This is a genomic window from Streptomyces sp. NPDC048196 (genome assembly GCF_040652715.1).
Lineage (GTDB): Bacteria > Actinomycetota > Actinomycetes > Streptomycetales > Streptomycetaceae > Streptomyces > Streptomyces siderophoricus.
On the sequence record NZ_JBEZMM010000052.1, the window covers coordinates 1 to 50399 of the forward strand.

At 73.3% G+C, this 50399-nt stretch carries 47 protein-coding genes and 1 pseudogene; 29 read left to right on the forward strand and 19 right to left on the reverse strand.

Annotated features, from left to right (window positions below):
* Positions 1 to 330 precede the first annotated feature (330 nt).
* Positions 331 to 1026, reverse strand: a complete 696-nt coding sequence (locus AB0E02_RS32640) for a nucleotidyltransferase domain-containing protein (protein WP_362146191.1) — start codon at positions 1024 to 1026, stop codon at positions 331 to 333.
* A gap of 216 nt (positions 1027 to 1242) precedes the next feature.
* Between AB0E02_RS32640 and aroH the strand changes: the two genes are divergently transcribed.
* The 5 genes from aroH to der all read left to right on the forward strand — a co-directional run bounded on the left by aroH (position 1243) and on the right by der (position 5780).
* Positions 1243 to 1605 carry a chorismate mutase gene (aroH, locus tag AB0E02_RS32645; protein WP_030417224.1) on the forward strand — a complete coding sequence of 121 codons (363 nt, stop codon included), beginning with the start codon at positions 1243 to 1245 and terminating at the stop codon, positions 1603 to 1605.
* Positions 1602 to 2687 (forward strand): prephenate dehydrogenase, encoded by a 1086-nt coding sequence (locus AB0E02_RS32650; protein ID WP_362146195.1) that lies wholly within the window; start codon positions 1602 to 1604, stop codon positions 2685 to 2687. Before aroH ends, AB0E02_RS32650 begins: the two co-directional genes overlap by 4 nt.
* A gap of 133 nt (positions 2688 to 2820) precedes the next feature.
* Entirely contained in the window at positions 2821 to 3552 is a 732-nt protein-coding gene (gene cmk, locus AB0E02_RS32655; RefSeq protein ID WP_362146198.1) for a (d)CMP kinase, read from the forward strand.
* Positions 3553 to 3662: 110 nt separating this feature from the next.
* On the forward strand, positions 3663 to 4250 hold the full coding sequence (locus tag AB0E02_RS32660; RefSeq protein WP_362146320.1) for a lysophospholipid acyltransferase family protein: 588 nt from the start codon (positions 3663 to 3665) through the stop codon (positions 4248 to 4250).
* Positions 4251 to 4319: 69 nt separating this feature from the next.
* Positions 4320 to 5780, forward strand: coding sequence for a ribosome biogenesis GTPase Der (gene der / locus AB0E02_RS32665; RefSeq protein ID WP_362146202.1), 1461 nt, complete (start codon positions 4320 to 4322; stop codon positions 5778 to 5780).
* Between the two features lie 39 nt (positions 5781 to 5819).
* Here der and AB0E02_RS32670 read toward each other — a convergent pair whose 3' ends face one another.
* Positions 5820 to 6161 (reverse strand): hypothetical protein, encoded by a 342-nt coding sequence (locus AB0E02_RS32670; protein WP_362146205.1) that lies wholly within the window; start codon positions 6159 to 6161, stop codon positions 5820 to 5822.
* Positions 6162 to 6278: 117 nt separating this feature from the next.
* Positions 6279 to 7085: a hypothetical protein gene (locus tag AB0E02_RS32675; protein WP_362146208.1), complete on the reverse strand. Its 807-nt coding sequence runs from the start codon at positions 7083 to 7085 to the stop codon at positions 6279 to 6281.
* A 284-nt stretch (positions 7086 to 7369) separates the two neighbouring features.
* Between AB0E02_RS32675 and AB0E02_RS32680 the strand changes: the two genes are divergently transcribed.
* Positions 7370 to 8722: a transglycosylase family protein gene (locus AB0E02_RS32680; RefSeq protein WP_362146211.1), complete on the forward strand. Its 1353-nt coding sequence runs from the start codon at positions 7370 to 7372 to the stop codon at positions 8720 to 8722.
* Here the strand turns inward: AB0E02_RS32680 and AB0E02_RS32685 are convergent.
* Complete coding sequence (locus AB0E02_RS32685; protein WP_362146213.1) at positions 8668 to 8949, reverse strand: hypothetical protein; 282 nt, start codon at positions 8947 to 8949, stop codon at positions 8668 to 8670. The genes AB0E02_RS32680 and AB0E02_RS32685 overlap by 55 nt on opposite strands.
* A 494-nt stretch (positions 8950 to 9443) precedes the next feature.
* Here AB0E02_RS32685 and AB0E02_RS32690 point away from each other — a divergent pair, with 494 nt between their 5' ends.
* The 3 genes from AB0E02_RS32690 to AB0E02_RS32700 all read left to right on the forward strand — a co-directional run bounded on the left by AB0E02_RS32690 (position 9444) and on the right by AB0E02_RS32700 (position 12383).
* Complete coding sequence (locus AB0E02_RS32690) at positions 9444 to 10703, forward strand: glycosyltransferase family 4 protein (protein WP_362146215.1); 1260 nt, start codon at positions 9444 to 9446, stop codon at positions 10701 to 10703.
* Entirely contained in the window at positions 10700 to 11689 is a 990-nt protein-coding gene (locus tag AB0E02_RS32695) for a hypothetical protein (RefSeq protein ID WP_362146218.1), read from the forward strand. The genes AB0E02_RS32690 and AB0E02_RS32695 overlap by 4 nt, the downstream gene beginning before the upstream one ends.
* A 478-nt stretch (positions 11690 to 12167) precedes the next feature.
* Positions 12168 to 12383, forward strand: a complete 216-nt coding sequence (locus tag AB0E02_RS32700) for an I78 family peptidase inhibitor (RefSeq protein ID WP_030414095.1) — start codon at positions 12168 to 12170, stop codon at positions 12381 to 12383.
* Positions 12384 to 12536: 153 nt separating this feature from the next.
* Here AB0E02_RS32700 and AB0E02_RS32705 read toward each other — a convergent pair whose 3' ends face one another.
* The gene (locus AB0E02_RS32705; RefSeq protein WP_362146223.1) at positions 12537 to 13574 is read right to left on the reverse strand and encodes a phosphatase PAP2 family protein; all 1038 of its coding nucleotides are present in this window, start codon (positions 13572 to 13574) and stop codon (positions 12537 to 12539) included.
* A 307-nt stretch (positions 13575 to 13881) separates the two neighbouring features.
* Positions 13882 to 15075, reverse strand: coding sequence for a hypothetical protein (locus tag AB0E02_RS32710; protein ID WP_362146226.1), 1194 nt, complete (start codon positions 15073 to 15075; stop codon positions 13882 to 13884).
* A gap of 211 nt (positions 15076 to 15286) precedes the next feature.
* On the opposite strand from AB0E02_RS32710, the gene AB0E02_RS32715 reads away from it, so the two are divergent.
* Positions 15287 to 16936 carry an MFS transporter gene (locus AB0E02_RS32715; RefSeq protein WP_362146229.1) on the forward strand — a complete coding sequence of 550 codons (1650 nt, stop codon included), beginning with the start codon at positions 15287 to 15289 and terminating at the stop codon, positions 16934 to 16936.
* Between the two features lie 140 nt (positions 16937 to 17076).
* The gene (locus AB0E02_RS32720; protein WP_362146231.1) at positions 17077 to 18282 is read left to right on the forward strand and encodes an acyl-CoA dehydrogenase family protein; all 1206 of its coding nucleotides are present in this window, start codon (positions 17077 to 17079) and stop codon (positions 18280 to 18282) included.
* A gap of 114 nt (positions 18283 to 18396) precedes the next feature.
* Here AB0E02_RS32720 and sepF read toward each other — a convergent pair whose 3' ends face one another.
* The 4 genes from sepF to AB0E02_RS32740 all read right to left on the reverse strand — a co-directional run bounded on the left by sepF (position 18397) and on the right by AB0E02_RS32740 (position 20769).
* Positions 18397 to 18846, reverse strand: a complete 450-nt coding sequence (gene sepF, locus AB0E02_RS32725) for a cell division protein SepF (protein WP_362146234.1) — start codon at positions 18844 to 18846, stop codon at positions 18397 to 18399.
* A gap of 245 nt (positions 18847 to 19091) precedes the next feature.
* Complete coding sequence (locus tag AB0E02_RS32730) at positions 19092 to 20045, reverse strand: ABC transporter substrate-binding protein (protein WP_362146237.1); 954 nt, start codon at positions 20043 to 20045, stop codon at positions 19092 to 19094.
* Entirely contained in the window at positions 20042 to 20548 is a 507-nt protein-coding gene (locus AB0E02_RS32735) for a GNAT family N-acetyltransferase (protein WP_362146240.1), read from the reverse strand. The genes AB0E02_RS32730 and AB0E02_RS32735 overlap by 4 nt, the downstream gene beginning before the upstream one ends.
* Positions 20545 to 20769 carry an LLM class flavin-dependent oxidoreductase gene (locus tag AB0E02_RS32740; protein ID WP_362146243.1) on the reverse strand — a complete coding sequence of 75 codons (225 nt, stop codon included), beginning with the start codon at positions 20767 to 20769 and terminating at the stop codon, positions 20545 to 20547. Before AB0E02_RS32740 ends, AB0E02_RS32735 begins: the two co-directional genes overlap by 4 nt.
* Before the next feature lie 492 nt (positions 20770 to 21261).
* On the opposite strand from AB0E02_RS32740, the gene AB0E02_RS32745 reads away from it, so the two are divergent.
* The 11 genes and pseudogenes from AB0E02_RS32745 (at position 21262) to AB0E02_RS32795 (ending at position 33663) form a co-directional block, all read left to right on the forward strand.
* Positions 21262 to 22152, forward strand: a complete 891-nt coding sequence (locus AB0E02_RS32745; RefSeq protein ID WP_362146246.1) for an amino acid ABC transporter permease — start codon at positions 21262 to 21264, stop codon at positions 22150 to 22152.
* Positions 22149 to 24011: an FAD/NAD(P)-binding protein gene (locus AB0E02_RS32750; RefSeq protein ID WP_362146250.1), complete on the forward strand. Its 1863-nt coding sequence runs from the start codon at positions 22149 to 22151 to the stop codon at positions 24009 to 24011. The genes AB0E02_RS32745 and AB0E02_RS32750 overlap by 4 nt, the downstream gene beginning before the upstream one ends.
* Positions 23995 to 24894, forward strand: a complete 900-nt coding sequence (locus tag AB0E02_RS32755) for an amino acid ABC transporter permease (RefSeq protein ID WP_362146253.1) — start codon at positions 23995 to 23997, stop codon at positions 24892 to 24894. Before AB0E02_RS32750 ends, AB0E02_RS32755 begins: the two co-directional genes overlap by 17 nt.
* Entirely contained in the window at positions 24891 to 25661 is a 771-nt protein-coding gene (locus AB0E02_RS32760; protein ID WP_362146256.1) for an amino acid ABC transporter ATP-binding protein, read from the forward strand. Before AB0E02_RS32755 ends, AB0E02_RS32760 begins: the two co-directional genes overlap by 4 nt.
* Positions 25662 to 25678: 17 nt before the next feature.
* Entirely contained in the window at positions 25679 to 26653 is a 975-nt protein-coding gene (locus tag AB0E02_RS32765) for an ABC transporter substrate-binding protein (RefSeq protein ID WP_362146259.1), read from the forward strand.
* 26 nt (positions 26654 to 26679) lie between these two features.
* Positions 26680 to 27731, forward strand: a pseudogene (locus AB0E02_RS32770) (LLM class flavin-dependent oxidoreductase).
* Positions 27728 to 29122 carry an NtaA/DmoA family FMN-dependent monooxygenase gene (locus AB0E02_RS32775; protein ID WP_362146262.1) on the forward strand — a complete coding sequence of 465 codons (1395 nt, stop codon included), beginning with the start codon at positions 27728 to 27730 and terminating at the stop codon, positions 29120 to 29122. Before AB0E02_RS32770 ends, AB0E02_RS32775 begins: the two are co-directional and overlap by 4 nt.
* Complete coding sequence (locus tag AB0E02_RS32780; protein WP_362146266.1) at positions 29119 to 29904, forward strand: DUF1684 domain-containing protein; 786 nt, start codon at positions 29119 to 29121, stop codon at positions 29902 to 29904. Before AB0E02_RS32775 ends, AB0E02_RS32780 begins: the two co-directional genes overlap by 4 nt.
* 263 nt (positions 29905 to 30167) lie before the next feature.
* On the forward strand, positions 30168 to 31076 hold the full coding sequence (locus tag AB0E02_RS32785; RefSeq protein ID WP_362146269.1) for a S1 family peptidase: 909 nt from the start codon (positions 30168 to 30170) through the stop codon (positions 31074 to 31076).
* A 176-nt stretch (positions 31077 to 31252) separates the two neighbouring features.
* Positions 31253 to 32224, forward strand: coding sequence for a slipin family protein (locus AB0E02_RS32790; RefSeq protein WP_362146272.1), 972 nt, complete (start codon positions 31253 to 31255; stop codon positions 32222 to 32224).
* Between the two features lie 365 nt (positions 32225 to 32589).
* A complete protein-coding gene (locus AB0E02_RS32795) occupies positions 32590 to 33663 on the forward strand; it encodes a S1 family peptidase (RefSeq protein WP_362146275.1) in 1074 nt (357 codons plus the stop codon).
* 92 nt (positions 33664 to 33755) lie between these two features.
* Here AB0E02_RS32795 and AB0E02_RS32800 read toward each other — a convergent pair whose 3' ends face one another.
* The 3 genes from AB0E02_RS32800 to AB0E02_RS32810 form a co-directional block, all read right to left on the reverse strand.
* Positions 33756 to 34508 carry a metallophosphoesterase family protein gene (locus AB0E02_RS32800; RefSeq protein ID WP_362146278.1) on the reverse strand — a complete coding sequence of 251 codons (753 nt, stop codon included), beginning with the start codon at positions 34506 to 34508 and terminating at the stop codon, positions 33756 to 33758.
* Between the two features lie 141 nt (positions 34509 to 34649).
* Positions 34650 to 35090 carry a subtilase-type protease inhibitor gene (locus AB0E02_RS32805; protein WP_030811498.1) on the reverse strand — a complete coding sequence of 147 codons (441 nt, stop codon included), beginning with the start codon at positions 35088 to 35090 and terminating at the stop codon, positions 34650 to 34652.
* Positions 35091 to 35501: 411 nt separating this feature from the next.
* Positions 35502 to 36200 (reverse strand): TetR family transcriptional regulator, encoded by a 699-nt coding sequence (locus tag AB0E02_RS32810; RefSeq protein WP_362146284.1) that lies wholly within the window; start codon positions 36198 to 36200, stop codon positions 35502 to 35504.
* A 129-nt stretch (positions 36201 to 36329) separates the two neighbouring features.
* Here AB0E02_RS32810 and AB0E02_RS32815 point away from each other — a divergent pair, with 129 nt between their 5' ends.
* Positions 36330 to 37100 (forward strand): SDR family NAD(P)-dependent oxidoreductase, encoded by a 771-nt coding sequence (locus tag AB0E02_RS32815; protein WP_362146287.1) that lies wholly within the window; start codon positions 36330 to 36332, stop codon positions 37098 to 37100.
* A 42-nt stretch (positions 37101 to 37142) separates the two neighbouring features.
* Here the strand turns inward: AB0E02_RS32815 and AB0E02_RS32820 are convergent, their stop codons facing one another.
* Positions 37143 to 37466 (reverse strand): nuclear transport factor 2 family protein, encoded by a 324-nt coding sequence (locus tag AB0E02_RS32820; protein ID WP_362146289.1) that lies wholly within the window; start codon positions 37464 to 37466, stop codon positions 37143 to 37145.
* Between the two features lie 58 nt (positions 37467 to 37524).
* Complete coding sequence (locus tag AB0E02_RS32825; RefSeq protein WP_362146292.1) at positions 37525 to 38589, reverse strand: DUF3533 domain-containing protein; 1065 nt, start codon at positions 38587 to 38589, stop codon at positions 37525 to 37527.
* Positions 38590 to 38837: 248 nt separating this feature from the next.
* On the opposite strand from AB0E02_RS32825, the gene AB0E02_RS32830 reads away from it, so the two are divergent.
* Both AB0E02_RS32830 and AB0E02_RS32835 read left to right on the forward strand, forming a co-directional pair.
* Complete coding sequence (locus AB0E02_RS32830) at positions 38838 to 42386, forward strand: DNA polymerase III subunit alpha (RefSeq protein ID WP_362146295.1); 3549 nt, start codon at positions 38838 to 38840, stop codon at positions 42384 to 42386.
* Positions 42383 to 43495: a hypothetical protein gene (locus AB0E02_RS32835; RefSeq protein ID WP_362146298.1), complete on the forward strand. Its 1113-nt coding sequence runs from the start codon at positions 42383 to 42385 to the stop codon at positions 43493 to 43495. Before AB0E02_RS32830 ends, AB0E02_RS32835 begins: the two co-directional genes overlap by 4 nt.
* 21 nt (positions 43496 to 43516) lie before the next feature.
* Here the strand turns inward: AB0E02_RS32835 and AB0E02_RS32840 are convergent, their stop codons facing one another.
* The gene (locus tag AB0E02_RS32840; protein WP_362146323.1) at positions 43517 to 44128 is read right to left on the reverse strand and encodes a pyridoxamine 5'-phosphate oxidase family protein; all 612 of its coding nucleotides are present in this window, start codon (positions 44126 to 44128) and stop codon (positions 43517 to 43519) included.
* 421 nt (positions 44129 to 44549) lie between these two features.
* On the opposite strand from AB0E02_RS32840, the gene AB0E02_RS32845 reads away from it, so the two are divergent.
* Positions 44550 to 45401, forward strand: coding sequence for an alpha/beta fold hydrolase (locus tag AB0E02_RS32845; protein ID WP_362146300.1), 852 nt, complete (start codon positions 44550 to 44552; stop codon positions 45399 to 45401).
* 65 nt (positions 45402 to 45466) lie between these two features.
* Here AB0E02_RS32845 and AB0E02_RS32850 read toward each other — a convergent pair whose 3' ends face one another.
* Positions 45467 to 46054, reverse strand: a complete 588-nt coding sequence (locus tag AB0E02_RS32850) for a helix-turn-helix domain-containing protein (protein WP_362146303.1) — start codon at positions 46052 to 46054, stop codon at positions 45467 to 45469.
* 118 nt (positions 46055 to 46172) lie between these two features.
* On the opposite strand from AB0E02_RS32850, the gene AB0E02_RS32855 reads away from it, so the two are divergent.
* A complete protein-coding gene (locus tag AB0E02_RS32855) occupies positions 46173 to 46655 on the forward strand; it encodes an SRPBCC family protein (RefSeq protein WP_362146306.1) in 483 nt (160 codons plus the stop codon).
* Positions 46656 to 46661: 6 nt separating this feature from the next.
* Here AB0E02_RS32855 and AB0E02_RS32860 read toward each other — a convergent pair whose 3' ends face one another.
* Positions 46662 to 46979 (reverse strand): hypothetical protein, encoded by a 318-nt coding sequence (locus tag AB0E02_RS32860; protein ID WP_362146308.1) that lies wholly within the window; start codon positions 46977 to 46979, stop codon positions 46662 to 46664.
* A gap of 223 nt (positions 46980 to 47202) precedes the next feature.
* The gene (locus AB0E02_RS32865; protein ID WP_362146311.1) at positions 47203 to 48216 is read right to left on the reverse strand and encodes a lytic polysaccharide monooxygenase; all 1014 of its coding nucleotides are present in this window, start codon (positions 48214 to 48216) and stop codon (positions 47203 to 47205) included.
* 457 nt (positions 48217 to 48673) lie between these two features.
* Here AB0E02_RS32865 and AB0E02_RS32870 point away from each other — a divergent pair, with 457 nt between their 5' ends.
* On the forward strand, positions 48674 to 49213 hold the full coding sequence (locus AB0E02_RS32870; RefSeq protein ID WP_362146314.1) for a hypothetical protein: 540 nt from the start codon (positions 48674 to 48676) through the stop codon (positions 49211 to 49213).
* An 83-nt stretch (positions 49214 to 49296) separates the two neighbouring features.
* Positions 49297 to 50022, forward strand: a complete 726-nt coding sequence (locus tag AB0E02_RS32875) for a class I SAM-dependent methyltransferase (RefSeq protein WP_362146317.1) — start codon at positions 49297 to 49299, stop codon at positions 50020 to 50022.
* The last annotated feature ends 377 nt before the right edge of the window (positions 50023 to 50399 follow it).

Sequence of the window (50399 nt, forward strand, 5' to 3'; positions counted from 1 at the left end):
TCGTGGACGTAAAGCGACAGCAGTCCACGAACAAGGCCCCGCAGGCCAGTCACCGCACCCAACAACAACCCAGCCCGCCGCAGGCGCAACGGCGAGAAGCCCCGTGGCGGGAGAGACGGGTACGTGCGGGGCGCCGCAAAGCGCACAACGGCACCCCCGCGGCGGGACAGCCAGCTACGTGCGCGGCGCCGCAAAGCGCACAACAGCAAGCCCCGCGGCGGGAAAGCCAAGTACGTACGCGGCGCCGCAAAGCGCACAACGGCAAGCCCCGCGGCGGGACAGCCAAGTACGTGGGAGGCCCCGCAAAGCGCAGCGCCTACGTGGGAAGCTTCAAGCAAGCGCTGAGGAGCGACGAGCCCGGAACAAGAAGTCCGCCACCCGGGCCCGGTCCGGTTCGGGTGGGAGGGGGGAACCGGACACCGCCGCGTCGGCCTCCTCGGCCAGGTGGGCCATCCGTCGTTCGACCACCTCCCAGGGCACCTCGCCCCGCCGGACCGCCAGCAGCTCGGTGCGGTCGTCGCCGACGTCCAGCGTGAGCGCGCCCGTACGCAGCAGATCGCGGGCGCTCGCCAGCAGGCGCAGCAGATGCATGGCGTGCTTCCAGCGGGGCGCCCCGTGGCGTCGAAGATCCGCCCGCAGTTGCTTGAGCTGCCCGGTGGCGTAGCCCGTGAACGTGCGGTGCACCTGGCGGGAGAGGAACGCCGCGCGCAGCGACAGCAGCTCGTGGCCGGTGGCGTCGATGCGCTCCACGAAGGGGGAGTGCAGGCACTCCAGGGCGGTGGGGTTGGCCCGCAGCGCCAGTTGGCAGAAGCGTTCCAGCTCCCAGGAGAACTCCTCCTCGCGCGGCCCCTCCACATGGGTCGGCGGCTTCTCGAAGCCCCAGAACAGGCGGGTGGGGGCGAGATACACCCCGCGCCGGTCGGTGTCACTGCTCTCGGTCGCCAGCCCGAAGGCCCGTGAGCCCATCACACAGGCGTAGACGGTGTGCTCGGTGACCAGGGCGTGGTCTGCGGCGGCTGCGGACATGGCGGCGATTGTCGCTGGTGGGAGGGGGAATGTCACCAGGTTTGCGGCGGACGGCCGGGACCGGTCCGGTGCGTTCCGGCCGGGTCGGGCGCCGGGCCGGGCGGGGGCAGGGCGGGCGGACGGCCGTCGCGTACGCGATGTCGGTGCGGCTGGTTACGCTGAGCAGTGAAGCGCACGGGTGTGTGGCGGGGTTCGAGGACGCAGGGGAGCAGTGACGTGGCGGTACGAGCGGTCCGCGGGGCCGTCCAGCTGGAGCGGGACGACGCGGAGCACATGCAGGAGCAGGTCGGTGAGCTGCTCACCGCCATCCTGGAGCGCAACGGACTGCTCGCGGACGACCTGATCAGCGTGTGGTTCACGGCCACCCCGGACCTGCACAGCGACTTCCCGGCCGCCGCCGCGCGCGCCCTGGGCATCACGGACGTGCCGCTGATCTGCGCCCAGGAACTGGACGTCGACGGCGCCATGGAGCGCGTGGTGCGGGTGCTCGCCCATGTGGAGACCGAGCTGTCGAAGGCCGGAATCGCCCACGTCTACCTCGGCGCCGCCGGGGCGCTGCGAAAGGACATCGCGCAGTGAGGACCGCACTCGTCATCGGAACCGGCCTGATCGGCACCTCGGCCGCGCTCGCCCTCGGCGCGCGCGGCGTGCAGGTCTACCTGGAGGACCACGACCAGGCCCAGGCCCTGACCGCCGCCGCGCTCGGCGCGGGCACCGCCGAGGCGCCCCCGGGACCGGTCGATCTGGCCGTGGTGGCCGTGCCGCCGGCCCATGTCGCGTCGGCGCTCGCCGATGCCATACGGCGCGGGGTGGCCCGCGGGTACATCGACGTGGCCAGCGTCAAGGGCGGCCCGCGCCGTGAGCTGGAGGCGATGGGCTGCGACCTGAGCGCCTACCTGGGCACGCACCCGATGGCCGGCAAGGAGCGCTCCGGCCCGCTGGCCGCCACCGCCGACCTCTTCGAGGGCCGCCCCTGGGTGCTCACCCCGGCCCCCGGCAGCGACACCGAGGTGCTCAACCTCGCCCTGGAGCTGGTCGCGCTCTGCCGGGCCGTTCCGGTCGTGATGGACGCGGACGCCCACGACCGCGCCGTCGCCCTGGTCTCGCACACCCCCCAGCTGCTCTCCAGCCTGGTCGCCGCCCGCCTCAAGGGCGCCGACGAGACCGCCGTCCGGCTCTGCGGCCAGGGCATCCGGGACGTGACCCGGATCGCGGCCTCCGACCCGGCGATGTGGATCGACATCCTCTCCGCGAACCCGGGCCCGGTCGCGGACGTGCTCGCCGAGATCGCCGCCGACCTGGACGAGACCGTCCGGTCCCTGCGCTCCCTGGAGTCCGCCGACGAGGAGAAGCGCGGCGGCGGCGCCAGCGGCATCGAGGACGTCCTGCGGCGCGGCAACGCCGGCCGCGAGCGGGTCCCCGGCAAGCACGGCGCCGCCCCGGCCGCGTACGAGATCGTCGCCGTGTACATCGGCGACCAGCCTGGCGAGCTGGCCCGGATCTTCGCCGACGCCGGCCGTGCCGGGGTCAACATCGAGGACGTCCGCATCGAGCACGCCACCGGCCAGCAGGCCGGTTTCATCCAGCTTATGGTCGAGCCCAAGGCGGTCCCGGTGCTGACCGCGGAGCTGCGGGAGCGGGGCTGGTCCATCCGGCAGTGATGTCCCGGTTCCTTCCGGCAGTGACGTCCCGGGTCCGCCCGGCCGGGACGCGGTGGACGGCGCCGTCCGGGTGAGCCAGTAACCTTGGGCGGGGCCCTCATGGCCCTTGGACCCCGCCCCGTGTACCAGAAAGGTGTTCGTCACCGTGGAAACCGCCGCCCGGACCGCCCCGGCTGCAGTGATTGTCGCCATCGACGGCCCCGCAGGCACGGGCAAGTCCAGCACGTCCAAGGCCGTCGCCGCCAAGCTGGGCCTCGGCTACCTCGACACCGGCGCCCAGTACCGCGCGATCACGTGGTGGATGCTCAACAACGGCATCGATGTGGACGACGCCACGGCGGTGGCCGACGCCGCCGCCAAGCCCGCGATCGTCTCCGGTACGGACCCGGCCGCCCCGACCATCACGGTCGACGGCCTGGACGCCGCGGGCCCGATCCGCACCCAGGAGGTCACCGCCGCGGTCAGCGCCGTCAGCGCGGTCCCCGAGGTGCGGTCCCTGATCACCGACCTGCAGCGTTCCATCGCCACCGCGGCCCCGAACGGCATCGTCGTCGAGGGCCGGGACATCGGCAGCACGGTCCTGCCCGACGCCGACCTCAAGGTCTTCCTCACCGCCTCGCCCGAGGCCCGGGCGGCCCGCCGCAGCGGCGAGCTCAAGGGCAAGGAGGCCGCGGACCTGGCGGCCACCCGCGAGGCGCTGATCAAGCGGGACACCGCCGACTCCTCCCGTAAGACCTCGCCGCTGGCCAAGGCGGACGACGCGGTCGAGGTGGACACCACCGAGCTCACCCTCGACCAGGTCATCGAGTGCGTGGTCACCCTCATCGAGGGCGCCAGCGCCGAAAAGGCGGGACTCGCCCGGTGACCGACACGGGGGCACCGAGCGCCACCGGCGTCGGCGCCGGGCCCGGGCAGGCGTCCGGCGTCCCGAGCGCCACCGGTGCCGCGGTCGGCCGGCGGATCGGCATCGGCCTGATGTACGGCCTGTGGCGGCCGCGGGTGCTGGGCGCCTGGCGGGTGCCGTCCACCGGCCCGGTGATCCTCGCCGTCAACCACTCGCACGGCATCGACGGCCCGATGCTGATGGGCACCGCGCCGCGGCCGGTGCACTTCCTGATCAAGAAGGAAGCCTTCGTCGGCCCGCTGGACCCGTTCCTGCGGGGCATCGGGCAGCTGAAGGTGGACCGCAGCACCGCCGACCGCAAGGCGATCACCGACGCGCTCGCGGTGCTGGCGCACGGCGGGGTGCTGGGGATCTTCCCGGAGGGCACCCGCGGCGCGGGCGACTTCGCGTCCCTGCGGGCGGGCCTGGCGTACTTCGCGGTGCGCTCCGGCGCGCCCGTCGTGCCGGTGGCGGTGCTCGGCGGCGCGGAGCGCAGCAGCCGGCTGACACCGGCCGTGCCGCCGCTGCGCAGCCGCGTCGACGTCGTCTTCGGCGACGCCTTCGAGGCGGGTGACGGCAGTGGCCGGCGCACCCGTAAGGCGCTCGACGAGGCGACCGTACGGATCCAGGAGCGGCTGACCGCCCACCTGGCAGCGGCCAGGCGCCTGACCGGGCGCTGACCGAAACTTGAGTAGTGGGCCGCGGACGAGCGGCCCACCGATCACGATGATGAACGAGGAACGGACTTCATGAACGACCAGATCCCCACCGGCGACGAGCACGGTGCGCTTGGCGACGCCGAGTACGCGGAGTTCATGGAGCTCGCCGCGCAGGAGGGCTTCGACCTTGAGGAGGTCGAGGGCGACATCGCCGCGGCCGGCCACGGCCCGCTGCCCGTCCTCGCCGTCATCGGCCGCCCCAATGTCGGTAAGTCGACACTGGTGAACCGCATCATCGGCCGCCGCGAGGCGGTCGTCGAGGACAAGCCGGGTGTCACCCGCGACCGGGTCACCTACGAGGCCGACTGGAACGGCCGCCGCTTCAAGGTCGTCGACACCGGCGGCTGGGAGCAGGACGTCCTCGGCATCGACGCGTCCGTGGCGATGCAGGCCGAGTTCGCCATCGACGCCGCCGACGCGGTGGTCTTCGTCGTCGACGCCAAGGTCGGCGCGACCGACACCGACGAGGCCGTCGTCAAGCTGCTGCGCCGCGCCGGCAAGCCGGTCGTGCTGGTCGCCAACAAGGTCGACGGCCCGTCCGGCGAAGCCGATGCGGCCATGCTGTGGTCGCTCGGCCTCGGCGAGCCGTACCCGGTCTCCGCGCTGCACGGCCGGGGCACCGGCGACATGCTCGACGCGGCGCTGGAGGCGCTGCCCGAGGCGCCCGCGCAGACCTTCGGCCAGACCGTCGGCGGGCCGCGCCGGGTCGCGCTGATCGGCCGTCCGAACGTCGGCAAGTCCTCGCTGCTGAACAAGGTCGCCGGCGAGGAGCGGGTGGTCGTCAACGAACTGGCCGGCACCACCCGCGACCCGGTCGACGAGCTGATCCAACTCGGCGGCAAGACCTGGAAGTTCGTGGACACCGCCGGTATCCGCCGCCGGGTGCACCTCCAGGAGGGCGCGGACTACTACGCCTCGCTGCGCACCGCCGCGGCCGTGGAGAAGGCCGAGGTCGCGGTCGTCCTGATCGACGCGGGCGAGTCCATCAGCGTCCAGGACCAGCGGATCATCACGATGGCCGTGGAGGCCGGCCGGGCCCTGGTCATCGCCTACAACAAGTGGGACAACCTCGACGAGGAGCGCCGCTTCTACCTGGAGCGGGAGATCGAGCGGGACCTCGTCCAGGTCCCGTGGGCGATGCGGGTGAACGTCTCCGCGCGCACCGGCCGCCACATGGAGAAGCTGGTCCCGGCCATCGAGACCGCGCTGGCCGGCTGGGAGACCCGTATCCCCACCGGCCGGCTGAACGCCTTCCTCGGCGAGATCGTCGCCTCCCACCCGCACCCGATCCGCGGCGGCAAGCAGCCCCGCATCCTGTTCGGCACCCAGGCCGGCACCAAGCCGCCCCGCTTCGTCCTCTTCGCCTCCGGCTTCCTGGAGGCCGGCTACCGCCGCTTCATCGAGCGCCGCCTGCGCGAGGAGTTCGGTTTCGACGGGACCCCGATCCACATCTCGGTGCGGGTCCGCGAGAAGCGCAGCAAGAAGAAGTAGCGGCTGCGGGTGCCCCCCGTTCCTTGGTGCCCCGGGGCCTCAGGGGTGGCGGGGGCGGGCGTCGCGGGGGCTCGGGGGGAGAGCCGGGAGGGGGCTGTGGGCTTGGTAAGGCTGGCGGCCGACGACCTCCCAGTGGCCCGTGGACGCCGTCGTACGGGCCCAACTGCCGGTGCCGCTCAGTACTTCCGAGGTCTCCGGCTCGTCCGTGCGGTCCCCGGGCAGGGCCCGGAAGGAGCGACGGTACTCGGCGTACAACGCGTCGTAGATCGGCGTGGTGGAACCACGGTCGGTCGGGCGCGTCGTCCCGTGCTCGCGCGACGGGCGCATGCCGGGGATCGGGTGGGCGTACGGGACGCGGGAGGAGGGGTCGTATGCGTGCACGTATGTGCCAACGACCCCGATCGCCGCGGGATGCGGCCTGTGTGCGGAAATGGCTGATCGCGGGGGCAGGACCGGCCGAAACGACGGTCCTGCCCCCGCGATCGGGTGCCGGGTCGGTCAGGTGCCGGCCAGCGGCATGGCCGCGGCGACCAGCTTGCCCTGCGCGGCGGCCTGCTCCAGCGCCTGCCGCATGAGGTCCTCGCGCGGCTGGTGACCGATGGTGCCCGCGGGCGCGGCGTACATCAGCACGGTCTGGGCCTTGTTGGCCGCGGTGCGCCAGCCGTCCGACACGGCCAGCGGCTGGTGGGCCTGCCACCAGGCGGCCTGGCTGCCGCCGCTGCTCGGCTGCAGCACGGCGTGCAGCTTGCCCATCGCCAGCAGGGCGGACCAGCCAGGGATGACGGCGGGGAGCCGGTTCATGTCCGACACCGGCTGGAAGCCCTGCTCCAGGAGCAGCGGCAGGAAGTCGTCGCCCGGGCCGACCGAGCCGGGGCGGGCGATCGGGCCGTCCGGTTCGACGACCAGGGCCGGCCGCAGATCGTCCTCGACGAGCACCAGACCGCAGGTGATCCCGAGGGTGGCCTGGCGTTCACTCGTGGGGATCGCAGTGGCCGGCGCGGCCTGCGCTCCGGTGTGGGGGGCGGCGTCCTCTCCGGTGATGGAGCGCACGGCTCCCTGGAGCTGCTCCTCCGATACCGGGACGACCTGCGAGGGGATGCAGGTGGCATGGGCGAACGCGAGCACCGCGGTCTCCTCGCCCACGAACAGGACGGTGCTGGTGCGCTCCTGCTCGCTGTCTCCGGGGGTCCGGCAGGAGGTGCAGTCGTAGCTGCCGGGGGCGTCGCCACCGGCCAGCAGGCGGTCGGCTTCTTCGTCGCCGATCTCGGCGCGAACGTCGTCGCTGACGTCGAGCATGCGCGGCACGGGTGGCTCCTCGATCTCTGTGCGTCTGCCGGGCGGTCTCCCGGCTCGTACAAGGACAACGGGTGACCTGCGGCAGGGGTCACGCGACGACGGGAACAGAATCGAACCATTCCCCGCACAGAGGAGAACTGCGGAAAGTCACCCATTGGGCGATCACGTACGGACATGTTCTGGGCAATGCATGGCGCAGTCGGGCGCGTTCCGTACACCGGAGCGGGTGGGACCGGGCCCTCGCGGGCGCGGCGCGCGAACCGGCCGGTGGCGCCTGCTTACCGTCACCGGCTATGTCGGACAACTCTTCGGCCGCACGGCGTGTCGTGGGAACCGTCGGGTCGCTCACCGCGGCGGCCGCCGCCCTCGTCCTCGGTCTGTGCCCGCCCGGCGCCGCCGCCGAGCTCCCGTACGACGGCGGCGGCGCGCCCGCGCCGGTGCGGGCCCGGCACGCCTGCGCCGGCAACGACTGGCCTTGGAGCTGCCTCGCCGAGTGCGAGAGCAGCGGCGACTGGCACATCAACACCGGCAACACCTTCTACGGCGGCCTGCAGTTCTGGCAGCCCACCTGGGAGGCGTTCGGCGGGCTGGCCTTCGCGCGGCGGGCCGACCTCGCGACCCGTAAGGAGCAGATCCAGGTCGCGAAGAAGGTGCAGGCCGCGCAGGGCTGGGGCGCCTGGCCGGTCTGCGCCAGGCGCTACGGGCTGATCAGCGAGGACCGGACCTATGTCGTCCGGCGCGGCGACACGCTGGGCACGATCGCCCGCAGCCTGCGCGTCAAGGGCGGCTGGCGGGCGCTCTACAAGGCCAACCGCAAGGTCCTGGGCGCCGATCCGCACCGGCTGAAGGCCGGCCTCACACTGCGGATCCCGGGACCGCCGGAGCCTCCGGAAACCGTTCCGGCCCGGCAGCCCACGGGCCCCGCCCCGGTACCACCGAGCCGGAACGAGAACGGTGTGGTGCCTCCGGTGGTCAAGCCGGTGGATGTGGTGCCTCCGGTGGCGAAGGCGGTGGATGTGGTGCCCCCGGTGGTTAAGTCGGACGGTGTGGTGCCTCCGGTGGCGAAGACGGTTGATGTGGTGTCTCCGGTGGTTAAGTCGGACGGTGCGGTGCCCGTCAAGCCGGACGGTGTGGTGCCTCCGGTGGCGAAGACGGTTGATGTGGTGCCCCCGGTGGTTAGGTCGGACGGTGCGGTGCCTCCGGTGGCGAAGACGGTTGATGTGGTGCCCCCGGTGGTCAAGCCGGACGGTGCGGTGCCCCCGGTGGCGAAGGCGGATGGTGTGGCGCCTCCGCTGGCGAAGACGGTGGACGTGGTGCCCCCGGTGGCCAAGACGGACGACCTGGCGCCCCCGCTGGCCAAGACGGGCGACGTCGTGTCGCCCGGGGTTCCGGTGGGTGGGCCGCCGCCTCAAGGGGGGCGGTCCGGCGGGGTGGTGCCACCGGGGCTTCCGGCGGGCGGTGCGGTGCCGGCGGCGGTCACGGCGGCCGGTTCGGCGTCTCAGGAGGTCCCGGCGAGCGGTGCGGCGCCGTCGGGGGCTCCGGCGGGCGGGCCGCCGCCTCAGGGGGGCGCCCGACCCGTCGGCCCGTCGTCTCAGGGCACCCAGACCGTCAACTCGGTCGTGAAGACCGCGGAGTCGCAGGAGTAGGCGGGCCAGTGGCCCTGGCGGCGGCCGGCCTCGCCGGTGGCGCGGCATTCGGTCCGGCCGGCGAGGGAGTTGGAGAAGGTGTCGTACCGGGCCCAGTGGCCCGAGGGGGGCCGGGGTGCCGGTGTGCCGCCGTCCTGGTCGGCCGCGCTCGCCGGGCCCGCCGCCACGAGGCCGCCGACCGCCAGTAACGCGGCCGCCACCGCGGTGCCCCATCGTCCGATCCTCACCGGTACCTCCTCGGCGGCCCGGCACCTCCCCCGGTGCGGGCCGGACCGTCGCGGTTCGGCTGCTCCCCCGTTCGAGCAGCCGAAGTGCCCCACCGTGCCCCGGCGTCGGACGCCGGGCGCCGCAACGGCCCCGTACAGGCTTCCGGTTGGGGCGGGGCCCCGGCAAGGCGGAGCCCGGGCCGGATCCGGACAGAATCCGGGGACGGCCGCGGCGGAGAATGACCGACACGCGGGCGGCGGAGTGCGGCCTTCCGCCGCCGCCACGCCGTACTGCGTCAAGGGGACGGGGAGCGACGGGATTTCGGGCGGCGAGGTTCCGTACCGCCGCTACCGATGGCCTAACTCTTTCGGCACATCTTGGCGAAAGCCCCCAACCCGGAACCAGCTTGTGCGGTCTTCGCGTTCAGAAAAGGGATGCCTTGCGCGGGGGAGGGGTGCGCGCGGCGACCGCAGGGAGAGCGGGACGACCGGAAGACCATGGGGACACAGGGACGATGCACATCTCATTCCTGATACACAACGCCTACGGCATCGGGGGGACGATCCGTACGACGTGCACGCTGGCGCGTACGCTCGCCGAGCAGCACGACGTCGAGATCGTGTCCGCCCTGCGCCACCGCGACACCCCCGTCTTCGACCCCGGACCGCGGGTCGTGCTGCGGCACCTCGTCGACCTCAGGGAATCCGGCCCCCGCTACGACGGCGGCGACCCGGCGCACGCCCGGCCCGCCAAGGTCTTCCCGGCCGCGGAGCGCCGCTACGACCAGTACAGCGAGCTCACCGACCGGCGAATAGCCCAGCACCTGCGCCGGATCGAGGCCGATGTGGTGGTCGGCACCCGGCCCGGGCTGAATGTGCACCTCGCCCGGCAGACGCGGCGCGGCCCGGTGCGTATCGGCCAGGAACATCTGACCCTCGACACCCACAGCCGGGCGCTCAAACTGGCGCTGCGCGGGGCCTATCCGCGGCTGGACGCGGTCACCACCGTCACGGAGGCCGACGCCCGCGCCTACCGCCGTAGCCTGCGGCTGCCGGGCGTCCGCGTCGAGGCGGTGCCCAACGGGGTGCCCGCGCCCGCGCTGCCGCCCGCCGACGGCACCGGCAAGGTCGTCGTCGCGGCCGGCCGGCTCGCCCCCGTCAAGCGGTACGACGTCCTGGTCCGGGCCTTCGCCCGGGTCGTCGCCGAGCGCCCGGACTGGCGGCTGCGGATCTACGGCGGCGGGACCGAGAAGGCCGCGCTGCGGTCGCTGATCGACGAACTCGGGCTGTACAACCACGTCTTCCTGATGGGCCCGGCCCACCCCCTGGAGGCCGAGTGGGCCAAGGGCTCGATCGCCGCGGTCTCCTCCAGCATGGAGGCGTTCGGCATGACGATCGTCGAGGCGATGCGGTGCGGGCTGCCGGTCGTCGCCACGGACTGCCCGCACGGCCCCGGCGAGATCATCAGCGACGGGGTGGACGGCCGGCTGGTGCCGGTCGGCGACCCGGAAGCGATGGCCGGTGCGCTGCTGACGCTGATCGGCGACGACGAGGCCCGCCGCCGGATGGGCGCCGCCGCCCTCGCCGCTTCCGCCCGCTTCGACCCGGCCCGGATCGCCGCGCGCCATGAGGCGCTCTTCGGCGAACTGCTGGCCCGCCGACGCGCCAGTTGGCTGCACGGCGGTCTGCACCGCGCCCGGGGAGCGCTGCTCAGCGGCGCCTACGCGACCAAGGACGCGGCCCGCGCCGCGCTGAGAGGGGTGCGCACGGCATGACCGCGTCGCGCCAGTTGAGCTGGACCGGAGACGAGACGAAGGAGTCGGCCGCCATCGATCAGGAAGCCACGGCCGGGAGCGGCGGGGCACCCGACGGACGCGAACGGCGGGCCGGGCGGCGGAAGCGGGCGGACGGCCCGGCCGCGCCCGCCGAGCTGCGGGCCGACTGCATCGCGGACTCCGCGGGCGGCCTCACCTTCGACCTGACCGCGCCGCAGGACACCGCGCCCGCCTGGAGCGCGGCGCTGGTGCTGCGGCGGCGCGGCGGCGACGGCGCGGACGACGAGGTCCGGCTGCCGCTCGGCCCGAACGGCGCCGGCCGGCTGCGTGCCGTGCTGCCCAGCACCGTCGCGCTCGGCGAGGGCCGCTGGAACGCCTACGCGGACCTCGGCGACGGCGACGCGCTGCGGCGCCTGCAGCCCGGCCTCAACGACCTGCGGTCGCTGGTGGACCGCCGTCCGCTGGCCGGCATCGGCCGGCTCGGGGTCCGCATTCCGTACGCGACCAAGCTCGGCAACCTCGCGCTGCGCAGCTGGCTGCGCGGGCCGCACGCGGAGGCCGGGGACATCCTCGTCACACCGGACGGCATGACGGTCTCCGGGCGGCTCTACGGTGCCGCCCCGGCGGCCGGCGCCCTGGCCGAGGCGCGCGCCCGGCGCGCTGGCGGCTCCCCGGAGACGGCCCCGGCGCCGGTCACCGTCCCGCTGACCGTCGACGGCCCGGAGTTCTGCTTCACGCTGCCCTACGAGGAGCTGGCCGACCGCTGGGAGCACGGCACCGAGCCCTGGGACCTGTGGCTGCGCCCCGCGGAGGGCGCCCACCCGGTCCGGATCGCCCGGCTCCTCGACGACGTCGCGGACAAGAAGCAGGTGTTCAGCTACCCGGCGCTGCCGGTGTCCGCCGGCGCGGCGCAGCTCCGCATCGGCCCGTATTACACGCTCGACAACGACCTGGCCGTCCGGGTCGCCGGTCCGGACGCGGGCTGAGCCGGACGGGCACCGGGACGGGGCCGCGGAAGCCCGGTCGGCAGAACGCCGGCCGGGCTTCCGCATGCCCGCCCACGTCCGCCCACGCCTGCCCGCCCGCCCCGCCGCCCCCGCTGCCCGGTCGGGCGATGTGCGGGAAATGTGTATGGAGTGTGCTGCGTGCGCCAAATTCCCGGTGGCCAGGAATGGGCGTCCGATAAGGGGGAATCCGGTGCCGGTGGCGGATTAATTTCCGGCCGGTGCTGCCCGGTGTCCGGAGCGGCGTGTCCGTTTCGTATCCGATCACGGCGGAATTCCGCCGGTTTTATTTTTCCACCCGGTTGCGCCGTCACGCGGCGCGTACGGGTGACGGAAGTTCCGGCAAACGCCACAACGTCGGCTGTGACACAAGTGTGACCAATGACGGACCGGGAAGTCACCGGGATGTGCGCCGGACGGGCCTTCCGCGGGCCCGGCAGGGGCGCCTACGGTGGCTGTCATGAGTGACGTACCCGACTTTCCGACCAACCCCGAGGACGACGTCCGGACCTATGTCGGTCTGGAGCAGCAGGACGCCGAGGAGCGGGCCCGGGGGCGCGGCTGGAGCACCGTCCGCGCGCTGCCGCCCGGCACGGTGATCACCATGGAGTACGTCGCCGGCCGGCTCAACTTCGAGGTCAAGGACAACGTGGTCCACCGCTGCTGGCCGGGCTGAGCACCGGCGGCACGCCGCGCCCGGAACGACGAGGGAACGACGACGGAACGACGACGGAAGAACGACGAAGGCCCCGGCCGCTCGGAGGGAGCGGCCGGGGCCTTCGCTGCGGGGTGGGGTGTGTGCGTACCGGCCCCGCGGCTGGTGGGGCGGTCAGCCGCCGGTGTTGCGGCCGCGCACGGACGTCGGGCCGATCGGGGTCGTGCGCGGGACGCGGTCCGCATGCGGCGGCCGCCGGCTGCCCGCGGGAGTGACCGGGCTGCGCTCCGACCGGATGGTGTACGGGCGCGACGCGTGGTGCGGCCAGCCGTCCGGGGCGCGGGTGGCCGGGCGGCTGCCCGTGGTGGCGCCGATGGTCTCGCGGACCAGCACCTCGCCGTCCGGGGCGAGGCGCTGCCGGGAGAGGCCGGGGGCCAGCGAGCCGGCCGGCAGCGGGCCGCGCAGCGAATCGGGGCGCAGCCGCAGCCACAGCCGCAGCAGGATGCCCATGAGGCGGTCCTCGACCCAGGTGACGCCGGGCTCCAGCCAGGGCATCGTCAGCAGCACCAGCAGGCCGGCGGCCCAGCCGAGCAGCACGTCACTGACCCAGTGGGTGCCGAGGTAGACGGTGGTCATGCCGACGCCCAGTGCGCCCAGCGCGGCGATCACCGACAGCGTGCGGCGGCGCAGCGAGGTGGTCGCCAGGTAGGCCAGCACGCCCCAGGTGACCACGGCGTTCGCGGTGTGACCCGAGGGGAATATGTCGCCGCCCAGCCACATCTCGTTGGCGCCGACCGTCGTCGCGTAGTGCGGACCGAGCCGCCCCATGCCCAGCTTCGCGGCGCCCACCGTGATGTTCAGCAGCAGCAGTGAGGCGCCGAGCACCAGCAGCGGGTGGAGGTTGCGCTGGCGCCAGCAGCGCCAGCCCAGCCAGGCCGCCACCGCCACCGCGGTCGGGCCGCGCTGGCCGAGCACCACGAAGTAGTCGAGGAAGGCGTGGATCGCAGGCCATTGCTTGTACGGCCTGAAGAACATGACCTGCCAGTCGAAGGTGACCAGCCAGGAAGTGGTCAGCACTCCGACCACGATCGCCACGTACACCGCCAGGGTGCCGCCGAACAGCCACAGGCGGGTCCGGGTCATCTGGGGTGGCCGGGCGCGATCGGTCGGGCGCTCCTCCATCTGGTCGAGCTTCTTCTCATCGGTACGCACTCAATCGACGTTACCGCCTGTGATGTAGGCGCTTGGTCAAACTGTGCGCTTTGTAATGACGATGTGATGTGGAATGGGTCTCAATCAGGGCTTCGACGGCGGGATTTGGAAGGGAATTCCGCGGGATTCTCAATCGCTTCCGGACGTCCGCGTGTCGGTCCGTCGAGCGCCTTATCTGCTTTTCTCCGGAGGGAGTTTATCGGCTATTTGCCGGGGCGTCGGACGATGTTTCCTCGCCACCGGGATCGCGGAAGAGGATCATCCGGCTGCCCGCCGGAAGAAGTTGATCTTTGTGGTCGCGGCCGGATCACGGCGGGCCCGATCCGTTCAGCCAGAACGCCCCGTAGACCGCGGACCCCACCGCCACCGCCCCGATGACCAGCCAGGACCAGGCCGGCCGCCACCGGGCCAGCGCCGCCGCCGGCGGCAGCAGCAACGGGTAGGCCGGCATCATCAGCCGCGGCTTGGACCCGAAGTAGCCCTTGGCGGTCAGGGCCAGCAGCAGCACCAGCCCGCCGTAGACCGCCAGCGGCAGCGGCTGGCCGCGCCGCACCCCGTGGACGTACAGCCAGATCACCAGTCCGACGCCGGCCAGCAGCCCGAGACCGGCCGCGAAGGACGGGCCGGCGAACTGCTGCCCGATGAACTCCGCGAACGCGACGCCGCCGTCGAAGCCGTTGCCCCAGCCGCCCTGGACGTCCAGATAGCCGGTGGCCGAACCCTGCCGGATTCCCACCCATACGAAGTAGCCGCACCAGCCGAGCGGCGCGAGCAGCACCCCGGCCGCCATGCCGGGGTGGGAGCGGAGCGCCGCGCGCAGCCGTACGCCCGCCGCCCGCTCGCGCCACAGGGTCACCGCCGCGGTGATCCACACCGCCGCGACCACCGCCGCGCCCACCGGCCGGGTCAGCCCGGCCAGTGCGGCCAGCACTCCCGCCGTCACCCAGCGCCCGGTCAGCACGGCGTGCACGCCCCAGGCGGCGAGCGCGGTGAACAGCGCCTCCGAGTACGCCATCGACTGCACGATCCCGACCGGCAGCGCGGCCCACAGCGTCGCCAGCGCGATCCCGGCCCGCGGCCCGTGCAGCCGCTCACCGGTCGCGTACAGCGCCCAGGCCGCGGCCAGCGACGCCGACCAGGCCACCGCCATCCCGGCGTCCGCGGCCGACAGCGGCGTGAGCGCCGCCAGGCCGCGCTCCAGCCACGGCAGCAGCGGGAAGAACGCCAGGTTGGAGTGCACCTCGCCGTTGGCCAGCTGAACGCTGTAGCCGTAGCCCTGCTCGGCGACCCGGGTGTACCAGAGCGAGTCCCAGCGGGCGGTGAGCAGGGTGTGCCAGTCCTTGCCGTTCGCGGCCGACCAGATGCCGAGCACCAGCAGCCCGAGCAGCCGGACCGCGGCGTATGCCGCCAGCGCGGGCGCGGCCCGGCGCAGTGCGGCGACCACGGCGGCGCCGTCCCGTGCGGTCCGGCCGGGAACCGCGGCCGAGGCAAGATCGTTCATCTGGACGATTATCCAGGTCTCCGGAAATGCCGGACGACGGGCGGAGGGGGAACGTCCGGCACTGCGATGAGCGTCTCATCGTGAGGTGAGCCACGCGGCAGCCCCGGGGACTCGCGTAGTCTGACGTCCTTACTCGCCCGTGCCGCCGGTTCCCCCGGGGCGTTTTTCGCGCCCTGATCCGTGGCCGCGAGAGCATGACTGGAGGTGCTGCATGTCCGGGACGACCGCGTCCGGCAAGGGACGGACGGCTGGTGTTCCCCGGCTTCCAGGCGGCGGTGTGAACCGCTGGACCGTGCTGATCGTGCTCTGCGTGAGTCTGCTCTTCGTCGCGCTGGACACCACGATCCTCTACGTCGCCGTGCCCTCGGTCACCGAGGACCTGCGGCCGGGACCGGTCGAGCTGCTCTGGATCGTCGACATCTACCCGCTGATCGCGGCCTCGTTGCTGATCCTCTTCGGCACGCTCGGCGACCGCGTCGGCCGCCGCCGCGTCCTCCTGCTCGGTTACGGCCTGTTCGGCCTGGCCTCGGCCGTCGCCGCGCTCGCCCCCAATCCGCAGATCCTGATGACGGCGCGCGCCCTGCTCGGCATCGGCGGCGCGATGATCATGCCCGCGACGCTGTCGATCCTCCGGCAGGTCTTCCCCGACCGGCGGGAGCGCGCGGTCGCCATCGGTGTGTGGAGCGCGGTGGCCGCGGTCGGTGCCGCGGTCGGCCCGGTCCTCGGCGGCTTCCTCGTCGAGAACTTCTGGTGGGGTTCGGTCTTCCTGATCAACATCCCGATGATGTCGGCGATGCTCCTGATAGGGCGGTGGCTGCTGCCGGAGTCGCGCGGTGAGCGCAATGGCCCCTGGGACGTGATCGGCGCGGTCGTCGCCGCGGGCGGCGTGCTGGGCATCGTGCTCGGCGTCAAGCGGATCGGCAGCGGCGCGGCCCTCGTCGGACCGACCACGCTGTTGCCCATCGCGCTCGGTGTCGCCCTGCTGCTGCTCTTCGTACGGCGCCAGCGCCGGCTCGCCCACCCGCTGATCGACATGCGGCTGTTCGCCCGGCCGGCGTTCGGCACCTCCGTCGGCTGCATCGTGCTGGCCATGCTCGCCCTGGTCGGCCTCCAGCTGATCGCCGTCCAGTACCTCCAGCTCGTCCTCGGGCTGAGCCCCCTGGAGACCGGGCTGCGGATGCTGCCCCTGGTCTTCGCCGCGATGGCGGCCGGCCTCACCGGCTCGAAGCTGCTGCAGGCCCTCGGCCCGCGGGCGATGGTCTCGTTCGGTTTCGTGCTCACCGCCGCCGCGGTGCTCTGCCTGACCGCGATGACCAGCCACGACCGGCCGTGGCTGCTGTCCGGCGGCTTCGTGCTGCTCGGCTTCGGCTTCCAGTCCACGCTGTTCGGCGCCTACGAGTCGATGCTCAGCGAGGCCCCGGCCGAGCAGTCGGGCGGCGCCGCGGCCATCGGCGAGACCTCCTACCAGCTCGGTGCCGGCATCGGCGTCGCACTGCTCGGCAGCGTCATGAACGCCGCCTACGCCCCCGGCCTGACGCATGTCGACGGCGTTACCGCGAAGACGTCCGCGTCCGCCGCGCACTCCCTGGGCGAGGCGTACAAGGTCGCCGCGGGCCTGGGCGAGAGCGCCAAGGAGGCGCTGCGGATCGCGGCCCGCGACTCCTTCGTCCGCGGGCTGCACATCACCCTCGTCGCCAGCGCCGTACTGCTGCTGGTCGGTGCGGGCATCGCGCTGCGGCTGCCGCGCCGGGCCGCGGAGTCCACCGAGCGGGCCGAGGGCGACACCGGCACCGCGGAGGGTGCCCCGGCGGGCGCCGGGCGCGGCACCGGCAAGCCCGCCCCGGCCGGCTCCGGTCGCTGAGCCTCCGGCCCCTGCTCTCTTTCCGTTCCGCCGCGCGGCTTGGGCCCTTGCCGCGCGGCACCGCGGGCCGTACCGTCGGACGCGCTGCATAACTACCACTGCTAGTTTTAGTCGCGCGCTGGACCCGCCGGAGGCCCGCCATGTCAGCCAAGCCGTCCTCAGCTTCTTCGACAGTTCCGCCGTTCGACCCGGGCGACCCGCTGGGCATCGACGACCTGCTCACCGACGAGGACCGCGCGGTCCGCGGCACCGTCCGCCGGTGGGCCGCCGACCGGGTCCTGCCGCACATCGCCGAGTGGTACGAGGCGGGCGAACTCCCCGGCATCCGCGAACTGGCCCGGGAGCTCGGCGCGATCGGCGCCCTCGGCATGTCCCTGACCGGCTACGGCTGCGCCGGCGCCTCCGCCGTCCAGTACGGCCTGGCCTGCCTGGAACTGGAGGCCGCCGACTCCGGCATCCGTTCGCTGGTCTCCGTACAGGGCTCGCTCGCCATGTACGCCATCTGGCGCTTCGGCTCCGAGGAGCAGAAGCAGCAGTGGCTGCCGGCGATGGCGGCCGGCGAGACCATCGGCTGCTTCGGCCTGACCGAGCCGGACCACGGCTCCGACCCGGCCGCGATGCGGACGTACGCCAAGAAGGACGGCGACGACTGGGTGCTGACCGGCCGCAAGATGTGGATCACCAACGGCTCGGTGGCCGGCGTCGCGGTGGTGTGGGCCCGCACCGACGACGGCATCCGCGGCTTCGTCGTCCCCACCGACACCCCGGGCTTCTCGGCCCCCGAGATCAAGCACAAGTGGTCCCTGCGCGCCTCGGTGACCAGCGAACTCGTCATGGACGAGGTGCGGCTGCCGGCCGACGCGGTGCTCCCCGGCGTCACCGGTCTGCGCGGCCCGCTCGGCTGCCTGAGCCACGCCCGCTACGGCATCGTCTGGGGCTCCATGGGCGCGGCCCGCGCCAGCTTCGAGGCGGCGCTCGACTACGCCCGTACCCGGGAGCAGTTCGGCAAGCCGATCGGTGGCTTCCAGCTGACCCAGGCCAAGCTCGCCGACATGGCCGTCGAACTGCACAAGGGGATCCTGCTGGCCCACCACCTGGGCACGCGGATGGACGCGGGACGGCTGCGCCCCGAGCAGATCAGCTTCGGCAAGCTGAACAACGTCCGGGAGGCGATCGAGATCTGCCGCACGTCCCGGACGATCCTCGGCGCCAACGGGATCTCGCTGGAGTACCCCGTCATGCGGCATGCCACCAACCTCGAATCGGTGCTCACCTACGAGGGCACCGTCGAGATGCACCAGCTGGTGCTGGGCAAGGCGCTCACCGGGCTGGACGCCTTCCGGTGAGCGGCCCCGCAGGCGCCGGCACCGCCCGGTGACCGGCCCTGCGCTCAACTCTGGTTGCTGCCATATCCGGGGGGACAACCCCCGGACCCCCGGCCGGAAGGATCGAGGGGTCGCTCAACTCTGGTTGAAGAAACCGCCGTTGCGGTGGTCGCGGGTCTCGCCGCTGAGCACCCGGTAGTCGGCGGGGGTGAGCAGGAAGACCCGGGTGGCGACCCGCTCGATCGAACCGCGCAGGCCGAAGGTGAGGCCGGCCGCGAAGTCCACGACCCGCTTGGCGTCGGCGGACTCCATGGACGTCAGGTTGACGATCACCGGTACGCCCTCCCGGAACAGCTCGCCGATGCCACGGGCGTCCCGGAAGCTCTCCGGGGTGACCGTGGCGATGCGGGTGCCCTGGTCCTGGGCGGCCTCGTCGGCCACCCGGACCCGGGGGTCGGTCACCCAGGGGTTGCCACCGGGGCCGGCGGCATCGGGTCCCTCGGCGTAGTCGTCGTCGTAGTAGCGCTCGTCATCATTGTCGTCGACGAGGCCAAGCCAGGCACTCGCCTTGCGCACCGATCCCATTGACGCCTCCTCTCACCCGTGGTCTGCGTGTGTTCCTGCCCCTATCGTCGTCCATCAGGCCGACAGAGTGCCAAGTGGATAGCGGCCGCACGGGGGGTTCGTGACACATCTGGTGCAAAGAGGGTGGCGCGCCATCAGCTTCCGCGCCCTATAAGGAAACTGACTGTATGAAGAGCGTAACGATCGGTATCCGACCGAGTGGTGACGGCAAGTGGCCGGACCGGGCCGGGGCCTGATCCGCCCGTCTACTTGATCTCCGGCGGGCTGATCTGCGACGTCTTGATCGCCGAGGGCCCGGTGCCCCACTTCTTCAGGATCCGTTCGTAGGTGCCGTCCTTCTTCAGATGGTTGACCGCGGCCCGGAAGGCGGGCGCCAGCGGCGTGCCCTTCTTGAACGCGAAGCCGACATCGAGCCGTTTGAACTCGTTGAGGAACTTCAGGCCGGGCTGTTGTTCGACGGCGTACCTCAGGCCGTTGATGGTGCTCATCACCACGTCGCTGCGGCCCTGCTGGAGGGAGATCCACAGCGCTCCCTGCTCGGCGAAGGTCTTGACGTCGTACGGCTTCTTGCCGGCCGCCGTGCACAGGTGCCGGTTCTGCTCCAGCGTCGCCTCGAAGGTGGTGCCCGCGCCGGTGGCGACGGTCAGTCCGCACAGCTGCTTCAGCGAGGTGACCTTCGTCAGCGGGCTGTCCTTGCGGGCCGCGAAGCCCTGGCCGTCGTTGACGTACGTGACGAAGTCGATGGTCCTGCGGCGCTCGTCGGTGACGCCGAAGTTGCCGGTGCCCACGTCGTACTTGCCGCTGCCGAGGGCCGGCAGGATCGCCTCGAAGCTCGCCACCTCGCGGTGGATCCGCAGCCCGAGGGCCTTGCCGACCGCGTCCGCGAAGTCGATGTCCTGGCCGGCCAGGGTCGTGCCGTCGGGCAGGTAGGTGGCGCCGGGCGGGGTGCCCACGCTGGCGGCGAACGCGAGGGTGCCGCGCTTGCGGACCTCCGCGGGCAGCAGTTTCGCCGCCGCCGGGTCCTTGGTGACGCCGGAGACCACGTCGGTGGTGGGGATCTTGGCGTGCCCGGCGGCCGGACCGGTGGCGCCGGCGGAGTCCGACGGGTCGCCCGAGCCGCAGGCGGTGAGCGCCAGGACCGCGGTGGCCAGCAGGGCCGTGGTGCGCAGTGCGGTGGTGCGGGGCGTGGTGGTGGTCATGGGCGCGGGCTCTCCAGGTGCTTCTCGAACGGCAGCGGGCCGATCGACTCCGGGTCGGCGGACAGGTCGAACAGCGGCCGGTAGCCCGCGGCGAGGTAGAGGCCCTTGGCCTCGGGCTGGCGCGGACCGGTGGTCAGGTGGATACGGGTGTAGCCGCGGGCCGCGGCGTGCTGCTCCAGGGCGGCGAGGACCTTCCGGCCCAGTCCGCGCCGGCGGTGCGCGGAGTGCGTCCAGATCCTCTTGAGTTCGGCGGTCCGGGCGTCGAGGCGGCGGTACGCCCCGCCGGCCACCGGCTCGCCGTCCGCAAGCAGCAGCAGGAACGCGCCGCCGGGCGGGGCGAACTCCTCCGCCGGGTACTCCAGGCCGAGGTCGACCGGCTTCTCGTAGCGCGTGCTGTATTCGTGGGTCAGCTCGTCCAGCAGCGGGCGGGCGAGGGGATCGGTGACGGTGGTGTGCCGCACCGTCAGGCGGCTGTCCGCCAGGGGCCGGGGCGTGGTGGTCATCGGGCCGCCTCCGCGGCCGGCTCCGGTGCCGCGGCCGGTGCGGGCGACCCCCACAGGAACGGCGCACCGTGCCGCTCCCCGACACCGAACGCGTCGAACCCCAACTCATCGGCGGGCACTGCGAGTTCGACGACCTCGCGGAGCCGTTCGTGGGGAGAAAGGAGGCGCCCGGACAGCGCGTCCGGGACATTGTCGATCAAAGTCATGACGCCGAAGCGCATACCGCGCCCTTCTGCGAGCGGGACGGAGGGAGGAAGGAAGGAGGAAGGGGTGGGAGGAAAGGAAGCAGGGGTCCCGGGAGGGGGGAGGCGTGGTGAAGCGGGTGGAGCGAGGGGAGGGGTCGCCGAAGAAGCGGCGTGGGGTGTGAAGGCGCGCGGCGGGAGGAGAAGGAGAACCGCGGAAGGGGCCCGGCCTTATCGGCGACGGGCCGCAGGGCAGGGGGTCAGCTCAACAGGACGACGACCACACACGACCGAAGTCGATGTGGTCGCGGGTGACCAGCCGCTGCCATGCGTACATGCCAACAAGTGGAACAGGCATCCGTTTCCGCGTCAACCGCGACGTGATCCCTCGCTCACAGTGCGGACAGCCTTGACAATCCGGCGGGTTGACCCCATAGCCTCAAGGGCCGGTCGTGCTGAGGGGCGCGGCCTGCTCGTTCGTGTGAAGGCGCCGGAGCCCGTGCTCGCTCTCGGCATCCACGGAGCCTTCGCATGCCTCTGGTCGACCCCGTTTCCGACACCTTCGACGCCCCGGCCGCACCCGCCGCGGCGCCCCCCGACACCACCGACTCCCCGGCCCCCGCCGCGCTGCGCATCGTGCCGCGCCGACGCACCGGCCGACGGGCCGCGGCCGCCGTCGTCCTCGTTCTGCTGACGCTGGCCCTGGTCTCCGTTGTCCGCAACGACGCCTTCCAATGGGACGTGGTCGCCGACTACTTCCTGACCACCGCCGTCCTGCGCGGCCTGGGGCTGACGCTCTGGCTGACCGTGGCCGTCATGGTGCTCGGCTTCGCGCTGGGCACCCTGCTCGCGGCCATGCGGCTGTCCGACAACCCCGTGCTGCGCGGCGTCAGTTGGGGCTACGTCTGGCTCTTCCGGTCCATGCCGATCCTGGTGCAGCTGCTGTTCTGGTTCAACATCGGGGCGCTCTACCCGACGATCCTCGGCGTGCGGACCGTCAATCTGCTCGGCCCGGTCAGCATCGCGGTCGTCGGGCTGACCCTGCACGAGGCCGCCTACGCCGCCGAAGTGGTCCGCGGCGGCATCCTGTCGGTCGACAAGGGGCAGTTGGAGGCCGCCCAGTCGCTGGGGCTGGGCGCCTGGCGGCGGCTGCGCCGGATCGTGCTGCCGCAGGCCATGCGGGCGATCGTGCCACCGGCCGGCAACATGCTGATCGGCACCCTCAAGGGCACCTCCATCGTCAGTGTCATCGCCGTCCAGGACCTGCTCTACTCCGTGCAACTGGTCTACCACCGCACCTACCAGGTCATCCCGCTGCTGCTGGTCGCCACCCTCTGGTACATCGTGGTCACCTCCGTGCTCGGCGCCGGGCAGTTCTTCGTCGAGCGGCACTACGCCCGCGGTACGGCCGGTGCCCGGTGAACGCCTCGCTCGTCATCGTCGGGGCCGGGCCGCGCGGAACCGGTGTCCTGGAGCGGCTGGCCGCCAACCTCCCCGAGCTGTACGGCGGCCGGACCCTGGACATCCACCTCGTCGATCCGCACCCGCCCGGCGGCGGCCGCATCTGGCGCCACGACCAGTCGCCGCTGCTGTGGATGAACTCCATGGCCGAGGACGTCACGATGTTCACCGACGAGACGGTGGAGCAGGCCGGTCCGGTGCGGCCGGGGCCCACCCTCGCCGAGTGGGCCGGGACCGACGGGCAGGCGTTCCTGAGCCGGCAGCGGCAGGGCGGGTATCTGCGCTGGGTGTACGAGCGGTCGGTGGCCGCGCTGCCGCCCGCCGTCACCGTCCATGAGCACCGGGGCACCGCGGTACGGGTCTCCGGCTCGCGCGACGGCCGGCAGCAGGTGTGGCTGGCCGGCCGCCCGGCGCCGCTCCTGGCCGACCTCGTCGTCCTCACCCTCGGCCACCTCGACGCCGAACTCCCGCCCGAGCAGGCCGCGTTGGCGGAATTCGCGGTCCGGCACGGGCTGACCTACCTGCCGCCCGCCTTCACCGCCGACAGCGATCTGAGCGCCCTCCGGCCCGGCGAACCGGTGCTGGTGCGCGGTTTCGGGCTGGCCTTCATCGACCTGATGGTGCTGCTGACCGAGGGCCGCGGCGGCACGTACACCACCGGCGCGGACGGGCGGCTCACCTACCGGCCCTCGGGCCGCGAGCCCGTCCTGCACGTCGGTTCGCGGCGCGGCGTCCCGTACCACTCCAAGATCGGCTACCCGCCGAGCGGTGAACGGCCGCCGCTGCCCCGGTTCTTCGGGCCCGCCCAGGTGGACGAACTCCTCGCCCGGCCCGGCGGGATCAGCTTCCGGCGCGACGTCCGGCCGCTGATCGACAAGGAGCTGGGCTTCGCCCACTACCACCGGCTGTTCACCGCGCACGCCGACCGCACCCGGATGGCCTGGCCCGACTTCGAGGAGAAGTACGCCGCCGCCGACCCGGGCAGCGCCGCGCTCCAGGCCCTGGTCGGCGCGGCCGTCCCGGACCCCGCCGACCGGCTGGACCTGGAGGCGCTGGACCATCCGCTGGCCGGCCTGCGCCACCCCGACGCCGAGGCGTTGCAGGAGGGGCTGCGCGGCTACATCGAGGCCGACCTCGCCCGCCGCCACGACCCCGCGCACAGCCCCGACCTCGCGGTCTTCCTCGCACTGCTGTCGGTCTACGGCCAGCTGATCCGGCTCGGCGACCGCGGCCCCTGGTGGCACGGCTTCTTCAGCTACCTCGCCTCCGGCCCGCCGGGACCGCGGCTGCGCCAGCTGCTCGCGCTCTCCCGGGCCGGTGTGGTGCGCTTCCTCGGCGCGGACACCACCGTCACCGCCGACCCGCGGCGCGGCCTGTTCCGCGCCGAAAGCCCCAGCGTGCCGGGGGAGTCGGTGACGGCCCGGGCGCTGGTCGAGGCCCGGCTGCCGGAACCGACCGTGGCGCACACCGGCGACGCCCTGCTCCGTTCCCTGTACGCCGAGGGCGCGGCCGCGACCCCGGCCGGGCTGCTGGCGGTCGACCCCGCCGACGGCCGGATCCTGGACCGGGCCGGCCGCCCGCATCCGCGCCGCTTCGCCCTCGGTCCGCACACCGACGCCCGGGCCGGCGGCGCCTTCTCCCGTCCCGGCACCAACGCCCCCGCCTTCCGGCAGAACGACGCCACCGCGCGGGTACTGCTCACCTTCCTCCGCGACCGGGCCGCCCGGCCCGCCCCCGTCCCCGTCCCTGCCTCCCGCACCGCACCCCCCGCTTCCGGCACCGCACCCACCCCCGAGGACACCCATGCCGCTGACCACTGACCCACCCGCCGCACGGACGGCCCCCGAGCGGGCCGGACCACCGGCCGCCGACGATCCGGCCGCCCTGAAGGTCGTCCCCGTACGCCACCCCTGGCGGTGGGCCGCGATCGCGGTGACCGCCGTGCTGATCGCGCAGTTCGTGCACGGACTGGTCACCAACCCGGCCTGGGAATGGCCGGTGTTCGCACAGTTCTTCACCGCGGAGACGGTCCTGAAGGCGGTCTGGACCACCCTCCAGCTGACCGTCTACGGCACCGCCCTCGGCTTCGCCCTGGGCATCGTGCTGGCCTTCATGCGGCTGTCCGCCAGCCCCTTCCTGCGCCGGGTCGCCTTCGGCTACATCTGGGCCTTCCGCTCCATCCCGCTCATCGTCCAGCTGCTGTTCTGGTTCAACCTCGCCTACCTCTACAAGCGGCTGGACTTCGGCATCCCCTTCGGGCCCGGCTTCTTCCACTTCGACACCATGGGGCTGGTCGGGGCGATGGGCGCGGCGGTGCTGGGCCTGGCGCTGCACCAGGCCGCGTACGCCGCCGAGATCGTGCGCGGCGGGGTGCTCGCGGTGGACGGCGGACAACTGGAGGCGGCCGCCGCGCTCGGCATCCCGCGGCTGCGCCAGCTGCGCCGCATCGTGCTGCCGCAGGCCGCGCGTTCGATCCTGCCCAACGCCACCAACGAGGTCATCTCCCTCTTCAAGGGCACCTCGATCGTCTCCGTCATGGCGATCGGCGAGCTCTTCTACCAGGTCCAGGTCATCTACGGACGGAACGGCAGGGTCGTGCCCCTGCTGATGGTCGCCACCGCCTGGTACGTCCTCCTCACCACCGTGCTCTCCGTCCTCCAGCACTACGTGGAACGCCACTTCGCCAAGGGAGCCACCCGATGAGCACGCAGACCGTGATGGTCGACGTCCGCTCGGTCCACAAGAGCTACGGCTCGCTCGACGTCCTGAGGGGGGTGGACCTGACGGTCCGGGCCGGCGAGGTCACCGTCGTCCTCGGCCCGTCCGGCTCCGGCAAGTCGACCCTGCTGCGCACCATCAACCACCTGGAGAAGGTCGACGGCGGCTCGGTGAGCGTGGCCGGCGCGCTGGTCGGTTACCGCAGGTCCGGCAACAAGCTGCACGAGCTGCGGGAACGGGAGATCCTCAAGCAGCGCACCGGCATCGGCTTCGTCTTCCAGAACTTCCACCTCTTCCCGCACCTGACCGTGCTGGCGAACATCACCGAGGCCCCGGTCTCCGCGTTGCGCCGCCCGAAGAAGGAGGCCGAGGCGGCCGCCCGGGCGCTGCTCGACCGGGTCGGGCTCGCCGACAAGGCGGACGCCTACCCCCGGCAGCTCTCCGGCGGTCAGCAGCAGCGGGTGGCCATCGCCCGGGCGCTCGCCCTCGAACCGAAGCTGCTGCTCTTCGACGAGCCGACCTCCGCGCTCGACCCGGAGCTGGTCGGTGAAGTCCTCGACGTCATCCGGGACCTGGCCCGCCGGGGCACCACGATGATCATCGTCACCCATGAGATCGGCTTCGCCCGCGAGGTCGCCGACACCGTCGTCTTCATGGACGGCGGACGGATCGTCGAACAGGGCCCGCCCGGCCAGGTCCTCGACCACCCGCGCCACGAGCGCACCGCGTCCTTCCTTTCCAAGGTCCTGTGAACATGAGGAGACATCCGTTGCCCCGCCGCACCCTGACCACCGCCCTCATCCTCGCCGCCGGCTCCGTACTGCTCACCGCCTGCGGCGGCGCGGCGGCGGGCGGCGGCGACGCCGGGAACGCCGTCACCGGCGCCCATGGCGTCAAGATCAACATCGGCCCGGACCAGCACCGCATCCACGGCGTCAAGGACCCGAAGATCGCCGCGCTGGTGCCCGCCCGGGTCCGCGGGACCGGTGAGCTGCGGATCGGCGTGAGCGCCGACGGCAGCCCACCGCTGACCTTCCACGCCACCGACGACAAGACCCTCATCGGCGTGGAGGACGACATCGCCACCCTGGTCGCCGACACCCTCGGCCTCAAGCCCCGCTTCGACCCGCTGTCGTGGGAGAACCTCTTCGTCGGCCTGGACAGCGGCAAGCTCGACGCGGTCTTCTCCAACGTCACCGTCACCGAGGAGCGCAAGGACAAGTACGACTTCGCCACCTACCGGCTCGACCAGCTCGCGATGGAGGCGAAGAAGGGCAGCGGCTGGAAGGTCCGCGGCCCCAAGGACGTCGCGGGCAGGACGATCGCGGTCGACTCCGGCACCAACCAGGAGAAGATCCTCGTCGACTGGAGCAGGGAGAACGAGAAGGCCGGCCGCAAGCCGGTCGACATCAAGTACTTCCACAAACCCTCCGACACCTACCTCGCCCTCCAGTCCGGCCGCCTCGACGGCTTCTTCGGCCCGAACCCGACCGCCGCGTACCACGTCCACACCGCCGGCCAGACCGAGATCGTCGGCACCTTCTCCGGCGGCGGCAGCGTCCGGGGCGAGATCGCCGCCACCACGAAGAAGGGCAGCGGGCTGGTCAAGGCCTATGCCGCGGCGCTGCAGAAGGTCATCGACGACGGCCGCTACGGCAAGGTGCTGGCCCGCTGGGGGCTCACCGGTGAGGCCCTCACGTCCTCGCGGATCAACCCGCCCGGCCTGCCCAGGACCGCCAACTGACCGGCGCCGGACCGGAAAGGAACCCCATGCCCCACCCCCTGCACCTGGCCGTCGCGCTGGACACCCCGCAGCCGTCCGGCGGTGCCGCCCACCACGCCGCGTACGACGCCGCGCGCCTCGTCGCGCTCGCCCGGCTCGCCGAGCGCGGCGGCCTCACCTTCGTGACCCTCGGCGACGGCTTCGGCCGCCCCGGCCTCGACGCCCCGGCCGTGCTCGCCCGGATCGCCCCGGCCACCTGGGGGTCCCCCCGGCCGGAGGCTGGGGGAGGATCGGGCTGATCCCCACCGTCACCACCACCCACACCGAGCCGTTCCACGTCTCCACCACGGTCGCCACCCTGGACTGGGTCAGCCGCGGCCGGGCCGGCTGGTCCGTCGAGGTCTCCACCACCGACGCCGACGCCGCGCTCTTCGGCCGCCGGCCGGCCGCCCCGCCCGCCGAGGTCTGGGCCGAGGCCGGCGAGGTCGCCGACGTCGCCGCCCGGCTGTGGGACAGCTGGGAGGACGACGCGGAGATCCGCGACCGCGCCACCGGACGGTTCATCGACCGGGACAAGCTCCACCACGTCGACTTCACCGGCCGCACCTTCTCCGTCCGCGGCCCCTCGATCGTGCCCCGGCCCCCGCAGGGCCGCCCGGTCGTCGCGGTGGACGCCACCGACGAGCCGGCGCGCGAGGTGGCCGCGGCCCACGCCGACCTCGCCCTGGTCCGCGTCGAGGACCCGGCCACCGCCCGGGCCGTCCGCGAGGAACTGCGCGACCGCGCCGGCACACACGGCCGCGACCCCGGCCACCTGCTGGTCTTCGCCTCGCTGCCGGTCGAGCTCGACGACGCGGCCGACGGGGCCGGGCTCGCCGACCTGATCGCGGACTGGCGGGCGGCCGGCGCCGCCGACGGCTTCCACCTGCGCCCCGCCGATCCCCGCCGGGACCTCGCACTGCTCGTCGAGGCCACCGTCCCCGTCCTCCGGGCGCGCGGTCTGCTCGGCCGCCCCGGCCACCCGGGCGGCACACTGCGCGAGCACCTCGGCCTGCCCCGCCCGGCCAGCCGCTACGCCCTCGCCAGGGAGACCGCATGACCCCGACGGCCCCCACAACACCCACGACCCCCACGCCCCCGCGCAAGCAGATCCGGCTCGCCGCCCACTTCCCCGGCGTCAACAACACCACCGTCTGGGCCGACCCGAGGTCCGGCAGCCAGATCGACTTCGCCTCCTTCGAACACCTCGCCCGTACCGCCGAGCGCGGACTGTTCGACTTCTTCTTCCTCGCCGAGGGGCTGCGGGTCCGCGAGCACAAGGGGCGGATCCACGACCTCGACGTGCTCGGCCGGCCCGAGTCGCTCACCGTGCTGGGCGCCCTGGCGGCGGTCACCGAGCACCTGGGACTGGCCGCCACGGTCAACACCACCTTCAACGAGCCGTACGAACTCGCCCGCCGGCTCGCCTCCCTCGACCACCTCAGCGGCGGCCGGGCGGCCTGGAACGTGGTCACCACCTCCGACGCCTTCACCGGCGAGAACTTCCGCCGCGGCGGCTACCTCGACCGCGCCGACCTCCCCCAAGTTCTCGACTTCGCTCGAACAGGGGGTACCCCCATCACCCGGGCGGCCGAATTCGTCGCCGTGGCACGGGAGTTGTGGGACTCCTGGCCGGACGGGGCGGCGCCCCGGCCGGTCGACCACCGCGGGGAACACTTCACCGTCCGCGGCGAGTTCACCGTGCCGCGCAGCCCGCAGGGGCATCCCGTCATCATCCAGGCCGGGGACTCCTGCGAGGGCCGGGAGTTCGCCGCCGCCACCGCGGACGTCATCTTCACCCGGCACAGCGGCCTCGAAGCCGGCCGGGCCTTCTACGCCGACGTCAAGCGCCGGCTCGCGGCGTACGGCCGGCAGCCGGACCACCTCGCGGTCATGCCGGGCGTCACCTTCGTCCTCGGCGACACCGCCGCCGAGGCCCAGGAACACGCCGCCGAGATCCGCCGGTTGCAGGTCTCCCCGCAGAACGCGCTGCTCGCGGCCGAGCAGATCTGGGGCGTGGACCTCTCCGGGTACGACCCCGACGGGCCGCTGCCGGACGTCGATCCGGACCCCGGCAGCGAGCTGGCCCAGGGCCGGGTCAGGATCGCCGACCCGAAGGCGATCGCCGACAAGTGGCGGGCGCTGTCCCGCGCCAAGGGCCTGTCGCTGCACGAGACGGTGATCGAGACCACCGGCCGGCAGTCCTTCATCGGCACCCCGGAGGACGTCGCGGCGCAGATGGACGCCTTCGTGCAGAGCGACGCCGCCGACGGGTTCATCCTGGTGCCGCATCTGACGCCGGGCGGTCTCGACCCGTTCGTGGACCGGGTGGTACCCCTCCTCCAGGAGCGCGGGGTCTTCCGCACGGAATACACCGGTACGACGCTGCGCTCCCACCTCGGGCTGCCGCCGCAGCCCGGCCGCGCAGCAGGAAAGGGACCCATCGCATGAGCACCGATGCACGCGAGGAGTGGCAGGACTGGCGCGAACGGCGCCGCGCCGCGATCAGCGGGCCGTACGGCCCGCTCGCCCTGGCCGGCACCCACTGGCTGGCGGACCACCCCGACGGCCGGATCGCGGGACTGCCGGGCCACTGGACCGCGCAGGACGACGCGGTCGTACTGCGGGCCGGGCCGGACGACGGACTCACCGTCGACGGCGAACCGGCCGCCGGTGAGGTCCGGCTCGGCCCGGACGCGGACCCGGCCTCGACGCGGGTGACGTCCGGCGAGCGGCATCTGCTGGTGCTGCGCCGCGAAGGCGCGTGGGCGGTGCGCGACTTCGACCCGGAGTCGGAGGCCCGCCGGTCGTTCGCCGGCATCGACGTCTACGAGCACGACGCGCGCTGGGTGCGGCCGGGTCTCTTCCGGCCGTACGCGCAGGGCCGCACGATCCAGGTGCGCAACGCCGACGGGCAGCGGCGGGGCCTGGGGCTCGCCGGGGAGCTCGCGTTCACCCTCGAAGGGGACGAGCACACCCTGCAGGTCGCGGTCGAGGGCGACGGCTCGCTGTGGGCGGTGCTCGCCGACGCCACCAGCGGCACCGACAGCTACCGCTTCCGGTTCCTGCGGCCGCCCGCGCCCGCCGCGGACGGCACCGTCACGGTCGACCTCAACCGGATCCTGCTGCCGCCGTGCGCGTTCGCCGACCACTTCCTGTGCCCCTTCCCGCCGCCCGGCAACACCCTGTCGGTCGCGCTGCGCGCGGGGGAGCGGAACCCCACCGTCCGCTGACCGGTCCCAGGACCGACCGAGGGGGTCACCCCGCGCCCCGGCAGCCGTCAACGCGGCTGCCGGGGCGCGGTGTTGAGGTGTCGGGCGCATTTCCGGCGCGAGACATGCGTGAAGCCCTCTTGCGCTCAACGGGTGGTGCGCCGGAGACTCCCGCTCAGCGCTTGTCAGGGGCACGCAAAAATGAACGTGCGGATTCGCGTGCCCTTCGGCTGCGCCTCACCGGGCTGCCCACCGGCGGCCCCCCGATCCCCTCGGAGGAATCAGTGAGGAACGAGCGCACCACCCCCCGCAGCGGCATGGCGAGACGCACCCGGCTGATCGCCGTGGCGTCCGGACTGGTGGCCGTCGGAGCCATCGCCGTCCCGACCGCCAGCGCCCAGAACCCCGCCCCCGCACAGACGTTCAGCGCCGCACGGCTCACCGCCGCCGGTGACGCGGTCCGCGCGGCGAACGTCGCCGGCACCGCCTGGCGGGTCGACCCCGCGACCCACACCCTGGTCGTCACCGCCGACCGCACCGTCTCCCGGGCGGAGATCGCGAAGATCCAGCGGGCCGCCGGCGCCAACGCCGGTGCGCTCCGCATCGACCGGACCGCCGGCACGTTCCGCAAGTTCATCTCCGGCGGCGACGCCATCTACACGCCGAGCTGGCGCTGCTCGCTGGGCTTCAACGTCCGCAGCGGCAGCACGTACTACTTCCTGACGGCCGGTCACTGCACCGAGGGCAAGCCGCCGTGGTACACCACCTCCTCGGACACCACGAGCATCGGCCCGACGACCGGCACCAGCTTCCCCGGCAACGACTACGGCATCGTGAAGTACACCAACACGTCCCTGTCGCACCCGGGCACCGTCGGCAGTCAGGACATCACCAGCGCCGGCACCCCGAGCGTCGGCCAGTCCGTCACCCGCCGCGGCTCCACCACCGGCATCCACAGCGGCAAGGTCACCGCCCTGAACGCCACCGTCAACTACGGCAGCGGCGACATCGTCTCCGGGCTCATCCAGACCACCGTCTGCGCCGAACCGGGTGACAGCGGCGGCCCGCTCTACTCCGGGACCAAGGCGCTGGGCCTGACCTCCGGCGGCAGCGGCGACTGCACGTCCGGTGGCACCACCTTCTTCCAGCCCGTCACCGAGGCGCTCAGCGCGTACGGCGTGAGCGTGTACTGACCGGCCGGGACGTGAGCACTTCCTGACCGGACAGGACCGGCCGGGTCCCCGTCAGCCGGCTGACGGGGACCCGGCCGGCACCCCTCGCCCGCGCCTCGACCGCCTTCCGGAGCCGGGCATACCATGGAAAAGCAGCCCGAACACGGACGGTATACGGCACACCTCAGGGGGCCGTGATGGTCGAAGAACTGGTGACGGCCGGAGTGGGACTGGCATGCGCCGGCGCGGTGTATTTCATGGCGGCGGCGCGGGTGGTCAGGCAGTACGAGCGCGGGGTGGTGCTCCGGCTGGGCAAGCTGACCTCCGCGGTCCGGCCGCCGGGCTTCACCATGATCATCCCGGGCATCGACCGGATGCGTAAGGTCAACATGCAGATCGTCACGATGCCGGTGCCCGCCCAGGAAGGCATCACCCGCGACAACGTCACGGTCCGGGTCGACGCGGTGGTCTACTTCAAGGTCGTGGACGCCGCCGACGCGGTCATCCGGGTCGAGGACTACCGCTTCGCGGTCTCCCAGATGGCCCAGACCTCCCTCCGGTCGATCATCGGCAAGAGCGAGCTGGACGATCTGCTGTCGAACCGCGAGAAGCTCAACCAGGGCTTGGAGCTGATGATGGACAGCCCGGCCATCGGCTGGGGCGTGACCGTCGACCGGGTGGAGATCAAGGACGTCTCGCTGCCGGAGACGATGAAGCGGTCGATGGCCCGCCAGGCGGAGGCCACCCGCGACCGGCGGGCCCGGGTGATCAACGCCGATGCCGAGCTGCAGGCGTCGAAGAAGCTGGCCGAGGCCGCGGCCGCGATGTCCGACCAGCCCGCCGCGCTGCAACTGCGGCTGCTGCAGACCGTGGTGGCGGTCGCCGCCGAGAAGAACTCCACCCTCGTCCTGCCGTTCCCCGTGGAGCTGCTGCGGTTCCTGGAGCGCTCCGCGCAGCAGGGCCAGGTGCCGGCCGGCCCGCCGGAGACCGCGGACCGGCGGGAGCCGGTGCGCCGCCCGGACGGCGCGACCGCCGCGGAGGAGCCGCTGCCGGGCGAGGAGCGGCTGGAAGTGCTCCCCGACGCCGAGCACCCGGCCGACCTGCCCGTCGCCCCGCCGGTGGACCTGGCCGCCGATGTGCCGGTGGACCTCCCGGAAGACCTCCGCTGAGCCGCTCCGCCCGCCCCCTGCCCCCGCCGCTCCCCGGCGGGGGCGTTTTCCGGCCGGACCGGACCCTCACATACGGGCCCGCCCGGGGCGACCCGCACCCCGGTTGATGTCCGCACTCAGGAGCACGGTCCGCGGATATCGGTGTGACGGCGATGTGGCGGAACCGTGAACTCCCGTACGTGAGACCGGAACTCGGTCTTGTGCACGACTGAGACGGGTGGGAATACTCGGCTCCGCACGTTGGCATGAACGCGACCCCCCGAGGCGCTGCGCCGCGGGGCGGCCCCGTTCGTGCCGGAATCTCACTCTCCGGGCCCGTGCGACTCCCCACAGTCCGGGCCCTTCCCCCCACGGGAGGCTCTGAGTTGAAGCACCGACGCATACCCGACCGGCGCGCCGTCCTGGCAGGCGCCGGAGCGCTCGCCCTCGCCGCCACCGCCACCGTCACCCTCGCCAACGCCCAGGCGTCCCCGGCCCCCACCGCCCCCACGGTGGCCAGGCTGACCTCCGCCGCGGCCACCACCCTGGCGTCCCAGCTCAAGACCGGCACGGCCGGCGCGTACTACGACGCGCAGGCGAAGAAGCTGGTGGTCAACGTCGTCAGCGAGACGGCCGCCAAGGCCGTCCGGGCGAAGGGCGCCGAGGCCAGACTCGTCAAGCACACCCTCGCCCAGCTCGACGCGGCCCGGCAGACACTGAAGGCCAAGGCCACCATCCCCGGCACGGCCTGGGGCATCGACCCGCGCAGCAACAAGGTCGTGGTGACCGCCGACCGCACGGTCACCGGCAGCAAGCTGGACCGGCTCACCGCGGTCGCCCGGAGCCTCGGCGACCGGATCGAACTCCGACACAGCAAGGGGGAGTTCAAGCCCTTCATCGGTGGCGGTGACGCGATCTGGGGGAGCGGCGCCCGCTGCTCGCTGGGCTTCAACGTCGTCAAGGACGGCCAGCCCTACTTCCTCACGGCCGGCCACTGCGGCAACGCCGTCAAGAGCTGGTCGGACAAGCAGGGCGGCTCGGAGATCGCGACCACCGAGGACTCCAAGTTCCCCGGCGACGACTACTCCCTCGCCAAGTACACCGGGAACACCGAGCACCCGAGCGAGGTCGACCTCTACAACGGCAGCACCCAGAAGATCACCAAGGCCGCCGAGGCCACCGTCGGTGAGAAGGTGCAGCGCAGCGGCAGCACCACCCAGGTCCACGACGGCACCGTCAAGGCCCTGAACGCCAGCGTCAACTACCAGGAGGGCACGGTCGAAGGGCTGATCCAGACCGACGTCTGCGCCGAGCCCGGCGACAGCGGCGGCGCGCTCTTCGACGGCGAGTCCGCGATCGGCCTCACCTCCGGCGGCAGCGGCGACTGCTCCGGCGGCGGCGAGACCTTCTTCCAGCCGGTCCCGGAGGCCCTGAAGGCCTACGGCGCGCAGATCGGCTGATCCGCGGCCGCGGTCCAGGATCCGTCCCGGCCCGCTCCCGGGGCGCCGGCCCCCGGACACGTCCGCCGTCCGGGGGCCGGCGCCCGGCGGGGTCAGCCGGTCGCCCGCCCGTCGCCCGGCCCGAACGCGGCCAGCGCCTCCTCGGCCGAAACCCGGGCCCGTACGTACGTATCCGCCCAGTCGGCCGCCGACGGGAAGCCCGAATCCCGGGCGATCCGGGCGCAGGCCGCGTCGTAGTCGAAGGGGGTGCGCCGCAGGGTGACCGCGCCGCCGCCGGCCCCCAGCAGCGCCCAGTGCGCACCGGCCCTGCCGTACGGCATGCCGACGCTGCCGGGGTTGACCACCAGCCGTCCGTGGGTGAGCCGGACGTACGGCATGTGGGTGTGTCCGCAGACCACGGTCCGTACCGTGCCGGGCAGCTCCGCCAGCACCTCGGCCCAGCGCTCGGGCCGCGAGTCGACGAGCACCATCTCCTCGTCGTCCCGGGGCGTGGCGTGGCAGAACAGGACCGGTCCGAGCCCGGCCACCTCCAGTGTGACGGAGGTGGGCAGCGACCGGAGGAAGTCCCTTTCCTCCGGGGCGAGTTGGCCGGCCGCCCAGGCGCTGACCGGGTCCGCCGGGCCGTCTTCCCCGCGGCCCGCCGGATCGTCGGTCAGCTCCCGGTCGGCGTTGCCGCGGACCCACACCGCGCGCTCCCCGAGGGAGCGCAGTGCGGCGAGGGTCTCGCGGGGCAGGGGCCCGGCGAGCAGATCGCCGGTCAGTACGATCCGCTCGGCGGCGCGGACGTCCGGCTCGGCGAGCACCGCCTCCAGGGCCGGCAGCACACCGTGGACGTCGGAGAACACGGCGACCCCGGTCCGGTCCGAAGTTCCCTACGGGGGCCGGATGTTGATGTCGGTCATGGGTCGAGCCTATGCGCCGGCGGTCCCCGCACGTGGCGGCCCCCGGGCACCACCCACCGGTGCCCGGGGACCTGGGTGCGGTGCTCAGAACTCGAAGACCGAGCTCAGGCCGGCGCGCATCACACAGGAGTTGGCGTAGGTGTAGGTGTACGACACCCGCTTGCCCTGCCACACGCCGTCGGCGGTGACGACGATCGGGGCCCACTCCTTGGTGCACAGCCGGTCCGACTTGGGGCTGGTGACGGTGTTGAAGTCACCGGCCGCGGCCCGCAGTTCGGCGCAGGCGGCCTTCGGCGCCGGGTGGCTGCCGGAGGCCACCGGCATACAGCTGAGCGACACCGCGCGCTGGACCGTGGCGTTCGCGCGGCTGTCGCCCTGGCCGACCGTCAGCACCAATTCCGACGGTGCGTAGAGACCGCCGCTGCGCGCGGGCTGTGCTGGGGCGGCGACGGCTTGTGCGCTGGTGGCCAGCGTGCCGAGGACCAGCGCCGTGCCGAGCGCGATCGCCCCAGTGGTGTACCGCATGACGAACACTCCTTTGCTCGAAGGTGCAGATACCGGACGGGAGTTTGGTCGAAACACGTCCCGAAAGCACCTTGAGTGGGCCTCGGCCGATCGCTTTGAGTCGTTGGGTGAAAGCTGAGAGTAATGGCGCGAACCTGACGGGTGGGGTTCGGGGGAGCGTACGGGAAGCGCGGTGCGGCCAGCCGGAATGCCCCGTGCATCGTGCGGGGGGCAAGGGCCACGGTGACCGGGAGGGAAGTAATCCGGCCGCCGACCGGTCGTTCGGGCGGGTTTTGATCTCCGTCGATTGGCCGAAGAGGGGGGCCGGAGGCTGCCTCCGTACGGCCTGGGCCGCGCTTCGAGGTAACAGGCGGTCGGCGGCGGGCTGCCTTACCCGCCGCGTTTTCGTACGCAATCGGGGTGCGGGCGGCCTCAATCCCGGGACGCGGCCCGCCCGTTCGGCGGCCCGTCCAGCTCCGGCAGTCCGGCCGTCAGCGCCCGCATGCCGCGGGCCGCCAACTCGCCGGGCCCGCGCGGCCCGTTCACCGGCCCGTCGTCCGCCGCCCACTCCTCCACCGCGACCCGCAGCGCGGTGTTCGCCGCGGCCGCGGCCAGCCGGACCTGTAGCGCCTCCGCACCCGTCATCCGCGCGAGGACCGGCCGCAACGCCTCCTCGGCGTCGTGGTGGACCCGGTGCCAGACCGCACGCAGCGCCGGATCGCCGGGCATCGCCCGCAGCAGCCCGCGGGTCCGGCGCAGCGCCTCCGCGGCCGGCTCGTCGGCGGGGGTCAGCGCCCGGCGGGCGGCCTGCTCCAGTACCTCGCGGACCGTGGGCGCCGCCGGCCCGGCGGGCGGTGCGGCCAGGTCGTCGATCCACTGCCGCACCCCGACGGAGAGCAGCGGCGCCACCGCGTCCTCCTTGGTGCGGAAGTAGCGGTAGAAGGTGCGCAGCGCGACGCCGGAGGCGCGGGCGATCTCCTCGGCGGTGACCGCGGCGCCGCGCTCGGCGAACAGCGCCGCCGCACAACGGGCGATCTCCAGCTGGGTCGCGGCCTTGCGCCGCTCGGTGAGCGAGGGGCGGGCGGCGGGCGCCGCGGGACGGGGCTCGGTGGGCACGGACTCGGCGGACATGGACTCAGCTTACGGAGCGTGGTGCCAGGACGGCGCATCGCGCGTGTTTGGCACAACGTGCCATTACGGCGTACCGTGCACGGCGATCGCCGCAACGCCGATCGTCACCATCGCGAAGGGAGCACCACCATGAACCGCTTCGAGGGACGCCGGGTCCTGATCACCGGGGCCGGCTCCGGTATCGGGCAGGCCACCGTCCACCGGATCCTCGCCGAGGGCGGCCGGGTGGTGGCGGCGGACGTCGACGCCGCGGGCCTGGAGGCCACCGCCGGCCGGGCCGCGGCGGACGGGGTCGCGGGCCGGCTGCGGACCGCGGTGCTGGACATAGCCGACGAGGCGGCGGTCCGCTCCGGCGTCGCCGCCGCGGTGGACGGCCTCGGCGGCCTGGACGTGCTGGTCAACGCGGCCGGCATCCTGCGCTCCGCGCACACCCACGAGACCAGCCTGGAGCTCTTCAACCGGATCATCGCCACCAACCTGACCGGCACGTTCCTGATGATCCGCGAGGCACTGCCCGCCCTCCTGGAGGGCACGTCCCCGGTCGTGGTCAACTTCAGCTCCACCTCGGCCTCGTTCGCGCACCCCTACATGGCGGCGTACGCGGCGAGCAAGGGCGGCATCCAGTCCATGACCCACGCGATCGCCGCCGAATACGGCAAGCAGGGGCTGCGCGCGGTGTGTGTCGCACCGGGCTCCATCGCCAGCGGGATGACCAGCGGCCGCGGCCCGGGCCTGCCCGAGGACGCCGACATGTCGCTGTTCGTCAAGCTCGCTCCGGCCCTCGGCGAGGGCTTCGCGGGCCCGGAGACGGTCGCCGGCGTCATCGCGATGCTCGCCTCGCAGGACGGCGCGTTCATCACCGGCACGGAGATCCGGATCGACGGCGGCACGCACATGTGACCGTGCCCAACTGGCATGTAAAAAGACGTTTATGACGGTGAGTCAGGCCTCTCCGGTCTCGAACCGGCTCACCTTCCCGTCCGTCACCGTGAACGCCCAGCGCGTCCGCATCTCCCCCCAGGTGTCGTTGCGGTAGTCCGCCACGAGGGACAGCCCGTCGTCCGACTGCGACCGCACCGTCAGGTGGCCGCGCGAGCCGAAGACCTCCCGGTCGGTCCACTCCCGCAGGTCGCGGTCGGACCCGTCGTCGGACATCGTCGCGTCGGGGGTGAGCGCGGCGAAGAACGCCTGCTCGTCGTGGGCGTTGAGGGCGGTGACCAGTGCGCGCACCGCGGGGTGGGACAGCTGGTCGGCGGGGAGGGCCATGGGGTTGCTCCTTCGTGCGGTGCGGATGACCGGTGCGTCCGGGGCGGCGCCCGGTGGTTCAGGTCGGCAGTCGTTCCTCCTTCGGGGGGCGGCCCCTCGGGCGGTCCTTCTTCAGGAAGACCGACAGCAGGAGCGTGAGCAGCGTGCCGCCCACCGCCCAGGCGGCGAGCACCAGCAGCGGGCCGGTCGCCGCGGCGCCGTCGAAGTAGGCGAGCGAGCGCGCCGCCCAGGTGCCCGCGCCCGGGGGCAGGGCCGGGCCGATGGCGCGCCAGAACGGGGGCAGCAGCGGATACGGGTAGGCGCCGCCCGCGCTCGGATTGCCCAGGATGACGATCAGCAGGATCGCCAGGCCGATGCCGATGATGCCCAGCAGGGCCTGGCAGGCCAGCGTCGTGGCCCCCACTGCGAAGACCACCAGGGCGCCCAGCCCCCACAGCCCGGCGAAGGTACCGGGCAGCGCGCCCAGGACCGGGCCGACGACGATCGCGCCGGCCAGCCCGGCGGCGATCGCGTACACCGCGAGGGCGGTCAGCCGGATGACGGCCCGGTGCCCGTTGGAGGGCCGCGCCCCGGCGCTGATCGCGAGGATCGCGGCGCACAGGTAGCCGCCGACGCACCAGCCGACGACCAGGTAGAAGGACGACAGGCTGCGGCTGTCGCCCGGGGCCGCGGGGGTGACGTCGACCGTCCGGACGGTGCGCCCCTGGGCCTTCTCGGCCGCCCGGACGACCAGTTCGACCGCCTGGGACAGTGCGGCGCCCCCGCCGCTCGCGACCAGCAACCGGTCGGTGGTGCCGCGCGGAGCCACGATCAGCGCCCCGTCGACGGCCCGGTCGGCGAGCCGCTGCCGCGCCAGACGCTCGGAGCGCAGCGCGCGCGGGTCCAGCGGGGAGCCGGGCAGCCGGCCCAGCTGCGTCACCACCTGCCGGGCGGCCGGCCCCGGAGCGACCACGCCGAGCGGTACGTCCGTCGGCCGGGGGTGGTGGAAGGCGCCGGCGTACGAGGTGATGAACGCGATCATCAGGCCCAGGACGCCGAGCACCAGCAGTGAGGCGTGCGGTGTCACGGCGCTCTTCACCTCGCCGAGGAAGGTGGTGCGGGTGCCGTCGTCCGTGGTGGCCATCCGTCACTCCTCGCCGCAGGTTCACCCACCGGCATCCGGCCCACCGGAAGACGGCTTTTGCCCCCATATCTTGCGAGCTGCGGCGGGTCGGTGCAGAACGGATGGGCTGAACGGCGGAGGTGCGAAGACGATCTTCCGGGGTGCCCCGGCGTGTTGTTCGTACGAATGTTCGACGAGCGGGTTATGGTGGAGGTGAGGAACGAGGGACACAAGGTCAGCCGGGGGGCGGTGAGGTGCAGGAGGTGCGGATGCCCGGGTTCACGCATCTGCACACCGCTTCGGGGTTCTCGCTGCGTTACGGCGCCTCCCACCCGGAGCGGCTGGCCGAGCGCGCCGCAGAACGCGGCATGGACGCCCTCGCCCTGACCGACCGGGACGGCCTCTCCGGGGCCGTACGGTTCGCCCGGGCTGCCTCGGAGGCCGGCATCCGCCCGCTCTTCGGCGCGGAACTGGCCGTCGCGGAGCACACTCCGGACCCCCCGGCCGCCACCACCCGCCGGCGCACCCCGGTGCGCGGCGGCGCCTTCATCGACGAGTCCGCCGCCCGCGCGGTCTTCCTGGCACGCGACGGAGCGGCCGGCTGGGCCGCCCTGTGCCGGCTGGTCTCGGCCGCCCACGCGGGCGGCGGCGACCGGCCCGTCCTCTCCTGGACCGAGCTGGAATCCGCCGCGGACGGACTCACCGTGCTGCTCGGCCCGGACTCCGACATCGGCCGGGCGCTGGCCGCCGGCCGCCCCGACCGCGCCGCCCGGCTCGTCGTCCCCTGGCGCGAGCGGTACGGCGAGGCGCTGCGCCTGGAGGTCGTCGACCACGCCCGGCCCGGCAGCGGCCCCGGCTCCACCCGGCTGGCCGCCCGCACCCTCGGCTTCGCCGTCGACCAGGGCATCCGCGCCGTCCTGACCAACGCGGTCCGCTACGCCGACCCCGGCCAGGGCCCGGTCGCCGACGTCCTGGACTCCGCCCGCCGCCTGGTGCCGGTGGACCCGCACCGCCCCGAGTCCTGGGACGGCGGCGAGCGCTGGCTCAAGGACGCCGACGCGATGGGCCGCACCGCCGAGCGGATCGCCGAGGCGGCCGGCTTCCGGCGCGGCCTGGCCCACCAGTTGCTCGCCATGACCGAGCAGACCGCGGGGGAGTGCCTCGTCGACCCGCAGGACGACATCGGGCTCGGCCGGATCCACTTCCCCGAACCCCACCTGGTCGGCGCGGAACGCCGCACCGCCGCCCGGGTGCTGCGCTCGCGCTGCGCCGCCGGCATGGTCCTGCGCGGCCACGACCGCGACCGGGAGCGCTGGGCCCGGCTGGAGGACGAGCTGCGCACGATCGAACGGCTCGGCTACCCCTCGTACTTCCTGACCGTCGCCCAGGTCGTCGACGACATCCGGCAGCGCGGCATCCGCGTCGCGGCCCGCGGATCCGGCGCCGGGTCGCTGGTCAACCACCTCCTCGGCATCGCACACGCCGACCCGGTCGAGCACGGGCTGCTGATGGAGCGCTTCCTGTCGACGCGGCGGGCCGCGCTGCCGGACATCGACATCGACGTGGAGTCCGCCCGCCGGCTGGAGGTCTACCGCGCGATCTTCGACCGCTTCGGCGCCGAACGGGTCGCCACGGTCTCCATGCCCGAGACCTACCGCGTCCGGCACGCCGTACGGGACGTGGGCGCCGCGCTGGGCATGGACCCGGCGCGGGTCGACCGGCTCGCCAAGGCGTTCCCGCACATCCGCGCCCGCGACGCCCGGGCCGCGCTGACCGAACTGCCGGAGCTGCGCGGCATCCGGGAGGACGGCGGCGAACGGCTGTGGGAACTGGTCGAGGCGCTGGACGCCCTGCCGCGCGGCATCGCCATGCACCCGTGCGGGGTGCTGCTCTCCGACGCCACGCTGCTGGACCGCACCCCCGTCGTGCCGACCAGCGGCGAGGGCTTCGCGATGTCCCAGTTCGACAAGGACGACGTGGAGGAGATGGGACTGCTCAAACTCGACGTGCTGGGCGTGCGCATGCAGTCCGCGATGGCGCACGCGGTCGCCGAGATCGGCCGGGCCACCGGCCGCCGGCTCGACCTCGACGACCCCGCACAGGTGCCGCCCGGCGACCCGGCCACCTACGACCTGATCCGCTCGACCGAGACGCTCGGCTGCTTCCAGATCGAGTCGCCGGGCCAGCGCGATCTGATCGGCCGGCTGCAGCCCGCCACCTTCCACGACCTGGTGGTCGACATCTCGCTGTTCCGTCCGGGCCCGGTCGCCGCCGACATGGTCCGGCCCTTCATCGATGCCCGGCACGGCCGCAGACCCGTCCGCTATCCCCACCCGGACCTGACGGAGCCGCTGCGCGAGACCTACGGCGTGGTGGTCTTCCACGAGCAGGTCATCGAGGTGCTGCGGATCATGACGGGCTGCGGCCGGGACGAGGCGGACGAGATGCGGCGCGCGCTGTCCGAGCCGGAGCTGCAGGGCCGGGTGCGCGCCTGGTTCGCCCGGCGCGCCGAACGGCGCGGCTACGCACCCGAGGTGATCACGCGGACCTGGGAGATCGTCGAGGCCTTCGGCTCGTACGGCTTCTGCAAGGCGCACGCGGTGGCCTTCGCGGTGCCCACCTACCAGTCCGCCTGGCTCAAGGCCCACCACCCCGCGGCCTTCTACGCCGGGCTGCTCACCCACGAGCCGGGGATGTACCCCAAGCGGCTGCTGCTCGCGGACGCCCGGCGGCGCGGGGTGCCGGTGCTGCCGCTGGACGTGAACCGCTCGGCGGTCACCCACCGGATCGAACTGGTGTCCGGTCGGGAGGGTGCCGGGGACGCCTGGGGACTGCGGCTCGCGCTTTCCGATGTCCACGGCATGAGCGAGGCCGAGGCGCGGCGGATCGCGGACGGACAGCCCTACCACTCCCTCCAGGACCTGTGGCAGCGCGCCCGGCCGTCCCGCCCGATCGCCGAACGCCTCGCCCGGGTGGGCGCGTTGGACGCCTTCGGCGCGAACCGGCGGGACCTGCTGCTGTACGTCTCCGAGCTGCACCACCACGGGCGGCGGGCGACCGGCGGTCAGCTGTCGCTGCACACGGACCTGGAGGAACGGCGGGCCGACCCCGTCGAGCCCGCCGGGCTGCCCGACCTCAGCGACGTCGAACGGCTCAGCGCCGAGCTCGGCGTCCTCGGCATGGACGCCTCCCGCCATCTGATGGCCGACCACCGGGAGTTCCTGACCGAACTGGGCGCCCTGCCGGCCCGGCTGCTGCGCAATGCCAGGAACGGCGAGACGGTGCTGGTCGCCGGGGCCAAGGCGGCCACCCAGACCCCGCCGGTCCGCTCCGGCCGCCGGGTCATCTTCACCACCCTCGACGACAGCACCGGCCTGGTCGACTGCGCCTTCTTCGACGACTCCCACGAGGCCTGCGCCCACACCGTCTTCCACTCCTGGCTGCTGCTGGTGCGCGGTACGGTCCAGCGGCGCGGGCCGCGCAGCCTCAGCGTGGTCGGCAGCGCCGCCTGGAACCTCGCCGAACTGGCCGAACTCCGCCGCGAGGGCGGCCTGGAGGCGGTCGCCGCCCGGCTCGCCGCGGAGCCGGACCGGCCCACGGCCGGGCAGGGCACAGCAGCCGGCCCGGACTCCGGCGAAGAGCCCGGAGAGGGCCCCGGCGAAGGAGCGGAGCCCGAACCGGCCGGCACCGGGCCGGGCCGCACCATCCGGCTGGAGACCGGCTACGAACTGCACCCCTGGGCCGACCTCCAGCCCCCGGGTGAACGCGCCGCCACCGGCCGGAAGTTGTGGCACGCCAGCCCCGGGAGCGCGGGATGACCCCCACGACCCGGCCCCCCGCCACGCCGCCGCGACCCCCGGGCGCCGCGCGGCCGCCCGGCATGCTCCACGTCCGCTTCCGCAACGCCCATGACACCCCGGTGACCGCCGGGCAGTTCGAGCAACTCCTCGGCCTCCTGGCGCAGTTCACACCGATGGTCGAGGCGCTGCCGCCGGACGCCGCACTGGCGGACGTCCGCGGCGCGCTGCGCTACTTCGACCGCGACGCGGCGGGCATCGCCGAGCTGATCCGGCTGCGCGCACTGGCCTGGCACGGCGTACGGTGCACCATCGGGATCGCCGCCAACCCGCTGCTCGCCCGGATGGCCGCGCAGGCCGCGGCGCCCGGCGAGATCCGGACCGTCCCCGACGACGCCGAGGCCGTCACCGCCTTCCTCGACCGCCGGCCGGCCTCGGCGCTGCACGGCGTCGGCCCGGCGACCGCCCGCGCGCTCTCCGCATATGGACTCGACAGCGTCGGCCGGATCGCCGCCGCACCCCCCGGGACCCTGCAGCGGATCCTCGGCGCCCGGACCGGCCGGGTCGTCCAGGACCGGGCCCGCGGCATCGATCCCACACCGGTGGTGCCCAATGCCGTCGCCCGCTCGATGGGCGCCGAACACCGCTTCGTCCACGACGAGTTGGACCCGGACCGGCGCCGCCGGGCGCTGCTCTCGCTCGCCGACGACCTCGGCGCACGGCTGCGCACGACCGGGCAGGTGGCCCGCGCGCTCACCCTCATCGTCCGCTACGCCGACCGCTCCACGACGACCCGCACCCGCCGGCTCGCCGAACCGACCGCCCACGGCCCCGCGCTGACCGAGGCGGCCTATGCGCTGCACGCCGCGCTCGGGCTGCAGCGGGCCCGGGTGCGGTCCGTGGCGCTGCGGGCCGAGGACCTGTGCCGCGCCGAACTCGCCGCGCACCAGCTGAGCTTCGACCCGTCCGACGACAAGGCCCACCGCATCGAGGCGGCCGTCGACCGGGCCCGGGCCCGCTTCGGCGCCGGCGCCGTACGCCCCGCGGCGACCCTCGGCCCGGCCGCCCGCCGCACACCCCCGCCCAAGCACGGCAGCAAGCCCCCCGGCCCGGGCGCCGGCCGGCACTGAGCCCCACCGGCCGGGAGCGGTCTAGCCGTAGAGCCGCTCCGCATACCGCGGGCCGTAGTGCTCCTCCAGCTCCGCCAGCGACCGGTCCTGGGCCTCGACGCCCCTGACGATCCGCGCCCGGGAGGGCACCGCCTCCGGCTCCCAGGTCTCCGGCCGCCACAACTCCGAGCGCAGGAACGCCTTGGAGCAGTGGTAGAAGACCTCCTCGACCTCCACCAGCAGCGCCAGCCGCGGGCGGTTGCCCTTGACCACCAGCCGGTCGAAGAACGGGGCGTCCCGCAGCAGCCGGGCGCGGCCGTTGATCCGCAGGGTGTCGCCGCGCCCCGGAAGGACGTAGTTCAGGCCGACGTGCGGATTGGCGAGGACGTTCACGAAGCCGTCCATGCGCTTGTTGCCGGGGCGGTCGGGGATGACGAGGGTGGTGTCGTCCAGGACGAGGGTGAAACCCGCCGGGTCGCCCTTGGGCGAGACGTCGCACCGGCCCTCGGCGTCCGAGGTGGCTATCACGCAGAACGGTGAGCGGGCCAGCCACTGGCGGTCGAGGTCGTGCAGCCGGTGGCGGGTCTTGTTGGCGGCATGGGAATTCGGATGGCCCATCAGCTCGCGCAGCTCCTCCTCCGACGAGATCTCCACGATGCCCGTCAGATCCGCCGGTCCCGCCTGATCCGCCGTTCCCGTACGGTCCGCCGTTCGCGCGCCGTCCGCCGTCGTCTCCATCGGTGTCTCCCCTCCGTCACCTGCCTGGTCAACGCGGTACCGACGGTACGCGACGGGTCTGACAACCGGCCCGTCCCGGGCGCATGAGTGAGGTATCCGACACGGCGGGCACGGCAGCACGGAACGGGAGGTTCGACCCCCGTGCGTCCGGTGAGGGTTGTGTGGGTTTTCCTTCACCGTCACACGACTGGTCCTTCTTGCTTACCCGGCCGTAACTTACTTGCCAGTCAACTGCGTTGGCCCTTGCGATCCGGATCGCAGGTGAACGGCTCACCGTGCACCTCGGAGTCTCCTCACCCTCGCACCCCCCTCACACCCCCCTCGCAAGGAGCATCGTATGAAGCTGCGCTGGTCCCGAACGCTCACCCTGCTGCCCGCCCTCGCCCTCGCCCTTGGTTTCGCCACCGCTCCCGCCTCCGCCGACGCCCCCACCGTCCGCAGCGGCTGGAACGACTTCTCGTGCAAGCCCTCCACCGCCCACCCGCGGCCGGTGGTCCTGGTACACGGCACCCTCGGCAACTCCGTGGACAACTGGCTCGGTCTCGCGCCCTACTTGGTGGCCCGCGGCTACTGCGTCTTCTCCCTGGACTACGGCCAGCTCCCCGGCGTACCGCTCTTTTACGGCCTGGGCCCGGTGGACGCCTCCGCCGGGCAGCTCGCCACCTACGTCGACCGGGTGCTCGCCGCCACCGGAACGCACAAGGTCGACCTCGTCGGCCACTCCCAGGGCGGCATGATGGCGCGCGTCTATCTGAAGTTCCACGGCGGCGCGGACAAGGTGAACACGCTGGTCGGGCTGGCCCCCGACAATCACGGCACCGATCTGGACGGGCTGACCCGCCTGCTGGACCACTTCCCCGGCGCCAAGCAGTACCTGAGCAAGGCGACCCCCGGGCTGACCGACCAGATCGTCGGCTCGGACGTGCTCAACCGCCTCAACGCGGGCGGCGACACCGTCCCCGGGGTGCACTACACCGTGATCGCGACCAAGTACGACGAGGTCGTCACGCCCTACCGGAGCGGCTACCTGGACGGCCCCGACGTGCGCAACGTCCTGCTCCAGGACCTGTGTGCGGTCGACCTCTCCGAGCACGTCGCCATCGGCACCGTCGACCCCGTGGCCTTCCACGAGACGGCCAACGCCCTCGACCCGGCCCACGCCACCCCGACCACCTGCCTGAACGGCTGACGGCGGCCGGCCCGGCTCCCCGCCCGCGCGGGGGCCGGGCCGTACGCCGTCCCCGCGGCGTGGTCTCAGCCCGCGGTCAGCAGGGCGTCGGTGCACTGCCCGGCCAGCTCCTCGGCGTGCGGGGGCAGCGGCTCCCCGCCGCGCAGATGGCGGCGCACCAGGGACAGCGGCAGGTCGACGACGGCGAGCGACACCCGCTCCAGGCCCAGCTCGCCGTGCAGCCCCAGCGCGCCGGCGAGCGCCGCCACCGCCGCCCGGACCCGCATGTTCCCCTCGTCCGCGCGGCGCAGCTGCTCCGCCGGCCAGTCGTCCCGGCCGAACTCGTGCGCCCCGTAGAGCAGCAGCGCGGCCTCCTGGGGGTGCGCGCGGCTCCACGCGACCACGTGGCGGGAGGCCGCCCGGCCCCCGGCACGCGGCCCGTCCCCTGAGCGCAGGGCCGCGAAATAGCCCTCCTGGAAGCCCTCGACGGTGCGTAGCCACACCTCGGCGAGGAGTGCCGGGCGGCCGGCGAAACGGTGGTACAGCGAGCCGCTCGGCGCGCCGACGGCCTGGGCGACCGCGGACATGGTGACGCCCGAGGGCCCGTGCTCGGCCGCCAGCCGTACGGCGGCGTCGAGGAGCTGCGAGATGTCGAAACGGGGTGGCCTGGCCATGTTCTAGAGGGTACTCTCCATAATATTGGAGGGGCCTCTCCAAAACCCTCCTTCTGCGCCGGGCCCGCGCCTGCTCGCGAGCCGGCGCCTGCCCCACGCCTCACGGAAAGGCCGCCCGATGGGTGTCTACAACGTGCACGAGCGGGTGCTGCCCGTCCCCGACGCCGAGGCCGGCCTGCTGATCGACGGCCTGTCCGGCGCCGCCGACCGGCTCTGGCCGGGCCGCGACTGGCCCCCGATGGTGTTCGACGGCCCGCTCGCGGCGGGCGCCGCCGGCGGCCACGGCCCGGTCCGCTACACCGTCGCCGCGTACGTCCCGGGCCGCTGGGTGCGCTTCACCTTCAGCGGCCCGCGGGGCTTCGACGGCTTCCACGAGTACACCGTCCACCCGCTCGGACCCCACCGCACCCTGCTGCGCCACACCCTCGCCATGCGCGCCCGCGGCCCGGCCCGGCTCAGCTGGCCGCTGGCCTTCCGCCAGCTCCACGACGCATGCCTGGAGGACAGCCTGGACCGCGCCGAACACGCCTGCACCGGCCGCGTCGCCCGGCCCGCCCGCTGGAGCCGCTACGTCCGCCTGCTGCGCCGCCTCGTCCGCTGAGCACCCTCACCGCCCGCGTGCCCGCGCCCGACGCAGCACCAGGAAGCCCGGCGCCGCACCGGCGGGGGCCAACGGGATCACCAGCAGCCGGCCGGAGAAGACCAGGACCGTGACCGTCAGTACGGCGCTCGCGGCCACGCCGCACCACAGGGGAGTGCGACGCGGCAGCAGCACCAGTGCGGCGGCCGGCCCGGCGAGGGTCACCGCCGCCGGACAGGTGGCGGTGACCCTCATCAGCACGTCCGGACCGCCCTTCCCGGCGCCGGCCACCACCCCGAGCCCGACGGCCGCCGTCCCCGGCACCGCGAGCGAACGCCGCGGCACCTGCCCCGGAGCACCCCCTTGGCCGGCCGGCGCGGCGCCGCCCCGTCCCGGCTGCCGCAACTCGTTCCTCCACCAAGCACGTCGCCACGACGTCGTCGAACCGCTGCCCCCGAACGGCGCGTAGCGCGGCACGCCGCCCACACGGCCGTGCCGCCGCCCCCACGCGCAGAGGGGACGGCGGCACTCCCGGCGAAAGCCGGGCCTGTGGGGGGGCTTGTGGGTGTCAGCCGTGGTGGCGGGCGGCCTTGCGGCGGGTGGTGGCGAACAGCACCCCGGCACCGGTGGCCAGCACGGCCGCACCACCGATGGCCAGCGGGGCGGTGGCGGAGTCACCACCGGTCTCGGCCAGCCGCTGCCCGGAGACCGGCTTGGCGGCCCCGTCGGTCCGCGCCACATTGCCGGCGGACTTGGGGGCGGCCGCACCATGGTCCGAGGCCGGCGCACCGGCCCCCTTCGAGGGCGCCGTCACATCGTGGCCGCCCCCGTGGTGACCGTGTTGGCCCATGTCCATCGAGGACTTGTCCGCACCCGCCGCGATCTGGCCGTCGGTCGGCGCCGAGGCGGCCGGCGCGGGTGCCGTGGCGGCCTTGGAACCGCCGTTGTCCTTCCCGAACACCACGTCCGAGCAGGTGTAGAACGCCTCGGGGCTGTCCGACCGCTGCCAGATGCTGTAGATCAGGTGCCGCCCGGACCGCTGCGGGACCGTGCCGTCGAAGACGTACTCCCCGTTGGTCAGCTTCGGGTCGGTGACCTTCACGAAGGGCTTCGACTCCAGGTCCGACCACTTCAGCGGCTTGGCCGGGTCGTAGCCCGGCTTGGTGAGGTAGAGCTCGAAGGAGCCCTTGTGCGGGGCGGTGGCCTTGTAGCGGAACGTGTGCTTACCGGCCCGCACCTTGGACGCCGGCCAATCGGCACGCGGCAGGTCCAGGCCCTTGAACTGGGCGTCGCCGCCGCTGCAGAGCTTGCCGTCCGGGATCTTCTGCTTGGACCTGCCGCCGGCGTTGCCGTCCCGCACCCCGTTCCAGTCGTAGAACGCCTGCGCCCCGCCGACCTGCACGGCCGCCTTGCACGCCGCGGACTTCGGGCTCTCCGGCCCCTCCGCGTAACAGGCCAGGACCCGGCTGACCGGGTCCGACATCGAACCGTGCGCGACGGCCGGCCCCGCGCAGAGCACGGTGAGCGCCAGCGGCGCGATCCCGGCCAGCGCGATCCCGGTGGCCTTGCGACGAACGGTCATGGTGGGGGTCTCCTTCATCAGATGCATCGAGCGGGGAGAAGCAACGGGCGCAAGAGGCAGCCGAAGGTGGGGGGTCGGAACGCAGACACCGGCGCCGCCCCCCGGAGACCGGCGCCGACGGCCCGCAATGCCGCCTTGCGAGAAGCACGCTAGCCCCGCTGAACAGCCAATTCGCCCCCGAAAGCGGGTTGCTGAGGATCTTTATGGCGCCCTTAAGGAACCGCTAAGCGGGGCCACAGGCAGGCCGGGAGGAAACGGGCGCGGGGGCCGGACGTGGGGCCGTCGGCCGTCCGTAAGGTGTCGTGCTGGGCAGGCCTGCTGTAGTGGTACGGCCGCCCGCCGCGCCATTCCACCCACCTTGCGTACGACGGCAAAGGCGCCCGCGCCACCGCCATCCGGGGCAGCGCACCGCCGAGTTGACGGACCCGACCACTCTGGAGGCTTCGTGGGAGACGCTTTGATCGGCCTGACCGCGGCACTGGTCGGGGTAGCCGGCACACTCAGTGCCCCCGTCTTGTCGCAACGCCTGATGGCCCGCGTTCAGAGAGACCAGTTCGCGCGCCAACAGCAGGTCGAGGAAGCACAGTGGATCCGCGAGAGGCACGTCGCGGAGCTGGACCGCCGGCGCGACTGCTACGTGTCGGTGAACGCAGTCCTCCGCCAATACCGGACCCACCTGATGAAGTTCCTGTGGCTCATACACAAGGGGGAGGTGACGCCGGAAGCCCGAGAAGTGCTGGAGGAAGCCAGGCAGGCCCATCACGCTGCCTTCGCCGAGGCTCAGATGATCGCCTCGGCCCCGGTCCTGGTCGAGCTCGACGGAATGACGATGGCTCTGTCGGAGACCTATCGCCGGACGATGTGCCTGGAGGAGGGGAATCCAGATCCGGACGGCTCGTTCGACGAGATCCGAGCGGAGATCCGTCAGCTTTGGCGCCGCTGGGAAGGGATGCGTGACGTGATGCGCGCGGACCTCATGGTCGACACCGGGCGCTGATCGCACTCTTGCGCCCCGACGACGGCCCGGAGGCGGTCGCGGCGGGCCGGGGCGTTGTCAGTGGTCGATGGCAGCATCGAGACATGAGCACGCACACCTCCGCCGACCCTTCCCCGCAGCCATACGCCGACCCTTCCCCGCGGCCCCGCGACCTGACCCCGGACGGTCCCGCCCACCGGCCGGCCGGGCCGGAACCGACCGCCCTTCCGGTGGCCGACGCGGCCTACTGGGAAGCCGCCGCCGAGACCTTCGACGACGAGCCGGACCACGGGCTGCGCGACCCGGCCGTCCGCGCGGCCTGGGCCGCCCGGTTGCGGACGTGGTTGCCGGCCGAGCCGGCGGAGGTGCTCGACCTGGGCTGCGGCACGGGAAGTCTGTCCCTGCTCGCCGCGGAGCACGGACACCGCGTGCTGGGCGTCGACCGTTCCCCGCGCATGATCGAGCGGGCCCGCGCCAAGCTCCCCGGTCGGGACGCCGCCTTCCTGGTCGGCGACGCCGCCGAACCTCCCGTGGGGGAGCGGCGGTTCGACGTCGTGCTGGTGCGCCATCTGCTGTGGGCACTGCCCGATCCGACGGCCGCACTGCGCCGCTGGGCCGATCTGCTGGTGCCTGGCGGGCGGCTGGTCCTCATAGAAGGCCGCTGGGGCGAGTCGGACCCCATCGGCATACCCGCCGACGAACTGACCCGCCTCGTCGCCCCGTTGGCGGCCCATACGACCGTCCACGACCTCGCGCACGACGCGGTGCTCTGGGGCAAGGAGGTCCACGACCAGCGGTACGCGTTGCTGGCCGATCTCCCACGTACCTAGCTTTCACGCCGTTGCGCTTTGCGGCGCCCCACGTACCCGTCTGTCCCGCCGCGGGGCGCTGCGCTTTGCGGTGCCTCCCACGTACCCGTCTTTTCCGCCGCGGGGCGTCTCGCCGTTGCGCTTTGCGGCGCCCCCGCACGTAGCTGGCCGTCCCGCCGCGGAACGTCTCGCCGTTGCGCCTGCGGCGGGCTGGGTGGTGTTTCGGGTGCGGTGACTGGCCTGCGGGGCCGGTTGTGTGGACTGCTGTCGCTTTACGTCCACACAACCGGCCCCTCCGGCCCGTCCCCTCCCGTTGGGGGGAGGGGAAGAAGGTGGGTGGGGGCGGGCGTTGGGGGTACAAGGGGTCCTTGGGACCCGTAGGGGTCGGTCGAACAGAT

Excerpts from the sequence above, each read along its gene's own strand:
- AB0E02_RS32865 (WP_362146311.1), bottom strand. The coding sequence starts at position 48,216 with ATGACCGTTCGTCGCAAGGCCACCGGGATCGCGCTGGCCGGGATCGCG.
- AB0E02_RS32830 (WP_362146295.1), top strand. The coding sequence starts at position 38,838 with ATGCCCGGGTTCACGCATCTGCACACCGCTTCGGGGTTCTCGCTGCGT.
- AB0E02_RS32745 (WP_362146246.1), top strand. The coding sequence starts at position 21,262 with ATGCCTCTGGTCGACCCCGTTTCCGACACCTTCGACGCCCCGGCCGCA.
- AB0E02_RS32845 (WP_362146300.1), top strand. The coding sequence starts at position 44,550 with ATGAAGCTGCGCTGGTCCCGAACGCTCACCCTGCTGCCCGCCCTCGCC.
- AB0E02_RS32695 (WP_362146218.1), top strand. The coding sequence starts at position 10,700 with ATGACCGCGTCGCGCCAGTTGAGCTGGACCGGAGACGAGACGAAGGAG.
- der (WP_362146202.1), top strand. The coding sequence starts at position 4,320 with ATGAACGACCAGATCCCCACCGGCGACGAGCACGGTGCGCTTGGCGAC.
- AB0E02_RS32660 (WP_362146320.1), top strand. The coding sequence starts at position 3,663 with ATGTACGGCCTGTGGCGGCCGCGGGTGCTGGGCGCCTGGCGGGTGCCG.
- AB0E02_RS32740 (WP_362146243.1), bottom strand. The coding sequence starts at position 20,769 with ATGCGCTTCGGCGTCATGACTTTGATCGACAATGTCCCGGACGCGCTG.
- AB0E02_RS32690 (WP_362146215.1), top strand. The coding sequence starts at position 9,444 with ATGCACATCTCATTCCTGATACACAACGCCTACGGCATCGGGGGGACG.
- AB0E02_RS32875 (WP_362146317.1), top strand. The coding sequence starts at position 49,297 with ATGAGCACGCACACCTCCGCCGACCCTTCCCCGCAGCCATACGCCGAC.
- AB0E02_RS32790 (WP_362146272.1), top strand. The coding sequence starts at position 31,253 with ATGGTCGAAGAACTGGTGACGGCCGGAGTGGGACTGGCATGCGCCGGC.
- AB0E02_RS32715 (WP_362146229.1), top strand. The coding sequence starts at position 15,287 with ATGTCCGGGACGACCGCGTCCGGCAAGGGACGGACGGCTGGTGTTCCC.
- AB0E02_RS32640 (WP_362146191.1), bottom strand. The coding sequence starts at position 1,026 with ATGTCCGCAGCCGCCGCAGACCACGCCCTGGTCACCGAGCACACCGTC.
- AB0E02_RS32730 (WP_362146237.1), bottom strand. The coding sequence starts at position 20,045 with ATGACCACCACCACGCCCCGCACCACCGCACTGCGCACCACGGCCCTG.
- AB0E02_RS32835 (WP_362146298.1), top strand. The coding sequence starts at position 42,383 with ATGACCCCCACGACCCGGCCCCCCGCCACGCCGCCGCGACCCCCGGGC.
- AB0E02_RS32815 (WP_362146287.1), top strand. The coding sequence starts at position 36,330 with ATGAACCGCTTCGAGGGACGCCGGGTCCTGATCACCGGGGCCGGCTCC.
- sepF (WP_362146234.1), bottom strand. The coding sequence starts at position 18,846 with ATGGGATCGGTGCGCAAGGCGAGTGCCTGGCTTGGCCTCGTCGACGAC.
- AB0E02_RS32825 (WP_362146292.1), bottom strand. The coding sequence starts at position 38,589 with ATGGCCACCACGGACGACGGCACCCGCACCACCTTCCTCGGCGAGGTG.
- AB0E02_RS32700 (WP_030414095.1), top strand. The coding sequence starts at position 12,168 with ATGAGTGACGTACCCGACTTTCCGACCAACCCCGAGGACGACGTCCGG.
- AB0E02_RS32810 (WP_362146284.1), bottom strand. The coding sequence starts at position 36,200 with ATGTCCGCCGAGTCCGTGCCCACCGAGCCCCGTCCCGCGGCGCCCGCC.
- AB0E02_RS32780 (WP_362146266.1), top strand. The coding sequence starts at position 29,119 with ATGAGCACCGATGCACGCGAGGAGTGGCAGGACTGGCGCGAACGGCGC.
- AB0E02_RS32720 (WP_362146231.1), top strand. The coding sequence starts at position 17,077 with ATGTCAGCCAAGCCGTCCTCAGCTTCTTCGACAGTTCCGCCGTTCGAC.
- AB0E02_RS32735 (WP_362146240.1), bottom strand. The coding sequence starts at position 20,548 with ATGACCACCACGCCCCGGCCCCTGGCGGACAGCCGCCTGACGGTGCGG.
- AB0E02_RS32680 (WP_362146211.1), top strand. The coding sequence starts at position 7,370 with ATGTCGGACAACTCTTCGGCCGCACGGCGTGTCGTGGGAACCGTCGGG.
- AB0E02_RS32805 (WP_030811498.1), bottom strand. The coding sequence starts at position 35,090 with ATGCGGTACACCACTGGGGCGATCGCGCTCGGCACGGCGCTGGTCCTC.
- AB0E02_RS32855 (WP_362146306.1), top strand. The coding sequence starts at position 46,173 with ATGGGTGTCTACAACGTGCACGAGCGGGTGCTGCCCGTCCCCGACGCC.
- AB0E02_RS32710 (WP_362146226.1), bottom strand. The coding sequence starts at position 15,075 with ATGAACGATCTTGCCTCGGCCGCGGTTCCCGGCCGGACCGCACGGGAC.
- AB0E02_RS32755 (WP_362146253.1), top strand. The coding sequence starts at position 23,995 with ATGCCGCTGACCACTGACCCACCCGCCGCACGGACGGCCCCCGAGCGG.
- AB0E02_RS32850 (WP_362146303.1), bottom strand. The coding sequence starts at position 46,054 with ATGGCCAGGCCACCCCGTTTCGACATCTCGCAGCTCCTCGACGCCGCC.
- AB0E02_RS32775 (WP_362146262.1), top strand. The coding sequence starts at position 27,728 with ATGACCCCGACGGCCCCCACAACACCCACGACCCCCACGCCCCCGCGC.
- AB0E02_RS32820 (WP_362146289.1), bottom strand. The coding sequence starts at position 37,466 with ATGGCCCTCCCCGCCGACCAGCTGTCCCACCCCGCGGTGCGCGCACTG.
- AB0E02_RS32760 (WP_362146256.1), top strand. The coding sequence starts at position 24,891 with ATGAGCACGCAGACCGTGATGGTCGACGTCCGCTCGGTCCACAAGAGC.